We start from the raw sequence: 57,671 nt of genomic DNA on the forward strand, positions 1-57,671 counted from the left end.
GTCGCGAGCTGCTCCAGATGCGCGCCGTTGTCCTGGGCCGGTGCGCCCGGGTCGTGCGCGCGCAGCCCGGTCTCCTCGGCCAGCTCGCGCGCGGCGGCCTGGGCCAGGTCCTCGTCGGGCCGCACGAACCCGCCGGGAAGCGCCCACCGCCCTTGGAAGGGCTGCTCGCCCCGCCGCACCGCCAGCGCACACAGGGCATGGCGGCGCACGGTCAGCACGACCAGGTCCACGGTGACGGCGAAGGGCGGAAACGCTGACGGGTCGTAGGGCATGCCGCGATCATAGTCGTCTCCCTGACGATAAACACGTCCTTCGCCGCCACCTCCACAGCTGATCCACTTCTGTCCGTGCGGCCCCTGTGAGCCGCCGCCGTCGGGCTGTCCGATCACACGTCGTCCGAGGTCACAGTCCCAGCTGCAGCCCGTCGGCCGCCTCCTCGACCATGGCGAGGCCGAGCCTGCTGACACGCACGGAGAACGGCGCGCCCGCGACCCGCAGCCCCGTCAGGCTGATCTCGCCCAGGGGTGCGCTGCGCATCGGTCGCAATGTGACCGTCCCGGCCGGCGCGTCGGGGCGGATCCCTGCGAGGGCGGTGAGGAGCAGCACTCCGGAGGCCGCGGCGGTCGCGGCCGGTCTGCAGGCCGCGGGGTGGGGCAGGGGTGCGCTCCCGGCCGTACGCTGCTGCCCCGCGTACATCTCGGGCAGCCGCCCGCCGAACTCCTCCGCGGCCGCCAGCACACCCCGCAGCAGCGAACCCGCCTCCTTCTCATGGCCCGCGGCAGCCAGTCCCGCGACCGCGACCGCCGTGTCCTGGACCCGGACGGCTCCGCTCCGATGTCCAAAGGGGTTGTACGCCGGCTCTTTCGCGCCCAGGCTCCGCAGCCCCCACCCTGAGTCCATGGCCGGGCCGCCCAGCAGCCGCGCGAGTTGCTCGGTCCGCACCTTGTCGAGCAGGCCCGGGGCCGCCGCTCCGGAGCCGAGGAGACCGGTGTCGAGGAGGTGGGCGGCTCCGGAGCCGAGGTGGGGCAGGGCTCGTCCGTCCCTGGTGCGGGCGGCCGCCGGTCTGCCGCCGCCCCGGTCCTCGACCCAGAAGTCCTCCCGGAACGCGGCCCGCAGTTGCTGGGCCCAGTCCCTCAGTCCCGCACCGCCGGGTCTGCCGTACGCGTCCAGGAGGTCGGCCCCCAGTACCGCGGCCCGATGAGCGTGTGCCTGTGTCTCGCAGAGCAGCGGCCCGCCGTGGTGCGGGTCGGGCACGTAGGGGTCGTCCCCGACGGTGGTGCGCAGCCAGCGCAGACAGCGTTCGGCGGCGGGGAGCAGCGTCTCCGTCTCCTGCTCCGGGAGGCCCCAGCGTCGTGCCTCCGCGAGGAGGGCCGGGAACAGCAGGGTGGCCTCGATGCCGGTACAGCCCGGCGGCAGGTGTGGACCGGCGTTCCGTCGTGGTCCGGGGATCATGCCGGACCGCGTTCCCGGACCGGGGAGTTGGGTGCGGGCCAGGGCGCGGAGCGTGCCCGTGGCAAGACGGGTGCCCAGGGGCAGCGTCATCCGGGCGGCGGCGAGGGCGTCGGCCGGAGCCATGCCGCAGCGCCAGGGCACCCCTGCCGCGAGGTACGTGTCGGCGGGGTTCACGGGGTCGCGCAGCAGCAGGGCCTGGAGGTCCTCGACGCACGTGTGCAGGAATGGCTGGACCCGGGGGTCGTCGCCCGCGGCCGTGGCCCGGGCGAGGGGGGTCTGCGCGCCGCGCCCCACCGCTCTGACGGGTCCGGCACCGTCCGGTCGTACGCGCAGCTCCACACTGCGGGTACCGCCCGGCGGGAGCTCCATCCTCCAGCGCAGCAGTCCCGCTGAGGCCAGCGCGTCCGTGGGCGGAGGTTGCGCGGTGACGGCCGCGTGCCCGCCGGCGCAGGACCAGCGCAGGCCGGAGTCATGGACGCTGGCGGGCAGTTCGGGTCCCGCCCTGCCGGAGGCCACCGCGCCCAGTTCGGCGAGGTCGGTGCCGAGGGCCACCTCCACGAGCAGCCGCAGCGGGCGGGGAACCGTGTTGAGCAGGGTGATCCGCTCCGTGCCGTCCGCGTGCCGGATGCGTTCCACCACGACGTCGGGGTCCGGCCCAACGTCCGCGGACACCCGCAGCGTTGCCATGAACCGGGCCCGGTCCGCCCCGACCATCCGCGCCTGCACGGCGAGCGGTTCCTGCCCGGCCACCCTCACCTGGCACCGGGAGAGCGTGCGCCGACCGGACCGGTAGAAGCCCTCCAGCCCTTGGCCGGTCAGCTGCCCCTGCTCCGTGGAGATCGCCAGGCCCGGCAGAGCGACGCAGACGAGCGTGGCATGGGCGGGCGGCAGGCCCAGGGGGGCGGAGGACGGGGTGAGCAGGGGCATGCGGCGGCTTCCTCTGTGCTCGGCGCGCCTGCGGTGTTCTCGCCGCCAGGCGCGGGCTCCGGAGGGGCGGTGACGGTGCGGCGGCGCGGCCCGGCCTGGGGTTCCGCCACTCAGGTGAACGGGGCGGACCTCCGCTGGGTCACGGCCCAGGGCTGGGAAGACGACCGAATTGCGCAAGGGGGAGGTTGGCAGGGGCTGCCGACCAGGCCGGTCTCCGCTCTCCTGTGCCCCGCAGTCACCGCGACTTGACATGAACCCGACATGAATCACGTCTTGGCTGCCTTGCCGCAGCCACCCGTCCCCCGGCGGGCTCGTGTGCGACCGCGGGTGTCGTCCGTCTCCCGGCCCGGGCCGTCGCCTGCGGGTGAGGTGCCGTCGGCCGACCGCGGGCGGCGGTCACCAAGGGCCCACGAAGATCGCCGGGCGGCGCGGACACCGGAGCTGCCCTCGGACCGCGCCCGGCGTCGGCGCCGCGGGCCGGTCCCGGACGCCCCCGGGGCGCACGCGGCGTGCTGGGCCCGTTCCTGGGCGCTGCTCTGACTCTTCCGCTCGGGGAAGTCGTCTGCGGGGGCCCGCATGGCCTCGGCCCGGTTCCTGCGTTCCGTGCGGAGGCAGCGGCGGATGGACTCCGGGTCGAGGCCTTCGTTGCAGGCCTGGTGGAGGAGGCGGGCGAAGAGGTAGTCCCGGTCGGCGGCGAGTGCCATGGCCAGGGCTTCCCGCGCCTCCAGTTCGTCACCGGAGGACCAGGCGACCCAGCCCGCGAGGGTGAGCGGGGCCGCGGCATGCTCGCCGTAGGCACCGACGCAGCGGCGGGCGAGCGCTCGCCAGAGCCGTAGGGCAGGCCCTGCCTCGTCGCCCTCCATCCACTCGGCCGCGCGGTCACGGGTCGAGCGGTCCTGGAGGCCGAGAACGAGGGTCGCCACCTCCTCGTGCCCGAGGAGCTCGTCGTCCCGGAGGTCCGCCTGGAGTGTGCCGGACACGTGCGGGGCGGCTGCCAGACGGCTCATGAGGCGGTGTGCCAGTTCCAGGGTCTCCTCGGCCATCGCCACGCGGCCCTCCTCATCCAGGATGCGGGGGACGACCGTCCCGTTCGCGGCGTCGAGCGCCGCCTCCTGCCGCAGGGCGGCCGCCGTCTCCCAGGGGATGAGCCTGGCCCTCAGCTCCCGCAGGGTGCCGCGCACTTGAAGGCCCGCGTACGTCGCCGCGGCGGCCAGGACCGAGGTACCGGGCAGCCCCATCGCCTCGCCCTCGGAGGAACAGCAGCCGTTGCCGGGGCAGCAGTACGACCAGAAACGGCCGCCGGAGATGCACAGAGCCTCGACAACAGGCACATCGAGCCGGCCGCAGGCCCTGCGCAGCAGTTGTGACAGCGGCCGCAGCCGCTCCATCACCTCCCGCGCCGACTCTCCGCCCGAGGGGTCCTGGCAGAGGAACGCGACCATGCTCTCGGGCCTGGCACCTCGACGTTCGCTGCCGGTCACCAGCCCGTGCGCCAACTGCTCGGCCACGGCGGGCCAGTCGTCGGCCTCGGCCGGGATGCCCAGGCGCGCCCGTCCGCCGAACCGTCCCCTGCCGTCACGGTCGTGCAGCGCGACGAGCACGATGCTGTCCTCGGGCCGGTAGCCGAGCAGGTAGGGCAGGGCATCGGCCAACTCCGCCGGTGTGCGGAGCGTGACCTGGTGTTCCCCGCACGGACCGGTGGCCGGCCGGTGCCCCGCGTACACCCTGGCTTCGTCATGTCCTGGCGCGATGGAGGAGTCCTCGTGCCCCGCGTGCGGGGAAGGCTGCTCGTGGCTCATGGCCGTCGCGCCCTGCTTGCCCGCCGGGCTCCGCGGCTGCTCCGATCCCTGCTCAGGCCCCATGTGCGGGGACAGGTCGCGGCCTTCGCGTCCGCCGCTCCCCTGCTGTCCGCCGATGCCACCGTTGACGTCGCTGCTGACGTCGCCGCTGATGTCGCCGTTGTCCGAGGTTCCGGCTGCTTCGCTGTGGTTCGTCATGCCGTGACCATCTCGCGGATTCCAGAGTTCCGGTTTGCCCTGTGGATAAGTCCGACCATGGCCACGTCAGAGGTTGCCCACAGTTCGAAGTACGCGACCAGTTCTGCACTTGCCACCCAGCGCACCGCGCCCGCCATGCGCGCCCCTCGCGCCCGCAGCACGTTCGCACAGACCGGTCATCCGGGACGGATGCCCTCAACTGGTCTCTGAAATCACAGAGTTCAGTGCGAGAGGGGTTTGCCTCCATCGAGTTGTGGGGGACTATTTCCGCAGCGATCACCGCGCGTAGACCCGCGTGACAACCGCTCAGTTGACGCTGTTGTGCGCTCCCTGCCACCGGGTACGGAGCGTCTTCCTCCCACACCCACTCCGGAGGTAATTCCGTCATGCGCAGACGTCTGGCCCTTCCGCTCGCCTCGGCCGTGCTCGCCGTCGCCGCGTCCCTGCTGACCGCCACGTCCGCCTCCGCGGCTCCGGCCGACAAGCCGCAGGTCCTCAGCAGTTGGACCCAGGAGTCCGCGAGCAGCTACAACGCGTGGCTGTCGGCCCGGAACAACCAGGGCGCCTGGTCGGCCTACGGTTTCGACTGGTCCACGGACTACTGCTCCTCCTCACCCGACAACCCCTTCGGCTTCCCGTTCGCAACCGCCTGCGCGCGCCATGACTTCGGCTACCGCAACTACAAGGCGGCCGGTACGTTCAGCGCCAACAAGTCCCGGCTCGACTCGGCCTTCTACGCGGACCTGAAGCGGGTCTGCGCGAACTACTCCGGCGCCACCAAGACGTCCTGCGACGGCACGGCGTGGACGTACTACCAGGCCGTCAGCATCTTCGGCGTCAGTGAGAAGGCGGGCGGCACGCGGCCCGTCGACTGACCATGAAGGTCGACTGACCATGAAAGAAGCGCGGGGCCCTCGTTCGAACGAGGGCCCCGCGCTCAGTTCTGCACGGCCACCGTGGGCCGATATGCCGCCTCAGTCCTGGCTGTTCAGGTACGCCTCGACGGCGTCGGCCGCGACGGCCGGACCGTCGACGGAGCGCATGCGCTCCCGCATGGCCCGCACGCGGTCGGCCACGGACGCCTCGCCCGTCACCTGGGCCACGGCCTCGCGCAGGCTCTGCACCGTGACGTCCTCCTTGGCCAGACGGCGGCCGAGGCCCAACTCGTCCACGCGCTGGGCGTTCGCCCGCTGCTCGCTCGTCTGCGGCACGACCACCATGGGGACGCCGTTGTAGAGCGACTCCATGGTGCTGTTCATGCCGCCGTGGGTGATGAACAGCCGTGCGTGGCGCAGCACATCGAGCTGGGGCGCGTAGCGCCGTACGTCGACGTTCGCGGGCAGCGGCCCGAGGCCGGCGGGGTCGGTGTGCTCACCGACGGTGATGAGGACATCCCACTCGGAGTCGCCGAAGGCCTCGATGGCCATCGTGAAGAACTCCGACCAGCCCCTGGCCGAGGTGCCGAGCGAGATCAGCAGCACGGGCCGGTCCTCCGAGGCCGGCTGCCAGGTGCCCTGGTAGGGGCGTTCGGCGATGCAGGGCCCAGTGAAGACGAACCGTTCGTCGAAGGTCTCGCCCGCGTACTGGAATTCGCGCGGGAGGAAGACGATGCCGAGCTTCTCGATGTGCGAAAGGAAGCCCATCGGGTCGGCGGGCAGGCCGAACTGGGGCAGCACACCGGCGAGCTTCTGCACCGCTTCCATGATCTGCGGGTCGTTCAGCTCCGCCACCGGGAACTTCTCCCGGAGGGAGAAGTGTTCGTTCGCTCCGAACACCGGAAACGTCCGGATCAGTGGAATGTCGTTCTTCGCGGCGAAGAAACGCGCTCCCCACGCCATGAAGTCATGGACGATCACGTCCGGACGGTTCTCCTCGTAGAACGGTGCGACCTGTTCCACAAGGGACGTGCTCTCGTTCAGGCACCGCAGTCCCTCCCCCGCGTTCTCCTCGGCGGTCAGGGGGGCGCGGTAGAAGTCGCCGAACACCGAGTCGTACCGGACCGGTTCGGCGCCGGCGGCCTTCACGATGGGGGCGAAGTGGTCCGTCACGGTGCAGGTGACGCGATGGCCCCGTCGCACCAGTTCCTCGACCACACCGACGGTGGGGTTGACATGGCCTACGGCCGGAAAGTTGAAGAAAGCGATATGGCGTTGCACGTGTGTCTCCTTCCATGCGCTGCCGGTGCCGGGCCTTCGGCCGGTCGTCGCCGAGGGGCCCGGGGCAGCGGCCGCTCATTCGGTTCCGTTGGGTTCTCCGCGCGAGGCGGACCGGTGTATCTCGTCGAGGAGTTCGGCCTGCCGCAGGGTGGCTCCGGTGTCCAGGAGGGTTCGGTCGCGCACCGCGGCGGCGAAGGCCACGACGGTGGCCGCCACCTGGTCGTGCGGTTCGAGCTTGATCTCCTCGACCGTCCCGCCCCGGTGCAGGCCGATCACGGGGACGTGGTCGGCGGGTGGGGTGAACGCCCGGTCGACGGTGATGCTGCCCTCGCTGCCCCACAGTTCGTACGACGAGCGGTAGGCGTGCTCCATGCCGAAGGTGATCTGGGCCGTGACGGTGCCGGGGGTGCTCAGCAGGGCGGCACCGGAGGTCTCCACCCGCCGTCCCGGCCCCTTGACGAGACGGGCGCCGACGAGGTCGAGATCGTGGCCCAGGAAGTGCAGTGCCGCCCGTAGCGGGTAGACCCCCACGTCCGCCAGCGCCCCGCCGCCGAGTTCGGGGTCGTATCGGATGTCACCGTCCGGGAGCGGGGGGATGGTGAACGCCGCGTGGAACGCGCGCGGTTCACCGATCGCGCCCTCGGCCACCAGGCGCCGTACCTCCTCGTGCCGGTGGTGATGGACGAACATGACGTTCTCCATGAGCACCAGGCCCCGGGTGCGGGCGAGGTCGAGCAGTTCGCCGGTGCGGTGGCGGTCGGTGGTCAGGGGCTTCTCGGCGAGGACGTGCCGGCCCGCGGTCAGTGCGGCCTCGGTCCACTCGGCGTGCAGGGCCGCGGGCAGCGGCACGTACACGGCCTGGATGTCGTCCTGTTCCAGGAGCTCGGCGTATCCGTGGACGGAACGGCCGCCGAAACGTTCCGCGACCTCGCGTGCCTTGGCCTCGTCACGGCTGGCCACGGCCGCGATCTCGATGTCGGGGCAGGCCGCGAAGGCGGGAAGCATACGGCGCACCGCGATGCCCGCGCATCCGATCACGCCCACCCGCAGGGGTCCGGTCACCGGGTCCGCACCGCCGTCGCGTTGAGGCAGGCCAGCATGGTGCGGGCCTGGACGTTGAGATAGTGGCCATGCCGGACGAGGGAGGTCAGCTGCCCGGGGGTGACCCAGGCGTAGCCGGGCGGCGGGTCCAGGGGGGCGTCGGCCTGGTCCGCCTCGACGACGAGGAAGCGGCTCTCGGCGTTGAGGAAACGGCCGCCCTCCTCGGAGTGCACGACCTCGTAGCGGATGCGGTCCGGGCCGGCGCGCAGCACCGTGTCGAGGAACCTGGGGCGTTCCTTCTCGGGCAGGTGGGCGTAGTTGTCCGGGGTGCACTGCACGGTCGGTCCCAGCTCGACGGTGTCGAGGAAGCCGCCCTCGACCCGGGCGTGCACCAGCACGTGCGGGACGCCGCCGAACTCGCGGGTGAGGAAGGCGGTGACCCCGAGGCCCACCGGCTCGAACAGGGGCTGGGTCCAGCCCGTCACCTCCCGGTTTCCCGCCTGCACGGACACGGCCACGACGTTGAAGTAGCGGCCCTCCTCGTGCTCGATGGTGCTGTCGCCGCGTTTCCAGCCGGGGATGGACTCCAGCGGGACGCGCTCGGCGCGCACGGAGTGCCGGGTGCGCTCGCCGGTGATCCACGAGTGCAGTTCGATGTCGGAGAGCAGCGCGCCGTCCGCGGCGTCCGCGAAGGGCAGGCAGGACAGCACCGTACGGGAGTCCATGTTGACCACGTTGTCCCGGCGCAGCAGTTCGTGGATCTGGCCGAGGGTGAGCCAACAGAAGTCGTCCAGCAGCGGCACGTCGCCGACGGCCTCGACGACCATGTTGCGGTTGGACTTGCGGTAGAACCACGAGCCGTGCTCGGACTGGAGCACGTCCGCGATGATCCGGCCGCGGTTCGGCCCGACGAAGTACTCGATGTACTTGACGTCCGCGCCCTTGTGGGCCTTGGTGTAGTTGCTGCGGGTCGCCTGCACCGTGGGCGAGAGCTGGAGCAGGTTCGGGTTGCCGGGTTCCATCTTCGCCTGCATCAGGAAGTGCAGCACCCCGTCGAACTCCTTGACGAGGATGCCGAGGATCCCCACCTCGGGCTGCTTGATGATGGGCTGGTACCACTCGGCGTACGGACCGTCGCCGTACGGTTCGCCCTCCTCGGTGACGTGCAGTCCCTCGACGGTGAAGAACCGGCCGCTGCGGTGCACCAGGTTCCCGGTGGACTCCTGGAACGACCAGCCGTCCAGCTCGGCGAACGGTATCCGCTCCACCCGGAAGGTATTGGCCCTGCCCCGTCCGGCCAGCCAGTCGCCGAAGTCCTCGGTGCTCAGATGCGCACCCTGGGCGGTGGCGGCCGACAGAGCGATGCGGGCGGGCAGGCTCGTGTTCTCACGCGTCTGGATGATGTGGGACGGCATCGGAGAGACTCCCCGCCTTTCTCGTGATGCGTTCGCGGCCTCGTCAGGCATCTTCGGCCGCGAGGAAGTCGTTGAGGACGAGGCGGTAGTAGTCGGGGCCGAAGCCCATGTCCGCCACTTCAGGGACCAGGGCGCGCAGCTTCTCCGTGGAGATGTCGTACTGGACGCCGGTGTCCACGTACTCCTTGCGCGGCTGGAGTCCCAGCGCGCCGGCGAGATGGTCGGCGATGGCCTCCACCGGGACGGCGTATCCGGAGGCCACGTTGACCGTGTCGGCCCGCAGACCCGCGGCGAGCAGCCGGTCGATGATCGTCACCGCGTCACTGACCCGGATCAGGTCACGGGAGGCGCCCCGGTGCATGGTCACCGACCCCTCGCGTACCTGACGCAGCAGCGTCGGGATCAGCTGGTGGTACCGGCCGTGCGGTCCGACCAGGTGCGCCAGCCGGAGGATGAGGTGGTCGACCCCGGTCTCGCGCAGCTGCTCCTCCAGGGCGAGTTTGTGTGCGCCGTAGGGGGTGTAGGGGGTCACCGGGGTGTCCTCCCTGCCGGGCCCTTCGGCGAATCCGTACATTCCGGTCGCGGCTGTCGAGAAGAACAGCAGTCTCCGTCCGGTGGCCGCGCACTGCTTGGCGACATCGCGCAGCAGTGCGACCTCCCGCGCGAAGTCCGCGTCGGAGGCGCCGCTCGTCCTGGACTCCCCCGCCGCGAGGGCAACGGTGCCCGGATGCCGGCCGGCCAGTGGACGCAGACTCCGCGCCAGGAATCCGGTTCCCACTATCTCCATCGTCGTCGTCCTGATCTCTGAGTGGGAGGCGGTCCGTCGGGCCAGAGCTTCGCACCGCATGGGAGTCCGATCAGCGCGCGGCGTCTGGTGCGTGCGATCACAAGGCGCCCGGAATGCCCTCGTAGCGGAGCTACCAGGGCGTTTCGGCAACGCCGCGAGCGTGCGTGCCAGGCGTCGCGCGCCGGGCTCCCGTGCGGTTCGGAGCTCTTAGCCACGCTGGGCCACGAACTCCTTGATCGTGGCGGTCATGTAGTCGAGCATTTCGTCGGTGAGCCCCGGGTAGATGCCGATCCAGAAGGTGTGCTCGGTGATGATGTCGCTGTTGGTGAGCTCGCCGACGATGCGGTGGGGCTGGCCGATGTAGGCCGGCTGGCGGGTGAGGTTGCCGGCGAACAGCCGCCGGGTGCCGATCTTCCGCTCCTCCAGGTGGGCGACCAGTTCGGCGCGGGTGAAGCGGGCCTCGGGGTCGACGGTGATGACGAATCCGAACCAGCTCGGCTCGGACCGGGGGGTCGGCTCGGGGAGCAGCAGGCCCGGTACCCCGTCCAGCCCCTCGCGCAGCCGGCGCCAGTTGCGGCGCCGCGCCTCGATGAAGCCGTCGAGCTTGTCGAGCTGCGTCAGGCCCAGCGCGGCCTGGATGTCGGTCCCCTTCAGGTTGTAACCGACGTGGGAGAAGATGTACTTGTGGTCGTATCCGGCGGGCAGGTTGCCCATCTGGTACTCGAACCGCTTGAAGCAGGTGTTGTTCTTGCCGGGTTCGCACCAGCAGTCCCGCCCCCAGTCGCGCAGTGACTCCACGACACGGGCCAGACCCAGGTTCGAGGTGAGGACGCAGCCGCCCTCGCCCATGGTGAGGTGGTGCGCCGGGTAGAAGCTGACCGTCGTCAGGTCGCCGAAGGTGCCGGTGATCTGACCGTCGTAGGTGGAGCCGACCGCGTCGCAGTTGTCCTCGATGAGGAACAGGTCGTGTTCCTTGGCGAGCTGGGCCACCTCGGCGACCTCGAAGGGGTTGCCGAGCGCGTGCGCGATGATGATCGCCCGGGTCTTGGGGCCGATGGCACGCGCCACCCGGTCGGCCGTGGTGTTGTACGTGGCCAGGTCCACGTCCACGAAGACCGGAATGAGCCCGTTCTGCAGGATGGGGTTCACGGTGGTGGGGAATCCGGCGGCGACGGTGATCACCTCGTCGCCCGGCTTCAGCGCCCGGTCACCGAGCTGGTGCGAGGTGAGCGAGGAGACGGCGAGGAGGTTCGCCGACGAACCGGAGTTGGTCAGATGGGCCTTGCGTCGCTTCAGGCGCTTGGCGAAGGCGGACTCGAACTTCTTGGAGCTGGGCCCGGCGGCGATGCGCATGGTCAGTGCGGCCTCGACGATGGCGACCCGGTCCTCCTCGTCCAGGACCGCGCCGGACGGCCAGATCTCGGTCACCCCGGGCACGAACTCCCGGTCGGGCGCTGTCTCCCGGTGGTACCTGCGGACCTCGTCCAGCACCAGTTCCTTGATGTCGGGGTTGTCGCTCATCGTCATTTCCTTCCGTTGACTGGCGCCGGCACCGCGGCCGCCAGCAGGTCGCGCAGCGAGGCGTCGAGGGTGCGCCGCGGCTGCCATCCCAGGAGCCGCAGCGCTCGTGAGACGTCCAGTTGCTGCCACTGCGCATCCGTGCGTGAGGGCTGGTCGGGAACGGTCTCGACGACCGGGAGGTCCACACCGCTGAGTTCGACCATGCGGTGGATGGTCGCGTCCATCGGGACCGCCTCTCCGCGGCCGATGTTGACCACCTGGCCGCCGAGGTCCGCCGCCGGGGCGGTGGCGGCGGCCCGTACGGCGTCGACGGCGTCGTGCACGTCCACGACGTCGCGGTGGGCGCGCAGCGGCGGGAGCCTCAGCTCGTCCGGTTTCTCGCCCAGGGACTGGGCGCGGGCGGCCGCGCCGAGGTGCGCGGCGACCATGCCGAAGAGGCTGCCGGCCGGCGCCCCGGCACCGATCACGTTGGCGAGGCGCAGGACCACGCCGTCCAGGCCGTGGTCCGCCGCGGCCCGCAGGACGGCCTGGGTGCCGAGGAGTTTGGTGCGCCCGTACGGGGTGACGGGAGCGGGCTCCTGCTCCTCGGGGGTGCCGGCGCCCGGCGTACCCGCGCCGTACTCGTGGACGGTGCCGAGCTGGATCAGGCGCGGCGGGCGGGGCAGGCCGACGAGTGACTCCGTCACGCGCAGGACCAGGTCCGCGTTGCCCGCGGTCATCTCGGCCTCGTCGGCCCGCCAGGCCCGGCCGGCGGCGTTGACCACCACATCGGGCCGCAGCGAGCCGAAGAACGCGGTGAGTTCCCGTGGACCGGCCGCCAGCAGGTCCATGCGGACGGGACGCGGGTCCGCCGAGCCGTCCTCCGCGGGGTTCCGGGACACCAGGTGCACCTGGGCGCCGTCGGCGTGGAACGCCTCGCCGATGTGGCGGCCCAGGTAGCCCGTGCCTCCGAGCACGACGACACGGAGTCCGGCCGCGGTGCCGTGGTCAGCCGTCCGCACGTTCGACCCCGTGCTTGACGGTCTTCCACCAGTCGGGGTTGTCGCGGTACCAGGCCACCGTGGCGGCCAGGCCCTCCTCGAATCCGGTCAGCGGCGCGTAGCCGAGCTCTTCGCGGATCTTGGTTTCGTCGATGGAGTACCGCAGGTCGTGCGCCTTGCGGTCGGCGACACGGCGGATCATCTCCGGCCCCGAGCCGGTCAGTTCGAGCAGACGCTCGGTGATGGCGCGGTTGGTCCGTTCGTTGCCGCCGCCGATGTTGTAGATCTCGCCGGGCCGGCCGCCGTCGAGCACGAGGTGGATGCCCCGGCAGTGGTCGTCCACGTGCAGCCATTCGCGGATGTTGCCGCCGTCGCCGTACAGCGGCACCTGCCGGCCTTCCAGCAGGTTGGTGACGAACAGCGGGATGAGCTTCTCGGGGTGCTGGTACGGCCCGTAGTTGTTGGAGCAGCGCGTGATGGAGAGGTCCACTCCGTGGGTGCGCCAGTAGGTGCGGGCGACCAGGTCGGAACAGGCCTTGGAGGCCGCGTAGGGGGTGTTGGGCAGCAGCGGCCACTCCTCGGTCCAGGAGCCCTCGTCGATCGAGCCGTACACCTCGTCGGTGGAGACGTGCACGACCCGCTCGACCCCGCTGCCCAGCACGGCGTCGAGGAGCGTCTGGGTGCCCAGGACGTTGGTGCGGAAGAACTCTCCGGCGCCCTCCAGCGAGCGGTCCACGTGGGACTCGGCGGCGAAGTGCACCACGGCGTCGTGTCCGGGCAGCAGTTCGCGCAGCAGGGCCGCGTCGCAGACGTCGCCCTGGACGAACTCCAGGCGCGGGTGCGAGGCCGGCAGGTTGTCGCGGTTGCCCGCGTAGGTCAGCTTGTCCAGGGCGGTGACCTGGGCTCCCTTCCACCCCGCGTAGGTGTCCGCGAGGAGGTTGCGGACGAAGTTGGAGCCGATGAAACCGGCGGCGCCGGTGATGAGGATTCTCATGCCGCGACTTCCACTCGGGTGTGGTCTCCGACGACCAGGCGGTAGTGGTCCGTGCTCTGCCCGCTGGTGCCGACGGAGGCGGAGCGACCGATGACGGAACTGCGCAGGCCCTGGACGCCCGTGACCGAGGCGCCGTCCAGGGCTATGGAGTACTCCAGCCGGCTTCCGGTGACCGCGCAGCCGCGCCCGATGGACGTGTGCGCGCCGATGTGGCTGTCCTCCACGACGGTGCCGGCGCCGATGATCGCCGGCCCCTCGATGCGGGAGCGCACGATGCGCGCCCCTTCTTCCACGACGACCGGTCCCGCCAGCACGCTGGCGTCGTCGACCTCGCCGTGGACCGCGGGCCTGAGGCTCTCCAGGATGTGCCGGTTGCACTCCAGGACGTCCTCGACGTTCCCGGTGTCCTTCCAGTAGCCCTCGTACTGGCCGGCCCGTACGTCCGCGCCCGACGACACCAGCCACTGGATCGCGTCGGTGATCTCCAGTTCGCCGCGGGCGCTGGGCTCAATGGCCTGGACCGCCTCGTGGATGGCGGCGGTGAAGAAGTACACGCCCATCAGGGCCAGGTCGCTGCGCGGCTGCTGCGGCTTCTCCACCAGGCGCAGCACCTCGCCGCCGGGGCCCAGTTCGGCCACGCCGAAGGCGCGCGGGTCCGGGACCTTGTAGACCACGACATGGGCGGCCGGGCGGTGCGCGGCGAACTCCTCGGCGATGCCGGCGATCCCGTCGGGCAGCATGTTGTCGCCGAGGTACATCACGAAGTCGTCGTCGCCGAGGAAGTCCCGGGCGATGGCGACGGTATGGGCGAGGCCGAGCGGGGCCTCCTGCTGGATGTAGGTCAGCCGTGCGCCCAACCGGGATCCGTCGCCGATGGCCTCGCGGATCTCGGGGCCGCGGTCGCCGACGATGACCCCGATGTCGGTCACGCCGAGGTCCAGGATGTTCCTCAGGACGTATTCCAGGACCGGCGTGTTCGCGATGGGGATGAGCTGTTTGGGCATGGAATAGCTGAAGGGTCGCAGGCGGGTGCCCGACCCGCCCGCCAACACCAGAGCCTTCATGGCAGGTCCTCTCGATTTCTCATGGGTTGGTGCCTCTTCGGTCTGGTGCGCGGTTCGCAGCCGCTCGGCCGTGCACGCGTTCCGGGTGCGCCGGCGGCCGGCAGGGCGGGGGTGACGCCGTGTCAGGCGGCGTCGAAGTCGGACAGCATGCCTGCTGCCAGGGCCTCGGCCAGCGTGGGTGCCTTCGCGTCCTTGTCCGAGATCAGCGGGGTGCCGACGCAGTCCCAGGGAAGGTCTAGGTCGGGGTCGAGGGGGTTGATGTCGATCTGTGTTCCGGGGACATAGGTGCTGGAGACGACGTAGCAGATGCAGGCGTCGTCGGTGAGCGCCAGGAAGCCGTGCCCGACGCCCTCCGGGACGTACACGGACCGGCCCGATGCGGCGTCCAGTTCGTTCACCTGGTGTCGGCCGAAGGTGGGCGAACCGATCCGCAGGTCGACGACGATGTCGCGCAGCACGCCCCGGACGCAGGTGACGAACTTGGCCTGCCCCGGCGGGATGCTGACGCTGTGGATGCCGCGCAGGGTGTGGCGCCGGGACACCGAGTAGTTGATCTGACGGGGCTGGAAGACGATCCCCGCGGACCGCTCCAGTTCGTCGGCCCGCATCGACTCGTAGAACACGCCCCGGTCGTCGGAGATGTGGTCCGGCTCGATCAGGTACGTGCCGGGGATGGTGGTCTCTTCGATGCGCACGGCTCGCTCGCCCTTTCGTCCTGAACTCGACTCGTGCTGTGCGGGCCGGGGCCCTGCGGGTCCGGGGGCCCCGCTCCCGGGGCCGGTGGCGCGGCGCGGGAACGGGGGAGCCGTGCGGTGGCGGGTGCCGGCCGGTCAGCCGCGGTGCTCGGCGGTCAGCCGCTCCAGCACCGGGATCACGTCCTTCGGCGCCGGGGCGGCCAGCATGTCCTCGTACAGAGCGCGGGCCCCGAGCTGGAAGGAGGGCTCCTCCACCAGCCGGACGAGGTCCTTCTGCAGGCTGTCGACGTCGATCGCCGCCGGGTCGGCGACCAGGCCCGCGCCGCGCCGGGCGACGTAGCGCGCCGTGACCATCTCGTCCCACATGGGGAGCGGCACGACGAGCTGCGGCACCTTGCAGGCGACGGCCGCGGCGAACGTCCCGCCGCCACCGTGGTGGATGATCGCCGAGCTGGTGGGCAGCACCTGGTTGAGCGGTACGTACTCGATGGCGCGGACGTTGTCGGGGAGCGTGCCCACGGCGGCGAGCTGCTCGCTGTTGAGCGTGGCGACCAGTTCCAGGTCCAGGCCGGACACGGAGTCGAAGAACTCCCGCATCGGGAAGCCGCTGTGCTGACCCGCGAGCAGTCGCCGGCTCACCCCGAGGGTGAGCACCGCGCGGGGCCGCTCGGGCCGGGAGTACAGCCACTGCGGAAGCGTGGCGGCCCCGTTGTACGGGACCCGGCGGACCGGGATGTACGTCAGGTCGAGCGGGTTGCGCATCCGGGACTGGGTGAGGTCCAGGGTCCACTGGCCGACCAGCGTCTCCTCGGTGAAGTCGAGGCCGTACCGCTCCAGCACGGGGCCCAGCCACGCCATCCACGGGTCCTCGGTCAGGCCCGAGGACGGATCGGCCAGCTCCTGTCGCGTCTTGGCGCGGATCAGACCGATGTTGTCCATGCCGAACAGAAGCCGGGCGTGGGCGGCGCCGCAGGCGCGTGCGGCCACCGCGCCGGTCGGCGCCAGCGGGTCCCACAGCACCAGGTCCGGGCGCCACTCACGGGCGAACTCGACCAGGTTGTCCAGGATCGGCCGTCGCCCGCCCTCCGCCGACTCCGGCGGGTAGTAGGCGTTGAACATGCCCCCGAGGACGGCCCTGGCCGTACGCCAGGCGTTCTCGTCCTCGGGGTCGAGCGCCAGGGTGGGCCGGTTGGGGCCGGCGCCGGCGATGAGAGGGGCCAGCGAGGCGGTGAGTTCCTCCTTGCCGCCCAGCGACACCGCGGTGAGGCCGGCCGAGGTGATGTTCGCGATCACCTTCGGGTCGACCACGCCTTCGGGGCTCGCCACCACGACCTCATGGCCGGCAGCCTGCAGCGCCCATGCCAGCGGGATGGCGGGATACAGATGTGCCGATGTCGGAAAGACGGTGAATAGAACGCGCATCGCTGACCTCTCGGAGACTGCCGGCCCGACGCCGACGGCGTGCTGTTCGATGGAATCGTGCGAGTGGGTTCTAAAGAGCCGCTTGTGCAAGGCGGCCGGGCCATGGCCCCGCAGACGGTCCGGGCGCCGGACAGGTCTTCTGGTCTTGTCGCGGGGTGGTGCGGGCGCGGCGGTGGCCCGCGGCATGGCGCGAAAGCATCGGCGGAATCAACCGCGGCACCCGCGCGCAACCATGCGCGGAACCACGGGACAAGGTGCTCCCGGCGCCGCGGCCTCATGCGGCGCGGGATCGCTCCGGAACTCGGGAGGACACCACTCGGCATCGTGGCCGGCCGGGACGTGGCACCGCTCTTTACGCGCGTGCCGCAGGACTGCCGAGCCGCGCCAGGCGATGCCGCGCAGCCACTGCGGGCGGGGGGCCGGGCCGCCTACGGTCGGCGCGCGGACGAGTCCGCCTCAGGGGCGTTGTGGGTGGGGGCGACGGAGCGCGCCCGGCCCGCAAGTCCTCATGGACGAGGCGCACTTCGACGGCCGAAGGGAGGCCTCGCAGCGAGGACTTGCGGGGAACCAAGCGCCCCACGGGGGTACCGGCTGGGGTACCCGGGGGGTGTCAGCGGTACCAGCCGTCGGCGGTACGCAGGCCGAAACCGAGGGCCCGGTCGACGGTGATGTGCAGCAGCCAGGTCAGACCGAAGTTGAACAGGGGGACGGCGACGGACGGAGACTCGGGAATCAGGCAGGTCAGCATGACGACGATGGCGACGACAGGCCGGTGCAGCAGGTTGTAGACGGGAACGGCCCTGCGGGGCAGTTGGCCGTGCTGGTGCGGGCCGGAGAGACCGAGGAGGAACGACAGGTCCGGTGCGACGGCACCGGCGAGCGCCGCGACGACCACCCAACCGCCGTACTTCGTCGCCTCGAACACCGCAAAGACCAGCAGCACGGCGGACAACAGCCCCCAGGCGACGCGGACCTGCGGTGAGGCCGAGCTCCTGGTAGCGCCTTCCGCGGCGTCGTGTGACACGGGACATGTTCCTTTCAGGTGGGATCCGTACGAGTTCGGGGCGGCGCAGGCGACCGCGCGGCGGTGGTGGTGGAAGGCTCGAAAGGCCATTTGGTTCCCCGCTCGACGGGGTCGGCGGACCGGCATCCGACGCCAGGGATGCTGTCATGGCCCCGGCATGACAGGTGGAGCGTCGGCACGTGACCATTCTCACGACCGGCCGCCGCGGTCGCGGTGCGGGCGTGGTGCACCGTGACCCGCTCCATGACGTACCGGACCAGCCCTGCCGGAGGGTCGGGCTCGTCGTCCGTACGCTTCCGGGACAGGTCTCGCGTCATGGTGCTCCGTCTCGGTTCCGTCCAGGGTGAGCCGGCCGGCCGGGTCCGCGGGAGGTGGAGTGGTCCCGGCCACACGGCCCCCACAGTGCCCGGGACCACTAAAAGGCCACCAAACTCGGCACGGTGAGGTCGAGCCGGGGCCGTCGGCCACGATCCGCCCGGGGCGGGCTCTGCATGCGCATGGAAGTCTCTATGCCCAGCTCCTGAACGGTCGACGCGCGTAGCTCTCAAGAAACGTCAATCGGTCTGCCACGGGCACCCACATCGGTGAAGCTCAGGCACGCTTGGACGCGGGCCGGGCGAGGGCGCTTCCGAGACGGGCGTGGGCGGGTTCAGGGCGTACCTGTGTCCCCGGCTGTCCGTGGTGTCCTGTTGTATGGATGCATGACGCACAGCAGTAGCTCGGATCTGCGGGTGGCCGCCGATGCGGTCCTGGCTCGCCTCATCGGGGACGGCTCGGGGGCGGCCAGGCTGCGGGAGGACCAGTGGCGGGCCATCGAGGCACTCGTCGCCGACCGGTGCCGTGCCCTGGTCGTACAGCGCACGGGCTGGGGCAAGTCCGCCGTCTACTTCGTGGCCACCGCCCTGCTGCGCGAACGGGGCGCGGGGCCGACGGTCATCGTCTCTCCGCTGCTGGCGCTGATGCGCAACCAGGTCGAGGCCGCGGCCCGGGCCGGCATCCACGCCCGGACGATCAACTCGTCCAACCCCGAGGAGTGGCAGACCATCCAGGCCGAGATCGCCGCGGGCACCGTGGATGTGCTCCTCGTGAGCCCGGAGCGGCTCAACAACCCAGATTTCCGCGACAACGTACTGCCCGAACTCGCCGCCGCCACCGGGCTCCTCGTCGTGGACGAGGCCCACTGCATCTCCGACTGGGGCCACGACTTCCGACCCGACTACCGGCGACTGCGCACCGTACTCACCGAGCTGCCGCCCGGCGTGCCGGTGCTCGCCACCACCGCCACCGCGAACACGCGGGTCACCGCGGACGTGGCCGAGCAGCTCGGCACCGGAACCAGCTCGGACACACTGGTCCTGCGCGGTCCGCTGGACCGCGAGAGCCTGAGCCTGGGCGTGCTCCAGCTGCCCGACGCCGCCCACCGGCTGGCCTGGCTCGCCGACCACCTGGGCGACCTGCCGGGCTCCGGCATCATCTACACCCTCACCGTCGCGGCCGCCGAAGAGGTCACCGCCTTTCTGCGCCAGTGCGGGTATACCGTCGCCGCCTACACCGGAAAGACCGAGAACGCCGAACGCCAGCAGGCCGAAGAGGCACTCCTCGCCAATCGGGTCAAGGCGCTGGTGGCCACCTCCGCGCTCGGCATGGGCTTCGACAAACCCGATCTCGGCTTCGTCGTCCACCTCGGCTCCCCCTCCTCCCCCATCGCCTACTACCAGCAGGTCGGACGTGCCGGCCGCGGCGTCGAGCACGCCGAGGTACTCCTGCTGCCCGGCCGCGAGGACGAGGCGATCTGGGCGTACTTCGCCTCCATCGCCTTCCCGCCGGCAGAGATCGTCCACCGCACCCTCGACGCCCTCGCCCAGGTGGACCGGCCCCTGTCGCTGCCCGCACTCGAACCCCTGGTGGAGCTGAACCGCACCCGCCTGGAGACCATGCTCAAGGTTCTCGACGTCGACGGTGCCGTCCGACGAGTCAAGGGCGGCTGGATCGCCACCGGCCGGCCCTGGACGTACGACACCGAGCGGTACGCCTGGGTCGCCAAGCAGCGCGCCGCCGAGCAGCAGGCCATGCGCGACTACGCCACCACCACGGGCTGCCGCATGGAATTCCTGCGCCACCAGCTGGACGACGGGCAGGCAGCCCCCTGCGGTCGCTGCGACAACTGCACCGGAGCCCGCTTCACCGCCGAGGTCTCCCCGGCCGCCCTGGACGCCGCTCGCGGCGAACTCGGCCGCGCCGGGGTCGTGGTGGAGCCCCGCAGGATGTGGCCGACCGGGCTGCCGGCCATCGGCGTCGATCTCAAAGGCCGCATCCCGCCCGGCGAACAGGCCGCCCCCGGCCGGGCACTCGGACGGCTCTCCGACATCGGCTGGGGCAACCGGCTCCGCCCCCTGCTGTCCCCCCACAGCCCCGACGCGCCCGTGCCCGACGATGTGGCGGACGCCGTCGTGACCGTACTGACCGACTGGGCCAAAGGGCCGGGCGGCTGGGCCTCGGGCGCCCCTGACGCACCACCCCGCCCGGCCGCGGTGGTCACCCTGCCCTCACGCACCCGACCACAGCTCATCCAGTCGCTCGGCACCAGGATCTCCGCCATCGGCCGTATCCCCCTGCTGGGCTCCCTCACCTACACGGACCACGCCGACGGTCTGTCCCTGCCCCGCTCCAACAGTGCCCAGCGCCTCCGCGCGCTGGGCGGAGCGCTCGTCGTGCCCCCGTCCCTCAGCGAGGCCCTGCGCGCCGCGGGCGGCCCCGTACTGCTCATCGACGACCTCACCGAGACCGGCTGGACACTGGCCGTGGCCGCCCGGCTGCTGCGCCGGGCCGGAGCCGGCCCCGTACTCCCGCTCGTACTCGCCGCCCAGAGCTGACCGTCACACACGACCCGGCCGGGCGGGGATATAGGCGACGCATCACTGGAAAACGGACGGTGGCCCCAATTGCTCGTTGCCGCAACCAAGTTCGACAGGAAGAATTGAAGTCCGCTCCCCGCACGGCTCTCCCCGTGGTCCGGAAGAGCTCTGCCGCGGGGTGCGCTCCCCCAAGTCCGACCCCGCCCGCAGTGTGGGCGCGTAGCCGAAGGGAGGACCGTGACCTTCGGATTCGCACCGTCCTCGGCGGCGAACATGTCGACGGCTGCCCATCTGTCCGCCGCTTCCGCCAATCCCCCGACCCGCTTGCTCGAACCCGCGGAGTGGGCCGCCGCGGGCATCCCGCTGCTCCGCAACCCCCGGGACGTCGTCAGCGGGCTGCACGCCCGGCACCAGCCCCGGCCCGCCACCGCGGTCGTGGCCGTCCTCGACCCGGACGAGCGGCTGCGGGCGAGCGCCTCGTTCACCCGGCGTTCGGCCCCGGCCGACGGCTGGATGTTCCGCAACGCGCTGCTCGCGCAGTTGCGCCGGGTCATCCCGCACGATCTGCGGCGCCGCACTCCCGCGCGCACGGCCGTGCTGCTCTACTGCCGTGACGGGGACGCGGGTTGGACGGAGGAGGACGGCGCGTGGATGTGGGGGCTGCGGGACGCCTGCACGCTGCACGGGTTGCGCTGCGGGGCGTACATCACGCTGACGCGTGACGGCTGGCAGGTCCTCGGCGAGGGCCGGGGAGGACGCCGCCCCCATGCGAACTCACCCGCGGAGCCTTTCGCCATGGCCGAGGCGCCACCCCCGCTGCCGCGCACCGGAGGCGTCGCGTCAGAGGTGCTGCGGCGGGCAGCGGCCCGCTGAACCGGGCGAGGCAGGGCGGGGCGTCCGCCCCGGCGACGACACGCACTGAGGCATCCCTTCGCCACCCGCACGCACTCCGCCGCCCGCCCGCACTCCGCCGCCCGTCACGCGCACAGGATCGCTCTCCGGGGGCGTGATCGGTCGCGCACACCCGCATGTGCAGGGGCGCGCGGGCGTCCGCGCAACTCTCGTTGTCCGGGCGCCCCACAGCGACGTCGGCGCGAGCACCGCACTACCCACACGCCCCGGGCGGCAGCCCGGCCACTCCACCTGATTCCGGGCACGCGAAACCGACCAGGCTCCCCGCGGGCGGGAGTCCGGTCAGTCCCTCGCGACTGCGAGACCGCTCAGACCGCCGTGCCCAGCACCGAGTTGATGCGCTGCGGGTCGCCGCAGACGATCAGCAGGGCACCGGCACGGGCAAGCGCCAGCGGGAGCGCCTGGGCAGCGGCCGTGTCGGGACCGCCGTTGACGGCGACGACGACCACGGGTCGGGCCCCGGCCCGCTGGGCAACGGCGGCGTCCGCATAGAAGACGTCGTCGCCCGCGTCGTGCTGGGCCCAGTAGGAGGCCTCGCCGAAGGACAGCTCATGGGCGGCCCACGGATGCGGCTCGCCGGTGGTGATCACCAGCACCTCACCAGGGGACCGACCCGACTCCAGGAGCAGATCGACGGCTTCCTCGGCGGCGTCCAGGGCACCTTCCACCGAGGCCGGGATGAGCTGGACCTGTGGGCCGGCAGGGGTCGCGGCAGCGGCCGGAGCGGGTGGCCCCGGCTTGGCCGCGGCAGCGTCGCGCGGTGCGCGCCCGGCCGGCATGGGCCTGGTGGGCCCTGGACGACCGGGACGCGCCGGAGCCGCGGGACGGGGACCGGGTACGGGACGGGGGGTCGGCGCGACGCGGCCGCTGGCCGGAGTGGCGCGCGGACCCTGGGCACTCTCGTGAATCTGAGGCTCCTCGGGAATGAGAGGCATGAGCTGATGTTTATCAAACGCCGCTGCGACTCGCGTCGGCGGGTGGCACATGAGTGCGAACGAAACCGTCAGAAATCGAAGCCGAGCTGACCCTCGATCTCCGGAACGCTTCCGTCCGCCCAGCTGCGGACCTTCTTGAGGTGCCGCCACTGGGGCAGCGCATCAAGATACGCCCATGACAGCCGGTGGTACGGGGTGGGGCCCCGCTCCTCCAGCGCGGCCTTGTGCACGGGTGATGGATACCCCGCGTTGGCCGCAAAACCGAAGTCTGCATGGTCGATACCCAGTTCGGCCATCATTTTGTCGCGCTGAACCTTGGCTATCACCGAGGCCGCCGCGACGGCCACGCACGACTGGTCGCCCTTGATCACCGTACGCACCCGCCAGGGGGCACCCAGGTAGTCGTGCTTCCCGTCGAGGATGACCGCGTCAGGCCGGACCGGCAGGGCCTCCAGGGCCCGTACGGCGGCGAGGCGCAGGGCGGCTGTCATGCCCAGGTCGTCGATCTCCTCCGGCGAGGAGTGCCCGAGGGCGTACGACGTCACCCACCTCCGCAGTTCCTCGGCGAGCTCCGTGCGCCTCTTGACCGTGAGGAGCTTGGAGTCGGTGAGGCCCTCGGGCGGTCGACGCAGGCCCGTGACCGCCGCGCAGACGGTGACGGGACCGGCCCACGCGCCGCGCCCCACCTCGTCGACACCGGCGATGATCTTCGCTCCGGTCGTGGCGCGGAGGGAGCGCTCGACGGTGTGAGTAGGCGGTTCGTACGGCATGGCGCTCTTAGCGTACGCCGCCGGGAACCCCCCGCGACACCCAGGTTCCCCGGCGGCCTCAGGGCCCGCGCGGACCTGGCTCCGGTGACCTGCGGAGCGTGATCACGCGCCTGCGGAACGCAGCAGCGGAACCATCAACTGGTCGACCATCTCTTCGATGTCACGCTCGCTCCATTCACACGCGCACATCTTGGATCGGTACATCATCATGGCCGGAATGGCGTCGAAGACGTACCCGTTGGCCGCGCCCGGACGCACCTCGCCCCGCTCGATCCCGCGGCTGATGACGTCACGGAGCAGCTTGACGGTCGGCTCCACGACCCCCTCGACGATCACGCCATTGAAGCGCTCGACCTGGGCCGTGTCGCATTCGTGAATCACCGACCGCAGCGCGAACCCGGGGCGCGAGAACATCGCCTCGCGCGCCTGCCGGCACAGCTCCAGGAGGTCCTCGCGCACACTGCCGAGGTCGGGCGCCTCCTCGAACCGCGGCAGCCCGGCCTGGAGGGCGTCCGCGACGAGGTCCTCCTTGGACGGCCAACGGCGGTAGACCGCGGCCTTGCCGGTCTGGGCACCCGCGGCGACACCCTCCATCGTGAGGCCGCTCCAGCCGACCGTACTGAGCTGCTCCAGTGCGGCATCGAGGATCGCGCGCTCAAGCACCGCCCCGCGCCGGCGCGGGGAGGGCGTCTGAGCGGGGGCCGCCGTCCAGCGCGAAGTAGCCATCTGAGTATCTCCGTTGAGCAGAGGGGAAGGGGGTTTTTCCCGGGCAGGGCGAGCGGCCGGGTGAGGTCATTCGGCGGCGACTTCAGTGAACGCTTGCGTTCACTAAGGGGGACTCACTACCGTTTGACGCGACAGTGAACGCAAGCGTTCACTAACGCACTTGTGGGGGACCCATAGTGACAACCTCTCCGTTGATTCAGCATCAGAAGCCGGGAGCAGCCCGCCGGGAGGGGCGCCCCGGCATCGCGCTCACGGTCATCGCGGCCTGCCAACTGATGGTGGTACTCGATGCGACGATTGTGAACATCGCGCTCCCGCACATTCAAGACGCGCTCGCTTTCAGCACAACCGATCTGACGTGGGTGGTCAGCGCGTACACGCTGACCTTCGGCGGCCTGCTGCTCCTCGGCGGCCGAGCCGGTGACATCCTGGGCCGGCGCCGGGTCTTCATCACGGGCATCCTGCTCTTCACACTCGCCTCGCTGCTGGGCGGATTCGCCCAGGAACCATGGCAACTGCTGGCGGCACGCGCCCTCCAGGGCGCCGGTGGCGCGATCGCGTCACCCACCTCACTGGCGCTCATCACCACGACGTTCGCCGAAGGCCCGGAACGGAACCGGGCCTTCGGTGTCTTCGCCGCCGTCTCGGCAGGCGGCGGCGCCGTCGGTCTCCTCGCGGGCGGAATGCTCACGGAGTGGCTCGACTGGCGCTGGGTGCTGTTCGTCAACGTACCGATCGGCATCCTGATAGCCGTGCTCGCACCGAGGTACATCCGCGAGTCCGAGCGGCATCCGGGACGGTTCGACATCGCGGGCGCGCTCACGTCGACGGCCGGTATGGCGTCGCTGGTGTACGGCTTCATCCGCGCCTCGGAGGAGGGGTGGCGCGACGGCCTGACCGTCGGCTCCTTCGGTGCGGCGGCGGTTCTGCTGCTGGCCTTCGGGTTCATCGAGGCGCGGGCCAAGGAACCGATCACTCCGCTGAGGATGTTCGCCGACCGCAACCGGTCGGGCACATACGTGATCATGCTGAGTCTGGCCGCGGCGATGTTCGGCATGTTCTTCTTCATCGTCCTCTTCGTGCAGAACGTGCTGCAGTACTCGCCGATCGAGGCCGGCCTCGCCTTCCTGCCCGTGACGGGAGCGATCGTCGTGGGGGCCGGTCTGTCGCAGCGGTTCCTGCCGGTCCTCGGGCCCAAGCCGTTCATGGCGGTCGGCTCGACGCTGGTCGTGATCGGGCTCACCTGGCAGACCTTCATCAACCCGGACAGCTCGTACGCGGGCGGGGTACTCGGCCCCATGCTGGTGTTCGCCTTCGGCATGGGTCTGAACTTCGTGACGCTGACCCTGACGGCGGTCTCCGGGGTCGCCCAGCACGAGGCGGGCGCGGCGTCCGGTCTGCTCAACGCCATGCAGCAGGTGGGCGGTTCCCTCGGCCTGTCCATCCTGACCACGGTCTTCGGCACCGCCAGCCGGGATGAGGCGGAGAAGCAGATGCCGAGCTTCCTGGCGGACGGGACGGCCGAGCAGAAGGCCGAGTTCGCCAAGACCCACCAGTTGCCGGCTCCCTGGGGCCACGAGGTTCTCGCCCAGGGCATCTCGACGGCGTTCATCCCGGCCGTCGCGATGGCCGTACTCGCCCTGGCCACCGCCGTGCTGGTCATCAAGGTCCGCAAGAGCGACCTGGAGGCCCTGTCCGGCACGGCGGGACCCGCCGGGGGCTGACGGCCGCGGATGGCCGGACCGCGCCCCGGGGGAACCGACGGCGAGGGCATCGGTCCGGCCATCCTCACCGTGCTGCCGGAAGACACCCGAGGCCCGCCCGCGCGCCCCGGTCCGGCCGCCCTCACAGCGGTGGTTTCGCGGGTGGTCACGGGGGCTCCTGCGCGGTACGAGCGCGGAGGGCTGGGCCCCCGGCCGTGCTCCGTACTCACGGCCCCGCGGCAGTACGGCAGCGAGGGGCGAGCACCGTCGCACCCGTACTGCGGCCTCCCGACCGGTCCTACGCCGCTTCCACAAACCGCGGCGAGCTCACCTTGCCGCCCCCTTACCGGCCCCCTTGTCGAACCGCTGTCAGCGGTACATGACCTCATCCCTGAACCGTGCGCACTCGGTCGTGTCCGCCTGTGCCGACAGCGGCCGCTCGTCGAGGATGCGTCGCGCTTCTGCCTCGCCCCGGCTCGTCGCGTACCAGGGCGCCTCCCCCTCGTCGAGGCCGGCCGCGACATCCCGCAGCACACAGGACCGCAGGGGCTCGGCCAGCTTGTCGAGGGCCGGCACGGCGTCCGCGGACAGCCCGCGTGCGTAGTCGAGGTCGAACCGGCCCGTGTCCTCGTACCGTTGGACGTTGCGCTCAGCGACCAGCTCGTCCGGCGACACGAGCCCGAACACCAGCACCCCGGCCGCCGCGCTGGCGGCCACGGCACGCGGCAGCCAGCGGGCTCCCCACGCCCCGGCCGCCAGGATGAACACGATGACCAGGCCGAGCCACAGCTCCACGGCCAGCACCGAGATCCTCAGTCGCGTCAGTCCATACGCCTCCACGTACATGTCCATCCGCCGCACAGCGGATGCCACCACAACGAGGGTCAGCACACACAGAGTTCCCAGCACGGAGCGCACCAGCGTGCGATCACCCGATCGAGTGCGGGGCGCCCAGCGCAGAGCCAGGACGATGACCAGCAGCGTGAGAAGCGTCGCCAGGAGCAGCTGCCAGAAACCCTGCCTCGCGTACTCGGCATACGTCTGTCCGGTCTTCTGGAGTACGGCGTCGTACCCACCGAAGAGGACGGCCAACTGAACGGCGTTGAACACCGCGAACAGCACGATGAGCACGATCAGCGGCAGCGCCCACTCGACGCGGCCACGGGCACGTCCCTCGGGCACGTGGGCCTGGTCCCAGTGAACAGGTGCGGCAGCCGTGCGTGCCGCCGCGAGCGCCCCGACGAGACCGAGGGCGAAGAGCAGCACACGCCAGGGGCCGTCGGCCACCGAGGTGTCCGGCACCAGGACGCCGAGCAGGTCCGCGAAGGCGGCGTCCGCCCCGGCGAACAGCGCCCCGAACACCAGCAACAGCACCGCGGCGACGGCGAGCGCCCGCAGGACCGGGCCCAGCCGCTCGCGGGCGCCACCCGACAGGCTGCGCAGCCCTTGCCAGGCCCAGGCGGGGCCGGTGACCACCGCGTTGAGCACGCCGATCGGGCCGAGCAGGACAGCCGGCCAGCTGCGGCCTCCGTGCAGTGCGAGGGAGCCCGCCGCGACCGCGGTGACGACCGCGAGGAACGACGGCCACTCGGCGTCACGCAGCGCCGGCACGATCAGCAGCGCCAGCCCCAGGGCTCCCCAGACGAGCGTCCACGCGCGCGGGCGACGGCCGGCCCGCCGGGCGGCGAAGTACACGGCGAGCACCGCGGGAATCGCGACGATCAGCAGGTTGACGGCCACTCCCTCGCCGAGCAGCAGCATGCTGAGCACGCCCGCGGCCAGGGCGGCCCACAGGGTCGCGGTGCGGACGGGCGCGGGTTCCTTGACCTGGAGGTCGGCCAGCCACGTACCAGGGCCGACCCCCGGGGGCCCCGCGACGGGAGCCCCCTCCGGGGAGCCCGTCCGGGACGTGGCCATGTCCTCGGGTGTGTCGGCGGCCAGGGCACGCCCTTCCGGCGCCCCGGCCCTCGGCTCGGACGCGGATGATGTGTCGGGCACGGGCCCCCCTCCCGACCGGCCCCGTGCGCCCGCCGTACGCAGCGCGCCGCTGCGGCAGTTGGCCCGTGACCGGTGTCTCATCGGCGCACACCGTCATGATCGACAGGCGGCGTTGCGCAAGGGTATGCCGCGGGTCGGGCATCGCAGCGGGGTGAAGGCCTTCTGTGGCACGCCTGTGACAGTTGGGATGTTCGTGACGCTTGGGGCCAGGGCAATACCCGCCCGTGGCTTGACCGCCCGTTGCTTGACCGCCCGGAGAGACGGGGCAGGTGACCGCCGCTAGGGCGTGTTTCGAAAGTCCCGTCGTCCGCCCGAAGGGCGGGCCCCGCGGCGTCTGGTGCGTGCGATCGCAAGGCGCCGGAGCGCCCTAATAGCGGAGCTATTCGGGCGTTTCGGCAACGCCGCGAGCGTGCGTGCCAGGCGTCGCGGGGCAGGCGGGACTTTCGAAACACGCCCTAGGGCCTGTCGCGAACCAGAGCCCAGTCCGGCAGCACTTCCGTCTGCCGCAACCACTCCTCGGGAGGTGTCCCCGCCTTACCGGAGGCGACGACTCCCCCGACGATGGCACAGGTCGTGTCCACATCGCCGCCCACCTGGGCCGTCACCCAGAACGCCTGCCCGTAGTCGCTGAGGGCCCTCGCGGCCGACCAGATCGCGAAAGGCACCGTGTCGTGCGCCGACGTGCGCCGGCCGCAGCCGAGTACGGCGGCGACGGTGCTCGCGTCGCCGTAGTCGAGCATGTCGCGGGCGCGTCGCAGTCCCGCGCCGACGGCACTTGTGGGGACGAGTGAGATGACGCCGTCGAGCAACGCTTCGGCGCTCGGCGGCCCTGCCGGGTCGGCCGCGAGGGCGGCGGCCGCGGCGACGGCCATGGCACCGGCGACGGCCTCGCGGTGCTGGTGCGTGGGGTACGCCGAGATCTCCGCCTGGTGGGTCGCCTGCTCGGGGTCGTCCGCGTACCAGGCCCCCAAGGGGGCGATCCGCATGGCCGCGCCGTTGCCCCAGGAGCCTTGTCCGTTGAAGAGCGCGGAGGCCAGCTCACGCCAGTCGCCGCCCTCCCTGATCAGCCGCAGCAACCGGTTGACCGCCGGCCCGTAACCGCGGTCGAAGTCGTGGTGCTCGGCGAAGGACCGGGCCAGCTCGTCCTGGTCGATCCTTTGGTGGGCGGCGAGGATCGCCACGACGGAGCAGGCCATCTCCGTGTCGTCCGTCCACGACCAGGGACCGGTCGGCGTCTCACGGCGCTTGAGCAGCGGATGGTTCGCGGGGACGAAGTACTGCGAGCCCAGCGCGTCCCCCACCGAGAGTCCGCGCAGGCTGCTCAGGGCGCGGTCCAGGCGTTCGCCAGGAGAGGAGTCAGCGGTCATCGCCCTGCCACTCTAACCGGTGACTCCGTACGACTCCGGGTCACGCCAGCGTTCGAAGGGGCGGTCAAGGGTGTACTTGCCGTCGTCTCCGAGAACGAGCATCCGCATCTCCGCGTTCCCGGGATTGGACAACGACTCGAACTCGGCGACCGACCAGTGGAACCAGCGCATGCAGAACAGCCGCATGGCCAGGCCGTGGGTCACCAGGAGCACGTTCGGCGGGTGGTCGGGGTCCTCGAAGCTGCGGAACAGGCTCTCCAGGAAGCCCCCGACCCGGTCGTACACGTCGGCCCCGGACTCGCCCTGCGCGAAGCGGTAGAAGAAGTGCCCGTACGCGTCCCGGTAGGACTTCTGAAGCTGTACGTCCTCCCGGTCCTGCCAGTTGCCCCAGTCCTGCTCGCGCAGCCGTGGCTCCTCACGGACGCGTACCAACTCGGGGTCGAGGTGGAAGGCCCGGAACGTCTCGTGGGTGCGGCGGTACGGGGAGACGTACACACTGACGCGCTCCCGGCCGAACACCTCCCGGAGCCGCTTGCCGGTCCCTTCCGCCTGCCGCCAGCCGAGCTCGGTGAGCCCCAGGGCATGGTCGGGCTCGCGTTCGTACACGGTGTCGTCGGCGTTGCCCGTTGACTCGCCGTGCCGGACAAGGACGATGCGCCGTGGTCGTGCCATGCCAAAACCCTAGATCGGGTCGCGCCGGATCGAGCACCCGTACAGGCTCCTTACGGCGTAGGTCACACAGGTCCTGCACACCCAGGGTCGCATTTTGTACCCTCCGGCACCCATTTGACGCATCCTGTTCCCCCGCACCCGCTCAGACCGTCCAGGCGGACTCCAGGTCCACGATGTCACCCGCGAGCGCCGCGACATCGGCCTCGATCTGGGCGCGCAGGGCGAGCCGCTCCACGCGTTCGGTGCGGTACTTTCCGTGCTCGGCGGCCGACTGCCACATGGAGAGGATCATGAACTCGTGGCCCGGAGCCTCACCGAAGAGGCCCCGCACCATGCCGGGGGAGCCGGCCATCGCGGGGTTCCAGACCTTCTCCTGCATCAGCGTGAAGTGCTCGGCGCGCTCCTCATGGACGCGACAGTGCGCCACCCGCACCAGATCGGCGTCCGTGAAACGCGGTTCGAAACCGGTCTTCACATCGAAGCGGTAGTCGAAGAGCTTGACCTGCGGGTCCTTGAAGGTACCGGACTGTGAGGCGGCGAGCCGGTCGTGGGAGCGCGCCATGAAGGAGTCGTAAAAGGCACGGCTCTCCCAGAAGGAGAAGATATGGGCCACGCCAGGCCGCGCACGGCTCCAGCCGCCACCCTGCCCACGGAAACCCGGCTCCCCCAGAAGCCCCGCCCACTTTCGCTGCCCCCGTTCGAAACCGCGGCGGTCCACCACGGTGCAGCGAATCCACTTGACCAGCACCGCGCCATCGTAAGGCCACGCAGCGTGGCGCCGGTCACGCTCCGGCGGAGTGCACCCGAGCGAGCGCCCCCGCGCGCGTGGGAGGATGAATAACGGGCCTGGACTGTACGGCAGTTCGGGCGGCAGGCCCAGGAATCGGGGAGGAGATCTGGTGGACGGCCTCAACAAGGGCATCGACAAGGTCGAGGTGGCGGTGAAGTGGGATCCCAGTCCCTCGGGACAGGCGCCCACGGACCTGGACCTCGTCGCGGCGACCTACCTGGCCGCCGAGCCGTACGGAAACCCCGACTATGTGGTGCATTTCGACAGCCGCTCCCCCGACGGCACCATCACCCTCAACCGCGAGAGCACGACCGGTCAGGGCTTCGGCTGGGACGAGGTCATGACCATCGAGCTGAGCCGGCTCGCCGGCCGCTACGCGCGCGTGGTGGTGGGTGTGGTCATACAGCAGCGGACCGGCCGGAAGACCTTCGTCAACGTCCACAACTGCGCCCTGCGCGTCCGTGAGGGCTACACCGTCCTGGCCGAGGACGACTTCGGCGGCGTCCTGAGGTCCACGGCGGCGACCGTCGCGGAGTTCGTGCGCGACGACTCGGGAGAGTGGTCGTTCCGACCAGGCGTCCACGGCTACGAGGAGGACCCGGCGTCCTTCGCCCGCGTCATGGGCAGCCTGAGCGAGTCCTGACCCGTTCACGGCACCCGTCAAGAGCCGGGCGTCGCCCGCACCGAGGGCGGTGGAGCCGGGCTTCCGGCTCCACCGCCCTGACGAGCTCATTCACGCCTCAGGAGGCGTCCGGGCTCAGCTGCACCCGCTGGTCGAGCCGCAGCCCTCGCAGATGTAGCAGGAACCGGCCCGCTGCATCTTGGTGCCGCAGGAGAAGCAGAGCGGGGCGTCCGCCTGGATGCCCAGTTGCATCTCCACGAGTTCGGCGCTGGTGTGGGCCTGCTGCGGGGCGGGCTTGGCCGCCTCGATGCCCGCCCTGGGCGTGGCGACGGCCTTCAGCTCCTGTGCGCGGGGCGCGGACTGGGCCAGGCCCTCGACATCGACCTCTTCCTCGGTCGGCTCGTAGGAGCCCGTCTCCAGGTGGCGCTGGCGCTCCTCGGCGGAGTGGATGCCGAGCGCGGAGCGCGTCTCGAACGGCAGGAAGTCGAGCGCCAGCCGACGGAAGATGTAGTCGACGATCGACTGCGCCATCCGCACGTCCGGGTCGTCCGTCATCCCGGCCGGCTCGAAACGCATGTTGGTGAACTTGGAGACGTACGTCTCCAGCGGCACGCCGTACTGGAGGCCGACGGACACCGCGATGGAGAAGGCGTCCATCATGCCCGCGAGGGTCGAACCCTGCTTGGACATCTTCAGGAAGACCTCGCCCAGGCCGTCGTCCGGGTAGGAGTTGGCCGTCATGTAACCCTCGGCGCCGCCGACGGTGAAGGACGTGGTGATGCCGGGACGACCCTTCGGGAGGCGCTTGCGGACCGGGCGGTACTCGACGACCTTCTCGACCGTCTCGCGGATGGTCGCCTCGGCCTTCTCCGTGATCTCGGCCTTCTCCTTCTCCTTGGTCTTCGCGGAGAGCGGCTGGCCGACCTTGCAGTTGTCGCGGTAGATGGCGAGCGCCTTGACGCCCATCTTCCAGGCCTCGAAGTAGATCTCCTCGACCTCCTCGACGGTCGCCGACTCCGGCATGTTGACCGTCTTGGACAGGGCGCCGGAGATCCACGGCTGGATCGCGGCCATCATGCGGACGTGGCCCATCGGGGAGATGGCACGCTCGCCCATGGCGCAGTCGAAGACCTCGTAGTGCTCGGGCTTGAGGCCCGGTGCGTCGATCACGTTGCCGTGCTCGGCGATGTGGGCGACGATCGCCTCGATCTGCTCCTCCTGGTAGCCCAGGCGGCGCAGGGCCTGCGGGACGGTGCCGTTGACGATCTGCATCGAGCCGCCGCCGACCAGCTTCTTGAACTTGACCAGCGCGAGGTCGGGCTCCAGGCCGGTGGTGTCGCAGGACATCGCGAGACCGATGGTGCCGGTCGGGGCGATGACGGACGCCTGCGAGTTGCGGAAGCCGTTCTTCTCACCGAGGCGGAGCACGTCCTGCCAGGCCTCCGTGGCGGCGGCCCAGACCGGGGTGTCCAGGTCGTCCATGCGGACGGCCTGGGTGTTGGCGTCGGCGTGCTGCTTCATCACGCGCAGGTGCGGCTTGGCGTTGCGGGCGTAGCCCTCGTACGGGCCGACGACCGCGGCGAGTTCGGCGGAGCGGCGGTACGACGTACCGGTCATCAGCGAGGTGATGGCTCCGGCCAGCGCGCGACCGCCGTCGGAGTCGTACGCGTGGCCGGTCGCCATGAGGAGGGCGCCGAGGTTGGCGTAGCCGATGCCGAGTTGGCGGAAGGCGCGGGTGTTCTCGCCGATCTTCTGGGTCGGGAAGTCCGCGAAGCAGATGGAGATGTCCATCGCGGTGATGACGAGCTCGACGACCTTCGTGAAGCGCTCGACGTCGAAGGACTGGTTGCCCTTGCCGTCGTCCTTCAGGAACTTCATCAGGTTCAGCGAGGCGAGGTTGCAGGACGTGTTGTCCAGGTGCATGTACTCGCTGCAGGGGTTCGAGCCGTTGATGCGGCCGGACTCCGGGCACGTGTGCCAGTGGTTGATGGTGTCGTCGTACTGGATGCCGGGGTCGGCGCAGGCCCATGCGGCCTCGGCCATCTTGCGGAACAGGGTCTTGGCGTCGACCTCTTCGATGACGTCGCCGGTCATCCGCGCGCGCAGACCGAACTTCCCGCCGGACTCGACGGCCGTCATGAACTCGTCGTTCACACGGACCGAGTTGTTGGCGTTCTGGTACTGGACGGAGGTGATGTCCTCTCCGCCGAGGTCCATGTCGAAGCCCGCGTCACGCAGGGCGCGGATCTTCTCCTCCTCCTTCACCTTGGTCTCGATGAAGTCCTCGATGTCGGGGTGGTCGACGTCGAGGATGACCATCTTGGCGGCGCGGCGGGTGGCGCCACCGGACTTGATCGTTCCTGCGGAGGCGTCGGCACCGCGCATGAAGGAGACCGGACCGGAGGCGTTGCCACCGGAGGAGAGGAGCTCCTTGGAGGAGCGGATCCGGGAGAGGTTCAGGCCGGCGCCGGAGCCGCCCTTGAAGATCATGCCCTCTTCCTTGTACCAGTCGAGGATCGACTCCATGGAGTCGTCGACGGCCAGGATGAAGCAGGCGGAGACCTGCTGGGGCTGGGGCGTGCCGACGTTGAACCAGACCGGGCTGTTGAAGCTGAAGATCTGGTGCAGGAGGGCGTACGCCAGCTCGTGCTCGAAGATCTCGGCGTCGGCGGGCGAGGCGAAGTACTTGTAGTCTTCACCGGCCTTCCGGTACGTCTTCACGATGCGGTCGATGAGCTGCTTCAGGCTCACCTCGCGCTGCGGGGTGCCGACGGCACCACGGAAGTACTTGCTGGTGACGATGTTGACCGCGTTCACCGACCAGAACTCGGGGAACTCGACGCCGCGCTGCTCGAAGTTGACCGAGCCGTCGCGCCAGTTGGTCATGACGACGTCACGGCGCGCCCACTCGACCTCGTCGTACGGGTGCACGCCGGGGGTGGTGTGGATGCGCTCGATACGCAGTCCCTTGCTCGCCTTGGTGCCCTTGGCGCGGGAACTCCGTGCCGGACCGCTCGCCGTCTCTGTCATGCCGCCTCCCTGTACGGGCGAAAACGCCCTGAAGTGCCACTTTGTTCCCGTAGCACGTGTTCTGTCATGTGTCGCGGCGCCGCGCACACGGCTCTCCGCGACAGGTCCTGGTCGCCGCCGGTCGTCCGGTCCGGGTGATCCGTCCGGGCGACTTCCGCCTGTCAGTCGGCGGCGCGGGCAGGCACGGGGACCTCTCCGGTCTCCCCGGGCCCGCAGTCGGGTTCCCCGCGCTCCTCGACTGCTCCCTCGCAGTCCTCGCCGTCCCCGGCGGGGCGCTTCCCCTGCTCTTCCCTGAGTTCCGCGATGGCCGCCTCGAAGTCCTCCAGCGAGTCGAACGCCCGGTACACCGAGGCGAATCGCAGATAGGCGACGAGGTCGAGCTCCTGCAACGGGCCGAGTATGGCCAGCCCCACGTCGTGGGTGGTCAGCTCGGCGCTCCCCGTGGCCCGCACCGCCTCCTCGACCCGCTGGCCCAGCTGGGCGAGCGCGTCCTCGGTGACGGGCCGTCCCTGGCATGCCTTGCGCACACCATTGATGATCTTCGTACGGCTGAAGGGCTCGGTGACCCCGGACCGCTTGACCACCATCAGCGAACAGGTCTCCACCGTCGTGAAACGGCGGGAGCAGTCCGGACACTGACGGCGCCGGCGGATCGACGTACCGTCATCGGTCGTCCGAGAGTCGACGACGCGGCTGTCGGGGTGCCTGCAGAAAGGGCAATGCATAGAACGTCCAACCCCCTTTCACAGCAGACTCAATAGCCTCACAGGCCCCTCTGGCCCCGCGAAGCAGCCCCAAGCATAGGCGATACCCGAGGGCCCCGAGACCCGGGGGACCACAACTTCTGGGCCGTCACTGCAATCCAAGCACTACATGTAGGGCTTGGCACGTAAATCCGCCCACCACGCGCGTGTCGCGCATGTATCGGCACGCACCACAGGGTCCTTGGGCCACGGGGTGGCCGGGGATACGGTGGGGCGACGCTCAGGAGGGGCCGGTACCGGGCCGTCGAGGCGCCTGGTGGCAGACTGGACGACGAAGCGACACCCGGCCCACAAGGCCATCACCCGGCGGTGAACAGTACAGCAATGAGCACTTTTGTCCGCCAGGAGCGTCGTTAGCCATACACCCGGAGATCTGATCGCGTCGACCAATCCGCGATTTTTCACTCGAACGTGTGTTTGGCGCAACCTTTCGAAAGCAACTACCGTTGTCCAGCACGGGAGACCATCGAGAGGGGCCGACGTGACCACCACCGCAGACAGTGCCGCCATCACTGCCCAGGACCGCTCCCAGGACCGATTCGAGCCGGTGCATGCGATGAACGAAGCCACGAACCATGAGGGGCCCAAGCGGTCCCTGCCTGGCCGACCTCCAGGCATCCGGGCCGACAGCTCGGGGCTCACGGACCGGCAGCGCCGGGTCATCGAGGTCATCAGGGACTCCGTGCAACGGCGTGGCTACCCGCCGTCGATGCGGGAGATCGGCCAGGCAGTCGGCCTGTCCAGCACATCCTCGGTGGCGCACCAGCTGATGGCCTTGGAGCGCAAGGGCTTCCTCCGCCGCGACCCGCACCGCCCGCGCGCGTACGAGGTACGGGGCTCCGACCAGGCGTCGGCACAGCCCACGGACACGGCGGGCAAGCCGGCCGCGTCGTACGTCCCGCTCGTCGGCCGGATCGCCGCCGGTGGTCCGATCCTCGCCGAGGAGTCGGTGGAGGACGTGTTCCCGCTCCCGAGGCAGCTCGTCGGCGACGGCGAACTGTTCGTCCTGAAGGTCGTCGGCGATTCGATGATCGAGGCTGCCATCTGCGACGGAGACTGGGTGACGGTCCGCCGCCAGCCGGTCGCCGAGAACGGCGACATCGTGGCAGCCATGCTGGACGGCGAGGCCACGGTCAAGCGCTTCAAGCGCGAGGACGGCCACGTCTGGCTCCTCCCGCACAACGCGGCGTACGAGCCGATTCCCGGCGACGATGCGACCATCCTGGGCAAGGTGGTGGCGGTGCTGCGGCGGGTGTGACCCCGTAGCGGCGGTGCGCCGCCCTTGATCCGGGCCCCGGAACCCCTGCGCCGGTTCCGGGGCCCTGCACTGTCCGGCTCCGCCCACCCTCAGGCTGATGCCTCTTCCGTCTGCTGGGCCGCCTTGTCGATGGCCGCCAGCGACTTACGCACCTGATGAGGGTCCGTCGTGTACCAGAAGTCGGGCAGTGATGCCTTCAGATAGCTGCCATAGCGGGCCGTGGCCAGTCGCTGGTCCAGGACGGCCACCACACCGCGGTCCCCGGACGCGCGTACGAGGCGGCCGGCGCCCTGGGCCATGAGCAGGGCCGCGTGGGTGGCGGCGACGGCCATGAAGCCATTGCCTCCCGCGTCCTCGACGGCCTTCTGCCGGGCACTCATCACAGGATCGTCGGGCCGTGGGAAGGGGATCTTGTCCATAACGACCAGCTGACAGCTGGGGCCCGGGACATCGACGCCCTGCCAGAGGGACAGCGTGCCGAAGAGGCAGGTCTTCGGGTCGGCCGCGAAGTTCTTGATCAGCTCGCCGAGTGTCTCCTCCCCCTGCAGCAGGATCGGGAACTCGGGAATGCGGACGCGCAGCTCCTCCGCCGCCAGCTGGGCCGCTCGGAACGACGAGAACAGGCCCAGCGTCCGCCCGCCCGCGGCCCGGATCAGCTCGGTCAGCTCGTCCAGCATGTCGGCGCGGTCGCCGTCACGCGCGGGGCGTGCCAGGTGCTTGGCGACGTACAGGATGCCCTGCTTCGGGTAGTCGAACGGCGAGCCGACGTCGACGCCCTTCCACTGCGGCAGGTCCTCACCCTCTGTGCCCTCGGGAGCCAGGCCCAGCGAAGCTCCCACGCCGTTGAAGTCGCCGCCGAGCTTCAGGGTCGCCGATGTGAGAACCACCGAGCGGTCCGCGAAGAGCTTCTCCCTGAGGAGGCCCGAGACGGACATGGGGGCGACACGCAGGGAAGCTCCGCTGGGTCGATACGCGGCTCCGCCGCGGGGCTCGTGGCGCTCGTACCAGACCACGTCCCACTCGGAGCCGTTGCTGATGCGCTCGGCCACGTCGTGCACGGTCTCCACGGAGGCCAGCGCCTGCTTGCGGACCGCGTCCTCGTCCTGGACGGACCTGTCGCGCGTGCTGCCGATGGCCGAGATCACCGTACGGGCGGCGTCACGCAGCGCCATCAAGGCGTAACCGAGGTCCTCGGGGATCTCGTCCAGACGGCCGGGCAGGGCCAGCTCCATGAGCCGCTCGAAGCCCTCGGCGGCGGTCTGGAGCTGGTCGGCGGCCTTCTCGTTCACGAGCTTCGCGGCGCGGCGCACGGCGCGGTTGACCTGGCCAGGCGTGAGCTCGCCCGTGGCCACGCCCGTCACGCGCGAGACCAACTCGTGCGCTTCGTCGACGATCAGCACCTCGTGCTGCGGGAGGACCGGAGCGCCCTCGATCGCGTCGATCGCGAGCAGCGCGTGGTTGGTGACGACGACCTCGGAGAGCTTGGCGCGTTCGCGCGCCATCCCGGCGAAGCACTCGGCGCCGTACGCGCACTTGGAGGCACCCAGGCACTCACGGGAGGACACGGACACCTGGGACCAGGCCCGGTCGGAGACGCCCGGAGTGAGGTCGTCACGGTCGCCGGTCTCGGTCTCCTGCGACCAGTCCCGCAGCCGGAGCAGGTCCTGGCCCAGCTTGCTGGTGGGCGCGGCCGCCTCGAACTGGTCGAAGAGGCCCTCCTCCTCGTCCTGGGGCACGCCCTCGTGCAGGCGGTGCAGGCACAAGTAGTTCGACCGGCCCTTGAGCATCGCGAACTCGGGGCGGCGGCGCAGCAGGGGGTGCAGCGCCTCGACCGTGCGCGGCAGATCCCGCTCCACGAGCTGGCGTTGCAGAGCCAGGGTGGCCGTCGCCACGATGACCCGCTCCCCGTGCGCGAGTGCGGGCACCAGGTAGCCCAGCGACTTTCCGGTGCCGGTGCCGGCCTGGACCAGCAGGTGTGAGCCGTCGTCGATGGCCTGCTCGACGGCTTGGGCCATGGTCACCTGGCCGGGGCGCTCCGCACCGCCGACGGCGGTGACGGCAGCATGCAGGAGTTCGGGGAGTGAGGGCTTCGTCATAGCGCGACCACCCTACGGCCCGGCGCTGACACGCGGGCGGTCAAGGCGGGGCTGAGGGGGGTGATCAGGACGCGGGCCAGGGGTGGGTTGGCGGGTGGATGCAGCACGGAGTCCTTCGAAGTTCTTCTCGGGTGGGAACCGCTGCGTGGTGAGCGGTGTACCAAGAGTGATGGCGCTACAGCAGATCGCGCAGGGCCCGGTCTCGGACCATGAGGGCGGCTCGCTTGTCGGGCAGGTCGACCTCGGCGGAGAACCGGAAGCCGGCGCTCAGGAACGCGGAGACGGAGGGGGTGTTGCGAAGGTCGGGTTCCGCGATGACGCGTGCGCACGAGGGCCGGTTGTCCAGGACCAGGTCGGCGAAGCCTCGGAGCAGGGCGGAGCCGATACCGCGGCCGCGGTCTGCGACACCGCCGATGACGAGGTGAACGCCGGTGTCGTGCGGGCGGGCGGGGTAGTGGCGGGCCAGGGGGTCGAGATCCGCCCGGTAGACCTCCCAGTAGCTCATCGGGGTGCCGTCCAGCAGACCGAGGCACGGAATGCTGCGTCCGTCTCCGGCGAGCTGGCGGCGCAGGTGTCCCTCGGTCACGGACTGCGGTCCGGCGAGTCTCCAGAAGACGGCCACGGCGGGGTCGTTCATCCAGAGGCTGATCAGCGGAAGGTCCCGCTCGACGCGTACGGGAAGGAGGTGCAGGACGCCTACCGGGGTGGTGACCGGCCCCCAGTCGGCGAGGCGGTCGAGCAGGTCTCCGTCGGGTGGGACGCCATCCGCAGGGCACGCCTCCGCGTCGTCCCCCTCGCCCAGTCTCCCGCCGTGCTTCTCGACTTCCTCGGCCAGGAACTCCAGGAACTCGTCGGGCAGGCGTAGGTCCAGCGTGTCCTCGCTGTCTTGCGCCAGGGCGGATGCCTCGCCCGAACCGATGCCGGCACGGGGACGGGTACCGGTGCCGGTGGTGGTCTCGGCGCGGGCGTCCTCTGCGGGGGCCGGACCAGTGTCGTCGCCACTGTCCGTCCGCACAGCGGTGGCGGCAGTACCGGTGACGGGCTGGTCGGTGGTGTCGGTGTCGGTGCTCGCATCGGTGGGAGGCACGGCGACGCTCCTCTCAGGAGACGGGGTGGGTCATGTTCCTCAGGGATCAGGGATCAGAGATGTGCGGGGAAGGGATACGGGGGTCTCAGGGAAGTCGGATGGTCCGGGTCTGCCCGGCCTTCATGAGCGGAGGGGATTGGCGATGGTGACGTAGACGGACTGGGTGTCCACGGGGCCGACGAGTTCATCGAGGCCGTGCAGCCGGGTCAGCAGGTTCGCCTTGCAGCGCAGGACCGGTGAGTCGAGGAGCAAAGCGGGCAGTGAGGTGCGCAGTCGGGCGGGGCCGGTGGCCGCAGCAGCCAGGAAGCGGCGGAAGGCGGAGAGCAACAGCCCCTCATCGGCGAGGTGTTGGGAGCCGAAGGCGCCGATGAGCCCGAACACGTTGTTGATGGCGAGGTAGTACGCGAAGCGTTCGTCGGTGACCTCGTCGGAGACGAACGTGTCGCTCTGCTCTCCGATGCCGGGCAACCGGGCGTCGAGTTCCGCTCGGCGGGACTCACGGAAGTAGTAGCCCTGGTTGTCACGGTAGCGGCCGCCTCTGGGCCAGCCCTCGGGGTCCAGCAGGAGCAGGGTGTTCTGCTGGTGGGCCTCAAGGGCGATACCGGCCTCACTGTCGAGCCACAGCACGGGGCGCACGACGTGTTCCAGGTAGCGCAGGAACCACTCGGTGGCGACGGCTTGGCGAGGACGTCCGGTGCGGCCGGCGAGGCGAGTGACGATGTCGGTGAGCCTGGATCGCATGACGAAGTCGGGCGTGTCGACGGGCCGACCGCGCTGCTGGTGATCGGTCCCATACGGCTGGACGGACGCGTGCGGTTGGGGACCCGTTGCGTGGGCCCTGACGATCGTGTGGGACCAGTCGGTCGGCCGGTCCGGCTGGGTGGCCGGGTGTGGCCGGTCAGTCAGATGTGGCGTCAGATGTGGGCGGTCGGCCGGGTACGGATCGTCGGATAGGAGGAGTCCGTCAGTCGAGGGGCGTTGGCTCATCGCACACGGCCGAGGGGAGACGAGGCCGGCGATGCAGGTGATGTCGTCCGCTGGGTCGAACGGGTTGTGCCGGATCACCACGTCCAGACCGGGTACGGGGTGGCCGTCCGGTCCGGTGACCGCGAGCCAGGCCGGGTCGCGGACGATGTCGAAGCCGGGGTGGGCGTTCTGCCACTCCCTCGCCAGGCCGGTGCGGAGGAGACGGTGGACCTCCACTCCGCGGTGGAGTTCCTTGCGGAGATTCTCGCGACGGGAGTTGGTGATGCTCAGCCCCAGCGACAGCTTGAGCATGGCGGGGGCGCCGGAACGGTAGACGGTGCGCACGGAGGAGGTGGGGTGCCAAGGAGAGCCGAACCGGCCGAGGTACTGGAGGAGCCCGGTATCCAGCAGGGCCGCGATCTCCGGGCGGTGCAGGATCGCGTGGAGCTGCCAGGGGTGCACGGGCAGGGCGGTATGGCCCGTGGGCAGGGGCAGCCCCGAGCCGGCCAGCCGCGCGGTCAGCTGCTCGGCAGGGACGAGTCGGCCGCGTTCCGTCCACGCCGAGTCGGCCGCCAGGGCGGATGGCGCGACCGCGATCCAGTGCAAGGGGAAGGAGCCGCGCGACTCCGGTGAGTAGAGCCGTGCTTCCGCTTCGGAGAACCCTTCACGACTCTTCGGAGTGGGGTGCAGGGGGTGGCCGAGTACGAGTGACTGTTCGGCGGTGAGGAAGAGATCGGCTGCGTCGGCGGGGTTGCTGCGCCGGTCGCTGAGGAACGCGGCAGTACGGCGGAGTGAGTCGGCGACCCGGCCCACGAGGTCTGCGCTCTCCCGGCCAGAAGGCAGAGAGGCATCTGGTGCCGCGTCATCGGTGCACTCGGCGGCGGCTTCCCTGGCCAGGAGGGCTGCCACTGTCATCGCGTCGGCGGGGGGCGCGGTGTCGGGGGCGTCTGCCAGACGGGCGGGGCCGAACCGGTGCCAGCCCGTGGGGGACCAGTAGTGGACCGGTGCGAGGAGAGCTGTGCCGGTGGCGGGGAGGGGGATGCGGAGCGTGCCGTCGTCGGGGGCGGGGACGTCGTGTTCCCGTGCCCAACAGCGCAGTAGGTTCTCGATGGCTGCGGCTTGGGCTGCGGTGTGTGCGTCGGGGTGGTTCAGAAGGTCGGAGGTGGGGGCGCGCAAGCGTTCGACTTCGTGCGTTCCGTCCATCTGCTCGGGGATCGATTCGGTGCCTCGGGTGTGGGGGCGGGTGCGCCCGGCAGGCAGGGGGGTCGCGGTCAAGGGATCCTCGTGGTGTTTTTCAGGTGCGTACGCGATGTGTTCATCCGAAGGCGGGCCGCCGAACTCGCGTCGTCACGCGGGCGGGTCCGTCGGCACCGCGTCCGTGAGTCGGCCGAGCACGGCGTTGGCCCCTCCGGCACAGGTGAACCCGCCGGCCGGAGTGGGGAGTTGCGTGAGCATGCGGGTGGCCACGTCAAGGAGTGCACAGGTGCGCGCCGCGGACTCGTGCGCCGATTGCCGCCGCAGGATCCCCTCGTGGGCCGCGCGTGCCGCCTCGGTCGCACGCCCCACGGACTCGGTCACAGCCACGACGGTTCCTCCGCTCCCAGAGGCGAGTTGGCCGAGGGCTCCGTGCAACGACAGGCCCCCGCACGTACCAACGACGCGACCCGCGCGGGGAAGCGGGTGCGGTCCGGATCGGCGCGCAGGGAGATCCGAGCCGCCGTGTGAAAGGAGTCGAAGATCCACGCCGTGACGGAACCGTTGTGGTTCTGTCGGATGTCCCCTACAGCGACCACATAGTGTGTGGTGCCGTTCAGTGAACGCCGCGACGAACGCGGCCGGTCGGCGTCGGCGGTTCCGTACCGAGAGGGCGACCATCGGCGGATCCCCCACCAAGCTGCCGGGCGGCGTGCGGAGAGAATGTCGTACGCGAACGTACGCGACCGCTCCGGCGGCACAGAGTTGTCAAGCGCCCCAGGGGGAGTTCAGACCATGCCATCCATACGCCCGTTCCTCACCGCTCGCCGAGTCAGGGGTGGGCGCCGCACATCCTTCCCCACGCTGGCTGCCGTCGGTCTCGCCACGGCTCTCGCGCTGACCGTCACCGCCTGCGGCCCGGGCGACGACGGGGCGAACGCCGACGCGTCCGCGTCCCAGGGATCCTCGGACGGCGACGGCAAGATCCGGATCCCGGACGACATCCAGGACGACATCCGGGACAAGCTCAAAGAGCACGGAATCGACATCGACAAGTGGAAGAAGGGCGCCTGGAAGAACTGGGACAAGGACGACTGGCTGCGCGAGGCCGAGGACTTCGTCAACCCGATCATCAAGGACCTGTGGGACCCGGACCGGATGCGGGAGGCCCAGGAGCCGGAGAAGGAGGTCGACGAGAGCGACCTCTCCGGTGACCAGGGCGTCACCGACCCGACGCCGGCGGCCGTGAGGGCGCGGGCCGTGCCGACGGGCTACCACGACAACGTGCCCGAGGCGGGCAAGGTGTTCTTCGACGGTCCCCAGGGCACGATGGTCTGCTCGGCGACGGTGGTCGAGGACCCGGCCAACCCTGGCAAGTCGAACCTCGTGTGGACCGCGGGCCACTGCGTGCACGCCGGCAAGTCGGGCGGCTGGTACCGCAACATCGCCTTCGTGCCGTCCTACAACGACAGCGGGATGACGGCGACGGAGCTCGCGGGCGCCACCAAGGAGGAGGTCGCTCCGTACGGTGTCTGGTGGGGCGACGGGGCGCGGACCTCGGACCAGTGGATCGAGCAGGGCGGCAGGACGGGCGGTGACGGCGCGTCGTACGACTTCGCGGTCATCCATGTGACACCGGAGGAGGGCGGAAACGGCAAGTCGCTGGAGGAGACAGTCGGTTCGGCGCTCCCGGTGGACTTCAACGCGCCCGCGGTTCCGCAGGTGAAGAGCATTACGGCGACGGGTTACCCGGCGGCGGCGCCGTTCGACGGCGAGACGATGTACCAGTGCACGGACAAGCCGGGCCGGCTCTCGCTGCTGAAGTCCGACCCCACGATGTACCGCATCGGCTGCACGATGACGGGCGGTTCGTCCGGCGGCGGCTGGGTGGCGGCCGGTGCGGACGGCAAGCCCGCGCTCGTCTCCAACACCTCGATCGGCCCGGTGAACGCCGGCTGGCTGGCGGGCCCGCGGCTGGGCGGGGTGGCCAAGGACGTGTACGAAGAGGTGAGCCGGAAGTTCGCCGGTCAGTGACGACTCGGTGACCGGTGACCGCGTGCTGTTCGTCGGGGCCGGCGCCGGGCCGCCCCGACCAACAGCCGTCGACCACGGACGAACGCAAGGCCCGCCCCTCCCACGCGGGGGGGGCGGGCCTTCGCGCGTCGTACGTACCGCGCGTCAGGCGGTGTGCGGAGCGGTGTCAGGCCAGCGGTGCCGGTGCGTACGGTGTCAGCTCCGCCGCCAGTTCCTCGTGGACCCGCGCCTTGAGCAGGGTGCCCTCCGGGGTGTGCTCCTCGGAGATCACCTCGCCCTCGGTGTGGGCGCGGGCGACCAGCTTGCCCAGCGTGTACGGCACGAGTGCCTCGATCTCGACCGAGGGACGGGGCAGCTCGTTGTCGATCAGCGCGAGGAGTTCGTCGATGCCCTGGCCGGTGCGGGCCGACACCGCGATGGCGCGCTTCTCGATCCGCAGCAGCCTCTGAAGCGTCAGCGGGTCGGCCGCGTCCGCCTTGTTGACCACGACGATCTCGGGCACGTCGGTGGCGCCGACGTCCCTGATCACCTCGCGCACGGCGGCCAGCTGCTCCTCCGGTGCCGGGTGCGAACCGTCCACCACGTGCAGGATCAGGTCGGAGTCGCCGACCTCCTCCATTGTGGAACGGAACGCCTCGACCAGGTGATGCGGCAGGTGGCGCACAAAACCGACGGTGTCCGCCAGGGTGTACAGCCGCCCGCCCGGGGTCTCGGCCCGGCGCACGGTCGGGTCGAGGGTCGCGAACAGTGCGTTCTCGACCAGGACGCCCGCGCCTGTGAGTCGGTTGAGCAGCGAGGACTTGCCCGCGTTGGTGTAGCCGGCGATGGCGACCGACGGCACCTTGTGGCGCTTGCGCTCCTTGCGCTTGATCTCGCGGCCGGTCTTCATGTCCGCGATCTCCCGGCGCATCTTCGCCATCTTCTCGCGGATACGGCGCCGGTCCGTCTCGATCTTGGTCTCACCGGGGCCACGGGTGGCGAGGCCGCCGCCCTTGCCGCCGCCCATCTGCCGCGACAGCGACTGACCCCAGCCTCGGAGCCTGGGCAGCATGTACTGCATCTGCGCGAGCGCGACCTGCGCCTTGCCCTCTCGGGACTTGGCGTGCTGGGCGAAGATGTCGAGGATCAGGGCCGTGCGGTCGATGACCTTGACCTTGACGACGTCTTCGAGGTGGATGAGCTGGCCCGGACTGAGCTCACCGTCGCAGATGACGGTGTCGGCTCCCGACTCCAGGACGATGTCCCGCAGCTCGTCGGCCTTGCCGGAGCCGATGTACGTGGCCGCGTCGGGCTTGTCGCGGCGCTGGATCACACCGTCGAGTACCAGCGCGCCCGCGGTCTCCGCGAGGGCTGCCAGCTCGGCCAGCGAGTTCTCCGCGTCCTGTACCGTTCCCGAGGTCCAGACGCCGACGAGGACGACGCGCTCCAGACGGAGCTGGCGGTACTCGACCTCGGTGACGTCTTCGAGTTCGGTGGAGAGGCCCACGACTCGGCGCAGGGCCGCGCGCTCGGAGCGGTCGAACTGGTCGCCGTCCCGGTCTCCGTCGATCTCGTGGCTCCAGGCGACGTCCTCTTCCATCAGGGCATCGGCCCGAAGACCTTCGGTGTAGTTCTGCGCGAGGGCGCGCTGCGCGGCCTGGGAAGGGGAAGAAGAGGAGGTCATTGGATCCTTACGTCGATGGGAAACGATTGCGGCGACGGGCTGTCCACCAATGGCGGCGATGACGGCGATCCGTTACTGACGGCAGTCCCTCCGTCACTGGCACGGATCTTTCGTCACTTGCGACGTACCCGTTTCGTCACTGTGGACAACGTCCGAGTACCCCCGGAGATTCCCGGACCCGTCCCGAGCGGGACCCGCCCCCAGGGGCCGGGCCGCGCCGCCGACGGAGAAGATGGTCGCACGACACGGCTCGTCTCGTCACCCGGGTTATTCCCGTTCCGCCGTCCGCTCGCGTCTGTGGTCATTTCTGTGCGGGCTCGGGCTTCCAGTCCGGGTGGCCCGGCATCGGCGGGGTCTTCTTCCCGTAGAGCCAGGGACGGATGAACCCGCTCAGATCGCGCCCGGCGACACGGGACGCGAGGTCCTCGAAGTCACGCGTGCCGGCGACCCCGTCACGGTGGAGCCGCGCCCAGGAGCGTTCCAGGCTGTCGAAGGCGGGGCGGCCGATCTCCTGGCGGAGGGCGTAGAGGAAGAGCGCGGCACCGTCGTAGACGATGGGGCGGAAGATGCTGATCTTCTGGCCCGGCCTGGGTGCTCTCGGTACCGCCGGCGGGCCTCCGTCGGCGCGCCAGCGGTCGGAGGCGGCGTAGGCCGCCTTCATCCGGGCCTCCAGGGACTTGCCGGCCTTCTCCTGCGCGTACAGGGCCTCGTACCAGGTGGCGTGTCCCTCGTTGAGCCACAGGTCGGACCAGGTGCGCGGGCTGACGCTGTTGCCGAACCACTGGTGGGCCAGTTCGTGCACCATGATGGACTCGACGTACCACTGCGGGTACTCGGAGCGGGTGAAGAGCTCTTTCTCGAAGAGAGAGAGGGTTTGTGTCTCCAGCTCGTAGCCGGTCCGCACGTCCGCGATCAGCACGCCGTACGTCTCGAAGGGGTACGCACCGGCCTTCCGCTCCATCCAGGCGATCTGGGCGGGTGTCTTCCCGAGCCATGGTTCCAGCGTTGTGCGGTCCTTCGTGGGCACCACGTCACGCAGGGGCAGGCCGTGCGGTCCGGTGCGGCGCAGGACCGTGGACCGGCCGATGGAGACCTGGGCGAGTTCGGTCGCCATGGGGTGCTGGGTGCGGTACGTCCAGGTCGTGGCCTTGGGGCCGCGGTGCACGCCCACCGGCACACCGCCGGCCACGGCCGTGTGACCGCGGGGCGCGGTGACCCGGATGGTGAACAGGGCCTTGTCGGAGGGGTGGTCGTTGCACGGGAACACCAGGTGCGCGGCGTCGGCCTGGTTGGCCATCGCAAGGCCGTCCGCGGTGCGCACCCAGCCGCCGTCCTTGCCCTCGGGGTACACGGGGTCACTGGTGTGGCGCACGGTGATCCGCAGCGGACTGCCCCCGGGGAGCGGCGCCCGCGGGGTGAGGACCAGGTCCTCACCCGCGCTGGTGAAGGCGGCGGGCGCGCCGTTGACCTCCACGGACCGCACCGTCCCGTGCGCGAAGTCGAGGTTGACACGCTTCAGGGGTGCGGTCGTCCGGGCGTCGATGGTGGTGACGGCCGAGAGCGGTTCGCGATTCGTGCCGGAGTAGGTGAAGTCGAGGTCGTACGACCGGACGTCGTACCCCGGGTTGCCGAGGTACGGGAACAGGCGGTCGCCCACGCCGAGGGGCACGGCCGGCGAGGGGACGCCTGCGGCGATCAGGCAGACGGAGACGGCGGAGGTGAGCAGCGCCGCCTTGGCGCGACGGGCCCTGGGGCGGGCGGTGAGCAGCATGCACCACCGCTACCAGCGCCGCTGCGCCCCCACGGCGACGACGCGCGGCGGGCGCACTCGAACGGCGGGTCCCTCGGAGCCCGCGCTACTGCGTGGCCGGAGCCTGGTGCTGGGCGCGGCCCACGTCGTACACCCCGGCGACGTTCCGCATCGCGCGCATCAGGGCGGGGAGGTGGGCGGCGTCCGTGAGTTGGAGGGTGTAGGTGTGGCGGACGCGCTGCTGTGCCGGAGGTTCGACGATGGCGGAGACGATCGCGACGCCCTCCAGGGCGATGGCCTCGGTGAGGTCGGCCAGGAGGTGGGGCCGCTGGAACGACTCGGCGACCAGCGTGACACGGCACTCGGTGGTGTCACCCCAGCGCACACCGACCTCCGCGCGCCCCGCGCTCTTCATCCGCTCCACTCCGGCGCACTCCACGCGGTGGACGGTGACCACTCCCCCGCGGACGGCGAAGCCGGTGACCTCGTCGGGTGGTACGGGCGTACAGCAGCCCGCGAGCCGTACGCTCGCGCCGGGCTGGTCCACGGCGACGCTGGAGGAGGCCGAGCGTGCGGCGGAGGCGTCGGCGTCGGGGCGGGCGGACGGTGCGTCGGTGTTCGATCGGGCAGAGAGGTCGTGGAAGGCGGACGCACCCGCGTCGGCGGGCGCCGGATGGGCCGCCAGCCACCGCTGGATGGCGATGCGTGCGCCGGGAGTGCGGGCGTGCTCCAGCCACTCTCGGGAGGGCTCGGAGGCAGGGTCCTGGCCCATGAGGAGCTGGACGGTGTCGCCGTCCTTCAGGACCGTACTCAGCGTCGCCAGACGGCCGTTGACACGGGCGCCGATACAGGCGTGCGCGTCCTCGCCGTACTGGGCGTACGCGGCGTCCACGCAACTCGCGCCCTCGGGAAGCCCCAATGTGCCCCCGTCAGGCCGGAAGACGGTGATCTCGCGGTCCTGGGCGAGGTCCTCGCGCAGCGTGGACCAGAAGATGTCGGTGTCCGGGGCCGCCTCCTGCCAGTCGAGGAGCCGGGAGAGCCAGCCGGGGCGTGTGGGGTCGACGCGCTCGCCGTCACCGCCGGCCGGCCCGGCGTCCGTCTGTACCCCGCCGGACTGTTCCCCTCCGGTCTGTTCCCCGTCTGTCTGCTCCCCGTCTGTCTGCTCCTCCGTAGGAGGAGCGTAGGGATTGCCGAGCGCGATGACTCCGGCCTCGGCGACCTTGTGCATCTGGTGCGTGCGGATGAGGACTTCGGCGACCTCGCCGTCCGCGCGTGCGACAGCCGTGTGCAACGACTGGTAGAGGTTGAACTTCGGTACGGCGATGAAGTCCTTGAACTCCGAGACGACGGGCGTGAGGCAGGTGTGCAGTTCGCCGAGGACCGCGTAGCAGTCGGCGTCCTCGTTGACGAGGACGAGGAGGCGTCCGAAGTCGGCGCCGCGCAGCGGCCCGCGCTTGCGCGAGATGCGGTGCACGGAGACGAAGTGCCGTGGCCGGATGACGACTTCGGCCTGGATTCCGGCCTCGCGCAGCACTCCGCGCACCTCGTCGGCGATCTCGGCGAGCGGGTCGCCGCCGTGCGCCGCGTTGTCGGCGATCAGCTCGCGGGTGTGCTCGTACTCCTCGGGGTGGAGGATCGCGAAGGCCAGGTCCTCCAGTTCGGTCTTGAGTACCTGGACGCCCAGCCGTTCGGCGAGCGGGATCAGCACGTCCCGGGTGACCTTGGCGATGCGCTCCTGTTTCTCGGGGCGCATCACGCCCAGGGTGCGCATGTTGTGCAGTCGGTCGGCGAGTTTGATCGACATCACGCGGACGTCGTTGCCGGTGGCGACGAGCATCTTGCGGAAGGTCTCGGGTTCGGCGGCGGCACCGTAGTCGACCTTCTCCAGCTTGGTGACGCCGTCGACGAGGTAGCGGACCTCCTCGCCGAACTCCTCGCCTACCTGATCCAGCGTCACCTCGGTGTCCTCGACGGTGTCGTGAAGCAGCGAGGCCGTCAAAGTCGTGGTTTCGGCGCCGAGTTCGGCGAGGATCAGGGTCACGGCGAGCGGGTGCGTGATGTAGGGCTCGCCGCTCTTGCGCATCTGGCCCCGGTGCGAGGACTCGGCCAACACATAGGCGCGGCGCAGGGGTTCGAGGTCGGCGTCGGGGTGGTGGGCGCGGTGCGCCTCGGCCACATGGCTGATGGCGTCGGGCACTCGGTCCCGGGCCGTGGGCCCGAGGAGCGCGGCGCGGCCGAGGCGGCGCAGGTCGATGCGGGGGCGGCCCTTCCTGCGGTGTGCCGGTGGCACGGTCTGCTCGTGCGTGCTGCCCCGTTCGTGCGAACTTGAGTGTGGGGAAGGGGGCGTCACAGGGGCGGGCGTGAGAGGGTTCGTGGCCTCCGCACTCATGGGCACCTCCGGCTGCGTGGACCGGCGGACGGATACCCCTTGGCGTACGGCGGCTCGGGGTATGGCGTGGTTCCCCCGTCCGTGCCGGTGCTTGATGCTATCGAGCCCACCAGGTGCGATGGACCGCCTCCCCCCGAGCGTGAAACGGATCACCCATTCGAGCGACGTTTCAGAGGTTTACGGTTTTGAGCCACCCAGCGGGCAGTTGGCCATGGAATCGAACCCGCGCACGCCGCGAAGGGGCGGCATCGAAGCCCCGAGATGCCCGAGTGCCGTGACACCCAGCCTGGCCTCGCCTCAACTCGCCACGTTTTCCAGCCAGTCGGCGTCGATCACTCCCTCGGCGACGATCACCGCGGGTCCCGTCATCTCGATCTCGCCGTCCGGGCGTTCGGTGATGACGAGGGTTCCGCCGGGAACGTCAACGGTGTAGGTCGCCGGAGTGCCCGTCACGGCCGGGTCGGTGCCGTCGCGGCGGGCGGTCGCCACGGCGACGGCGCACGCGCCCGTGCCGCACGAGCGGGTCTCGCCGGAGCCGCGCTCGTGTACGCGCATCGCGACGTGGGCCGGGCCGCGGTCGACCACGAACTCGACGTTGACTCCGTCCGGGTAGACGGAGGCCGGGCTGAACGGCGGCGCGGAGTACAGGTCGCCGGCGTGCGCGAGGTCGTCGACGAAGGCCACGGCGTGCGGGTTGCCCATGTTCACGTTGCGCGCGGGCCAGCTGTGGTCGCCGACGCTCACGGTGACGTCCCCTTCGGGGAGGCGCGCCTTGCCCATGCCGACCGTGACGTCACCGTCCTTGTCGATGTGCACGGTCTTCACGCCTCCGCGCGTGGCGACCGCGAGGTCCCCCTCGGTGACGTGTCCGGCGCGCTGGAGGTAGCGGGCGAAGACCCGTACGCCGTTGCCGCACATCTCCGCGATCGAGCCGTCGCCGTTGCGGTAGTCCATGAACCATTCCGCCTCGGCCGCCATCGCCGTCGCCTCGGGGTGCGCGGCGGACCGTACGACGTGCAACAGACCGTCCCCGCCCAGCCCCGCGCGCCGGTCGCACAGGGCGGCCACGGCGGCCGGGGGCAGGTCGATGGCGTTGTCCGGGTCCGGGATGATCACGAAGTCGTTCTCGGTCCCGTGGCCTTTGAGGAAGGCGATCGGCGTGCTCATTCCTCGATCGTACGGTGTGCGTACGACAGTGAGGTCCCCGCGCGGGTGTCAGCGCAGCCGGGCGACGCGCCACACGGCCAGGGCCACCACCGCGAGCACGATCACCGCGTACCCGAGGACCACCCGCCAGTCGGGGCGGCGTCCGGATCCGCGCTGCGGCAGTCCGGGCCAGGTGGACCCGACGCGGCGGGCCGCCATCATGCCCCAGCCGGCCGCGCAGGAGCAGATCAGCAGGCCGAGCATGGCGACCACGGCACCGCCGTCGCCGAACTCGAAGGCGAGCGGGAAGGCGAACATCAGGGAGCCCAGGGCGGCCAGGGCGACGATGGGGGCGAGCTGCCAGATCCGCAGCCGGCGCTGGGGCCGGAGCTCGACCTCGACCTCGGGTCCGGCGGACAGGTCGTCCGCCTCCGGTCCGTCGTCGGTCACTCCGCCCGGCGACTGCTCGTCCGGGCCGTCCGGGCTCAGGGAGTCCCCGTCCGGGCTCAAGCGGTACCCCTCAAGGGCCTGCTGCTCCCCGTTCTCCGCGGGCTGGTGCTTCGCGGTCTCTGCGTCTTGTGCGGTGTTGCGAGGGCCGGCCTCCATCGCCACGCGCCCTCCCAACTAGGACTTCACTTGGTCGATCGAAGGTCGATGATGGCACGGTCCCGAAGGCCCGGATGACGGCCGGTGCGTCCCGATGCCATGACGTGATCAGGCTGTAACCGGTCGTTCGACGAACGACAGGGCGAGCTCCGGAAGTTCCGCGTGATCGGCGACGCCCCCGTTAAGCCAATGCACACGGGGGTCCCGCCTGAACCATGAATCCTGGCGGCGCGCGAAGCGTTTCGTGGCACGCACGGTCTCGGCGCGCGCCTCCTCCTCGGAGCACTCACCGGCGAGCGCCGCGAGAACCTGCTGGTAGCCGAGCGCGCGCGAGGCCGTGCGCCCCTCGCGCAGCCCTTGCGCCGTGAGCGAGCGCACTTCGTCGACGAGTCCGGCGTCCCACATGCGGTCGACCCGGCGGGCGATGCGCTCGTCGAGTTCGGGGCGGGGCACGTCGACACCGATCTGGACCGTGTCGTAGACGGAGTCGTGGCCCGGGAGGTTGGCGGTGAAGGGCTTGCCGGTGATCTCGATGACCTCAAGGGCGCGGACGATGCGGCGACCGTTGCTGGGCAGGATCGCCTGGGCCGCCTCGGGGTCGGCGGCCGCCAGGCGGGCGTGCAGGGCGCCGGAGCCGCGCAGGGTGAGTTCCTCCTCCAGGCGGGCGCGGACCTCGGGGTCGGTGCCGGGGAACTCCAGGTTGTCGACGGCGCCACGGACGTACAGCCCGGAGCCGCCCACCAGGATGGGCCAGCGGCCCTCGGCGAGCAGGGCGTCGATGCGCGCGCGGGCGAGCCGCTGGTACTCGGCGACGCTGGCCGTGACCGTCACGTCCCAGATGTCCAGGAGGTGGTGGGGGACCCCGCCGCGCTCCTCGCGTGTCAGTTTGGCGGTGCCGATGTCCATCCCCCGGTAGAGCTGCATCGAGTCGGCGTTGACGATCTCGCCGCCGAGGCGCTGGGCGAGGAAGACGCCGAGATCGGACTTTCCGGCAGCGGTGGGTCCGACGACGGCGATGACACGGGGGGCGGCGGGTGTGGTGCTCACCGCCCCAGTCTCGCAAACCCCCGGGGCCGCCCTCGAACGAGTTACGTGACGGCGCCGGGGCGGGGTCGTTCCCTGTTGCGAGGTTCGGACCGCCGGATGTGAGTACCGGTGACCCGGGCGACGCAACAGGACGCACCGGGCGACGCGGGATTTCGCCCGCACGAGTAACGTTGGAGTGGATATGGGCGTTTTTGCGCGACTTTTTCGGAAGGCGAAGGCAACGGAGGAGGCGTCAACCGCCGAGGCGCAGGCCGATGCGCCAGCGGCCGAGTCCGAGGCACAAGGGACGGACGAGGGGAAGCGGCCGAAGAGGAAGATCGCGCCGGAGGGGCCCGGTGCGGGCGACGACGTGGAGATCCCGAAGCAGCAGACCGCCGAGCAGGCCGCCGACAACGGGGCCGGCGAGAGCGCCGCACATGACTGTTGTCCCGCGGGAAGGTGAACCATGAGTCTTCTGCATAACGTGAAGTCCAAACTCGCCCCGGCCAAGGAAAAGGTCTCGCACCTCGCGCAGAAGCACGAGGACAAGATCGACAAGTTCGAGCGCGGTCTCGACAAGCTCGCGAACGCGGTCGACAAGAAGACCAAGGGCAAGTACAGCGACCGGATCCACTCGGGCACGGGCAAGGCGAAGGACGCCATGGACCGACTCGCGCACAAGGACAGCGGCATCTCCGCGCCCCCGCCGGACGCGCCGCCACCGCCACCGCCACCGGCTTCCTGAGCGACACGACACGGCACAACAGCCGCGGAGGCTCCGCGGCTGTTGTGCCGTGTCGGGCGCTGTGCCTACGACCAGGCCGCCACCAGGTAGCCCACCCCGTACGGTGCCTCGTCGTAGAGGAGCGAGCCCGACAGGGCCGTGTGCTCGGCCGCTCCGGCGAGGATCTGCCAGGGGGCGCGGCCGGAGGCCTTGAGTTCGTGGGCCAGGGCGCTGTCCAGGGCCTTGAGGGCCGGGACGTCCGCCGAGCCGAGCGCGCGGGCGACCTCGGCGTCGAAGCCGGCGGCGCGCTCGTCGAGGTAACCGGGTGCCTTGAGGGTGCGGCACGCGCTGGCGTCGCCCATGACGAGCAGGGCCACCCGCTGGTCGGGCGCCACGAGCTCCTGCCCGGCGCGGACGCAGTGCTCGGCCTCCAGTAGGTCCCCCACGCCGAGGCCCTCCACGGGCACGTCGGGCCGGTCCGTGTGCCCCAGCAGCCAGGCGGCCACGGCCAGTGAGGGCGGAAGCCCGCGCCCCGGAGCCGTGGGATCCAGGTCCGGGGCCGTGGGGTCCGGTCTGCCGCGTCCCAGGCGTACGTCGACGTCCACGCCGAAGCCGCGGAACGAGCCCGGCGTACCCTCCGCGTACCGTCCCTGCCCGGTCTCGTCGGCCGGGCCGACGACCACCAGCCGGTCGGGGCGTGCCGCGGCGAGGACCCCGAGCGCGTCCGCGCACGCGGCCCGCGCGGCGTCCAGTTCTGGCGCCGCACCCGCGGCGACCTCGGGCACGAGCAGCGGCGGACAGGGGCAGACGGCGGCGGCGACAAGCATGACCGGCAGGGTAACCCGGCAGAACGGCGGCGTGTCAGTCCTCGATCAGCACGTCAGTGAGGTCGATGACCGTGAGGACGAGCACCACGAGTTTGCCGTCACTGATCACGTACTCGATGAACAGGTTGCGCGAGAGGGCGATCTCTCGCGTGGTCTCGTCGCCGCGGACGGGGTGGGAGAGCTTGTGCCGCGGGTCGGTCACCAGGATGGCCAGGCCACGCTCCAGCACGTCACGCCGGTCGGCGGGCAGGCTGTCGCGCACTTCGGCGGCTTCTTCGGTGAACGCGACTCGGTACGGCAACATGGGGTGCTCCTTTCCGCCCGTAGTGTGCCAGGCCCTCAGTCGCGGCCGCAGCCGCCCGTCGCCACCGGCAGCGGCTCCGGCGCCCCGACCTTCGGCAGCCCCAGCATCACGCCCGCCGGCCCGGCCGCCTCAGCCGCCCTTTCGACGTTGCGCTTCTCCCAGGCGTCGCCCGCACGCGTACGGCGCACGTCCAGGACGGCGCCCTCGGCGAGGAGGTGGTGCGGGGCCGCGTACGTGATCTCGACCGTGACCACGTCTCCGGGGCGGACCTCCTGGCCGGGCTTGGTGAAGTGCACCAGACGGTTGTCGGGGGCACGGCCGGAGAGGCGCTGGGTGGCGCCGTCCTTGCGCCCCTCGCCCTCGGCGACCATCAGCTCCAGGGTGCGGCCGACCTGCTTCTTGTTCTCCTCCCAGGAGATCTCCTCCTGGAGGGCGACGAGACGCTCGTAGCGCGCCTGGACGACCTCCTTGGGGATCTGGTCGTCCATGGTGGCCGCGGGGGTGCCGGGGCGCTTGGAGTACTGGAAGGTGAAGGCCTGTGCGAAGCGCGCCTCCCGCACCACGTGGAGGGTCTGCTCGAAGTCCTCCTCGGTCTCTCCGGGGAAGCCGACGATGATGTCGGTGGTGATCGCCGCGTGCGGGATGGCCTCCCGCACCTTGCGGATGATGCCCAGGTAGCGCTCCTGGCGGTAGGAGCGGCGCATCGCCTTGAGGACCGGGTCCGAGCCGGACTGGAGCGGCATGTGCAGCTGCGGCATCACGTTCGGCGTCTCTGCCATGGCAGCGATCACGTCGTCGGTGAAGTCACGCGGGTGCGGGGAGGTGAAGCGGACGCGCTCCAGGCCCTCGATGCCGCCGCACGCCCGCAGCAGCTTGCTGAAGGCCTCGCGGTCACCGATGTCGGAGCCGTACGCGTTGACGTTCTGCCCGAGCAGCGTGATCTCGGAAACGCCCTCGGCGACCAGGGCCTCGATCTCGGCGAGGATGTCGCCGGTCCGGCGGTCCTTCTCCTTGCCGCGCAGGGCCGGGACGATGCAGAAGGTGCAGGTGTTGTTGCAGCCGACGGAGATGGAGACCCAGGCCGCGTAGGCGCTCTCGCGGCGGGTCGGCAGCGTGGAGGGGAACGCCTCCAGCGACTCGGCGATCTCGACCTGCGCCTCCTCCTGGACGCGGGCGCGCTCCAGCAGGACGGGCAGCTTGCCGATGTTGTGCGTGCCGAAGACGACGTCCACCCAGGGCGCCTTCTTCACGATGGTGTCGCGGTCCTTCTGCGCCAGACAGCCGCCGACGGCGATCTGCATGCCGGGGCGGCCGGCCTTCTTCGGGGCGAGGCGGCCGAGGTTGCCGTACAGCCTGTTGTCGGCGTTCTCGCGGACGGCGCAGGTGTTGAAGACGACGACGTCCGCGTCGCCGTCCGAGCCCTCGGGTGCGCGTACGTAGCCGGCGTCCTCCAGGAGGCCGGACAAACGCTCGGAGTCGTGGACGTTCATCTGGCACCCGTAGGTTCGGATTTCGTAACTCTTGGATCCTTGAACGTCCACTGCCGGGCTCCGGTCGCTGCTGCTGGTCATGGGCCAAGGGTAGGCGCTGTCCCGGAAGCCCTGCCCCCACGCATCCAGAGGCAAGCGTCCCGAGGCGTCGTTCCTGTTCCAGGTTGAACAGAGTCAGAAGCGGCACGACGTTCTCATCACGGTGTATGCCGGCCCCGCTGCTCACGCTGCTGAGCCGTGCCTTTTCCTTGATGCGGACGCCGCCGGCGGGGGCACCGACCGTTGCTGCGGATGGCCGCCGGACCGGGACGGACACCGTGACGGACCGGCGAGCGGTGAGGGAAGCGGCGGCGGACACACCGGGCTTGCGGTGGGCGTCACGAGTGGGAGTGCCGGGGTTGTGCGCCGTCCTCCTCGCCGTGCCGGTCCGGCGCGGGTTCCGTGTCCGCCTCCACCGTGAGCCAGAGTTCGAAGCAGTTGCGGCGGGCGAGTTGCATCACCCCGACCGCGGCACGCCCGCCCCTGCCCGCTTGCGGGCCGAAGACCTCGCCCAGCAGGTCGGTGGCGCCGGACGCGACCCGGTGCACCTCCTCGAAGTCCGGGGTGCACACGACGCAGCAGAGTGCCCGGACGACGGAGGTGACCCGGTCCAGGGACCCCAGGGCGAGCCGGATGCCGCCCAGCGCGTTGACCGCGGCGGCGCGGGCGGCCTCGCGCCCCTGGTCGAGGGTGACGTCGGCACCGAGCCTGCCGGGGTGCAGGATCGCGCCGGCCCGGTCCTCCGGGGTTGAACCCGCTCAGGAAGACGAGGCGTCCGCTGTGGTGGAACGCGTTGATGGTGCCGTACCGGCCGCCGTACGGAGGGTCGGCGTAGTCGGGGATCGCCAGGCCCAGTAGTGAGGCGCGCTCTTCGGCGCTCCCGGCGCCGCTCACGGGCGGTCCAGCAGCCGACGCGGTGTCTCGACCAGGATGCGGTGCACGGCTTCGGCGCCGACCCGGCGCTCCAGGGCGGGGGCGATGCGGCGGAAGAGGTGTTCGTAGCCGAAGCCGCCGTTGTGCAGGAGGTTCGACTGGGTCCACACGTCGCAGCCGATCACCAACTGGTGGCCGTGTCCTTCCGAGAGCAGCCACTCGGCCACGTCGATGCGTTCGTGGTCGGCGGGCGAGCGCAGGTCGGGGCTGCCGTAGCAGAAGTCGGTGCCGAACGTGTCGTACTCCAGCACCGCGCCGGTCTGGGCGGCGTCCCGGTGGTAGGCGCGGTCGAGGACCTCGTCCATGTGGCTGAGCACGATCCGGTCGGCCGGCATGCCCTGCGCGAGCAGCAGATCGACGAGGGGGAGCGGTCCTCGTCCGTCAGCGTGGCGAGCACCCGCCCGCAGTACGACGATGTCGTGGTCGTCGGCCGGGTAGGTGTGCTCGACGGCGCCTTCCGGCCGGACCGGCTCGCCGTCCAGGGAGATCGCCGACCCACATCCTGACCCGGCTGGTGACCTCGGCGAGCGCCGCCATCATCGTCATGGACTCCAGCGAGCGGCCCCCGTAGTCGCTCTCGCCGCCGAAGTCGCGCCAGGTGCCATCGACAGAACGCAGTCCAGGCCGATGGTCTCCGCGTACACGGCCGCGCACCGGTTCCAGGTGTGGCGCGCCTCGGGGTGGGGTGCGGTGGTGGACGGCTGCGCACCTGGCCTCGGCAGCACGAGCCGCAGCGGGCAGCGGCCTGTTCGCCGTTCACGCCCTGCCGCGTGGGGTCCGCGACGCGTGCGGCAGGGACCCGGGCCCGGTTCACACGCCTTTAACTCATGGGACACGAGAGGGAATCGGGAGCCACTGAGCATGTTATTGGATCCAATCCAGTGCATATGTAATCCATTCCCAGGATCGGTGCCCGAGGAGGCCCCATGCCGGACCACACACCTGGATCGCCCTCGACCACCTCCGCGCCATCGACGGCGACCGTGTACGCCTCGCAGAACGTCTCGCGCCGGACGATGCTCCGGGGTGCGGGCCTGCTCGGGGTGGGCGTGGGATTCGGGCTGCCCGCCCTGCTCAGCGCCTGCGGCGCTGCGGCCGACGACGCGGCCGGCAGCGGCAAGGGCGGCACGCTCACGCTGGCCATCGACGCCACCAGCGCCGTCAACGACCCCGCCTTCTACACGTCCCTGGGCGACTGGATGGCCGTCGACTGCATCTGCCGCGGTCTGACGTTCATCTCCTTCGAGACGAACGAGCCCACACCGGATCTGGCGAAGAGCTGGACGATATCCGACGACAGACTCACCTACACCTTCACCCTGCGCGAGGGCGTGAAGTTCCACGACGGGACCACGCTCTCCTCCGCTGACGTGCTCGCCAGCCTCGGCCGCCAGTTCGACCCCGAGGACAAGACCCTGCCCAAGGGCGCGACCCGGCCGCTCGCGCGCATGGGCGCCAACGTGGCCTCGCTCACCGCGCCCGATGACATGACCGTGAAGATGGTCCTGAAGAAGCCCGAC

48 protein-coding genes (2 of these 48 running past the window's edge) are annotated in these 57,671 nt (G+C 70.7%); 10 read left to right on the top strand and 38 right to left on the bottom strand.

Annotated features, from left to right (window positions below; genetic code table 11):
- The 3 genes from IE262_RS28020 to IE262_RS28030 all read right to left on the bottom strand — a co-directional run.
- A protein-coding gene (locus IE262_RS28020) for an NUDIX hydrolase (RefSeq protein WP_189877596.1) crosses the window boundary here: on the bottom strand, positions 1-272 show its 5' portion. Its footprint begins 487 nt before the window's first position; the window shows 272 of its 759 coding nt (coding positions 1-272); the start codon lies at positions 270-272; its stop codon lies off the left edge, out of view.
- 130 nt (positions 273-402) lie between these two features.
- Positions 403-2,379: a glycogen debranching N-terminal domain-containing protein gene (locus tag IE262_RS28025; RefSeq protein WP_189877597.1), complete on the bottom strand. Its 1,977-nt coding sequence runs from the start codon at positions 2,377-2,379 to the stop codon at positions 403-405.
- A gap of 266 nt (positions 2,380-2,645) precedes the next feature.
- Positions 2,646-4,376, bottom strand: coding sequence for a DUF4192 domain-containing protein (locus IE262_RS28030; protein WP_229877534.1), 1,731 nt, complete (start codon positions 4,374-4,376; stop codon positions 2,646-2,648).
- A gap of 386 nt (positions 4,377-4,762) precedes the next feature.
- On the opposite strand from IE262_RS28030, the gene IE262_RS28035 reads away from it, so the two are divergent.
- On the top strand, positions 4,763-5,251 hold the full coding sequence (locus IE262_RS28035; protein ID WP_134040546.1) for a phospholipase: 489 nt from the start codon (positions 4,763-4,765) through the stop codon (positions 5,249-5,251).
- Positions 5,252-5,350: 99 nt separating this feature from the next.
- Here IE262_RS28035 and IE262_RS28040 read toward each other — a convergent pair whose 3' ends face one another.
- From IE262_RS28040 to IE262_RS28090, 11 genes are all read right to left on the bottom strand, one after another.
- Positions 5,351-6,532, bottom strand: a complete 1,182-nt coding sequence (locus IE262_RS28040; protein ID WP_189877599.1) for a macrolide family glycosyltransferase — start codon at positions 6,530-6,532, stop codon at positions 5,351-5,353.
- 75 nt (positions 6,533-6,607) lie between these two features.
- Positions 6,608-7,594: a Gfo/Idh/MocA family protein gene (locus IE262_RS28045; protein ID WP_268249584.1), complete on the bottom strand. Its 987-nt coding sequence runs from the start codon at positions 7,592-7,594 to the stop codon at positions 6,608-6,610.
- The gene (locus tag IE262_RS28050; protein ID WP_189877601.1) at positions 7,591-8,988 is read right to left on the bottom strand and encodes an NDP-hexose 2,3-dehydratase family protein; all 1,398 of its coding nucleotides are present in this window, start codon (positions 8,986-8,988) and stop codon (positions 7,591-7,593) included. The genes IE262_RS28045 and IE262_RS28050 overlap by 4 nt, the downstream gene beginning before the upstream one ends.
- 43 nt (positions 8,989-9,031) lie before the next feature.
- On the bottom strand, positions 9,032-9,835 hold the full coding sequence (locus IE262_RS28055; protein WP_351080015.1) for an NAD-dependent epimerase/dehydratase family protein: 804 nt from the start codon (positions 9,833-9,835) through the stop codon (positions 9,032-9,034).
- A 147-nt stretch (positions 9,836-9,982) separates the two neighbouring features.
- A complete protein-coding gene (gene rfbH / locus IE262_RS28060) occupies positions 9,983-11,302 on the bottom strand; it encodes a lipopolysaccharide biosynthesis protein RfbH (RefSeq protein WP_373305155.1) in 1,320 nt (439 codons plus the stop codon).
- A complete protein-coding gene (locus IE262_RS28065) occupies positions 11,299-12,297 on the bottom strand; it encodes an NAD-dependent epimerase/dehydratase family protein (protein ID WP_189877603.1) in 999 nt (332 codons plus the stop codon). Before IE262_RS28065 ends, rfbH begins: the two co-directional genes overlap by 4 nt.
- Positions 12,284-13,270: a dTDP-glucose 4,6-dehydratase gene (gene rfbB / locus IE262_RS28070; RefSeq protein WP_134040540.1), complete on the bottom strand. Its 987-nt coding sequence runs from the start codon at positions 13,268-13,270 to the stop codon at positions 12,284-12,286. The genes IE262_RS28065 and rfbB overlap by 14 nt, the downstream gene beginning before the upstream one ends.
- Positions 13,267-14,334: a glucose-1-phosphate thymidylyltransferase gene (locus IE262_RS28075; protein WP_189877605.1), complete on the bottom strand. Its 1,068-nt coding sequence runs from the start codon at positions 14,332-14,334 to the stop codon at positions 13,267-13,269. The genes rfbB and IE262_RS28075 overlap by 4 nt, the downstream gene beginning before the upstream one ends.
- 122 nt (positions 14,335-14,456) lie before the next feature.
- Positions 14,457-15,029 (bottom strand): dTDP-4-dehydrorhamnose 3,5-epimerase family protein, encoded by a 573-nt coding sequence (locus IE262_RS28080; RefSeq protein WP_134040538.1) that lies wholly within the window; start codon positions 15,027-15,029, stop codon positions 14,457-14,459.
- Between the two features lie 135 nt (positions 15,030-15,164).
- A complete protein-coding gene (locus IE262_RS28085; protein ID WP_134040537.1) occupies positions 15,165-16,451 on the bottom strand; it encodes an activator-dependent family glycosyltransferase in 1,287 nt (428 codons plus the stop codon).
- Between the two features lie 610 nt (positions 16,452-17,061).
- Positions 17,062-17,475: a DUF4260 family protein gene (locus tag IE262_RS28090; protein WP_229877535.1), complete on the bottom strand. Its 414-nt coding sequence runs from the start codon at positions 17,473-17,475 to the stop codon at positions 17,062-17,064.
- A 701-nt stretch (positions 17,476-18,176) separates the two neighbouring features.
- Here IE262_RS28090 and IE262_RS28095 point away from each other — a divergent pair.
- Both IE262_RS28095 and IE262_RS28100 read left to right on the top strand, forming a co-directional pair.
- Positions 18,177-20,348, top strand: a complete 2,172-nt coding sequence (locus IE262_RS28095) for a RecQ family ATP-dependent DNA helicase (RefSeq protein ID WP_189877609.1) — start codon at positions 18,177-18,179, stop codon at positions 20,346-20,348.
- 219 nt (positions 20,349-20,567) lie between these two features.
- The gene (locus IE262_RS28100; protein ID WP_189877611.1) at positions 20,568-21,203 is read left to right on the top strand and encodes a hypothetical protein; all 636 of its coding nucleotides are present in this window, start codon (positions 20,568-20,570) and stop codon (positions 21,201-21,203) included.
- A gap of 347 nt (positions 21,204-21,550) precedes the next feature.
- Here IE262_RS28100 and IE262_RS28105 read toward each other — a convergent pair whose 3' ends face one another.
- The 3 genes from IE262_RS28105 to IE262_RS28115 all read right to left on the bottom strand — a co-directional run bounded on the left by IE262_RS28105 (position 21,551) and on the right by IE262_RS28115 (position 23,673).
- The gene (locus tag IE262_RS28105) at positions 21,551-22,177 is read right to left on the bottom strand and encodes a hypothetical protein (RefSeq protein WP_134040533.1); all 627 of its coding nucleotides are present in this window, start codon (positions 22,175-22,177) and stop codon (positions 21,551-21,553) included.
- Between the two features lie 68 nt (positions 22,178-22,245).
- Positions 22,246-22,947 (bottom strand): ribonuclease HII, encoded by a 702-nt coding sequence (rnhB, locus tag IE262_RS28110; RefSeq protein WP_134040532.1) that lies wholly within the window; start codon positions 22,945-22,947, stop codon positions 22,246-22,248.
- Positions 22,948-23,049: 102 nt separating this feature from the next.
- Positions 23,050-23,673, bottom strand: coding sequence for a TetR/AcrR family transcriptional regulator (locus tag IE262_RS28115; RefSeq protein ID WP_189877613.1), 624 nt, complete (start codon positions 23,671-23,673; stop codon positions 23,050-23,052).
- Positions 23,674-23,849: 176 nt separating this feature from the next.
- Between IE262_RS28115 and IE262_RS28120 the strand changes: the two genes are divergently transcribed.
- The gene (locus tag IE262_RS28120) at positions 23,850-25,397 is read left to right on the top strand and encodes an MFS transporter (protein WP_134040530.1); all 1,548 of its coding nucleotides are present in this window, start codon (positions 23,850-23,852) and stop codon (positions 25,395-25,397) included.
- 348 nt (positions 25,398-25,745) lie between these two features.
- Here IE262_RS28120 and IE262_RS28125 read toward each other — a convergent pair whose 3' ends face one another.
- The 4 genes from IE262_RS28125 to IE262_RS28140 all read right to left on the bottom strand — a co-directional run bounded on the left by IE262_RS28125 (position 25,746) and on the right by IE262_RS28140 (position 30,161).
- Complete coding sequence (locus tag IE262_RS28125; protein ID WP_189877706.1) at positions 25,746-27,293, bottom strand: DUF4153 domain-containing protein; 1,548 nt, start codon at positions 27,291-27,293, stop codon at positions 25,746-25,748.
- A 536-nt stretch (positions 27,294-27,829) separates the two neighbouring features.
- Positions 27,830-28,741 carry an ADP-ribosylglycohydrolase family protein gene (locus IE262_RS28130; protein ID WP_189877615.1) on the bottom strand — a complete coding sequence of 304 codons (912 nt, stop codon included), beginning with the start codon at positions 28,739-28,741 and terminating at the stop codon, positions 27,830-27,832.
- Between the two features lie 12 nt (positions 28,742-28,753).
- Entirely contained in the window at positions 28,754-29,413 is a 660-nt protein-coding gene (locus tag IE262_RS28135; RefSeq protein ID WP_189877616.1) for a histidine phosphatase family protein, read from the bottom strand.
- Between the two features lie 142 nt (positions 29,414-29,555).
- Positions 29,556-30,161, bottom strand: coding sequence for a YdbC family protein (locus tag IE262_RS28140; protein WP_134041161.1), 606 nt, complete (start codon positions 30,159-30,161; stop codon positions 29,556-29,558).
- A 151-nt stretch (positions 30,162-30,312) separates the two neighbouring features.
- Between IE262_RS28140 and IE262_RS28145 the strand changes: the two genes are divergently transcribed.
- Positions 30,313-30,846 carry a TerD family protein gene (locus tag IE262_RS28145; RefSeq protein WP_134041164.1) on the top strand — a complete coding sequence of 178 codons (534 nt, stop codon included), beginning with the start codon at positions 30,313-30,315 and terminating at the stop codon, positions 30,844-30,846.
- A 114-nt stretch (positions 30,847-30,960) separates the two neighbouring features.
- Here IE262_RS28145 and IE262_RS28150 read toward each other — a convergent pair whose 3' ends face one another.
- Both IE262_RS28150 and nrdR read right to left on the bottom strand, forming a co-directional pair.
- Positions 30,961-33,855, bottom strand: coding sequence for a vitamin B12-dependent ribonucleotide reductase (locus IE262_RS28150; RefSeq protein WP_189877618.1), 2,895 nt, complete (start codon positions 33,853-33,855; stop codon positions 30,961-30,963).
- A gap of 161 nt (positions 33,856-34,016) precedes the next feature.
- On the bottom strand, positions 34,017-34,580 hold the full coding sequence (gene nrdR, locus IE262_RS28155) for a transcriptional regulator NrdR (protein WP_134041168.1): 564 nt from the start codon (positions 34,578-34,580) through the stop codon (positions 34,017-34,019).
- Between the two features lie 520 nt (positions 34,581-35,100).
- On the opposite strand from nrdR, the gene lexA reads away from it, so the two are divergent.
- Positions 35,101-35,877: a transcriptional repressor LexA gene (lexA, locus tag IE262_RS28160; protein ID WP_131563388.1), complete on the top strand. Its 777-nt coding sequence runs from the start codon at positions 35,101-35,103 to the stop codon at positions 35,875-35,877.
- 89 nt (positions 35,878-35,966) lie between these two features.
- Here the strand turns inward: lexA and IE262_RS28165 are convergent, their stop codons facing one another.
- The 4 genes from IE262_RS28165 to IE262_RS28180 all read right to left on the bottom strand — a co-directional run bounded on the left by IE262_RS28165 (position 35,967) and on the right by IE262_RS28180 (position 41,610).
- A complete protein-coding gene (locus IE262_RS28165) occupies positions 35,967-37,973 on the bottom strand; it encodes an ATP-dependent DNA helicase (protein WP_189877620.1) in 2,007 nt (668 codons plus the stop codon).
- Between the two features lie 175 nt (positions 37,974-38,148).
- A complete protein-coding gene (locus tag IE262_RS28170) occupies positions 38,149-39,060 on the bottom strand; it encodes a GNAT family N-acetyltransferase (RefSeq protein ID WP_189877622.1) in 912 nt (303 codons plus the stop codon).
- 120 nt (positions 39,061-39,180) lie between these two features.
- Complete coding sequence (locus IE262_RS28175; protein WP_373305157.1) at positions 39,181-41,301, bottom strand: IucA/IucC family protein; 2,121 nt, start codon at positions 41,299-41,301, stop codon at positions 39,181-39,183.
- A 72-nt stretch (positions 41,302-41,373) separates the two neighbouring features.
- Positions 41,374-41,610: a hypothetical protein gene (locus tag IE262_RS28180; RefSeq protein ID WP_189877735.1), complete on the bottom strand. Its 237-nt coding sequence runs from the start codon at positions 41,608-41,610 to the stop codon at positions 41,374-41,376.
- Positions 41,611-42,015: 405 nt separating this feature from the next.
- On the opposite strand from IE262_RS28180, the gene IE262_RS28185 reads away from it, so the two are divergent.
- Positions 42,016-43,254: a trypsin-like serine peptidase gene (locus tag IE262_RS28185; protein ID WP_189877623.1), complete on the top strand. Its 1,239-nt coding sequence runs from the start codon at positions 42,016-42,018 to the stop codon at positions 43,252-43,254.
- Positions 43,255-43,420: 166 nt separating this feature from the next.
- Here the strand turns inward: IE262_RS28185 and hflX are convergent, their stop codons facing one another.
- From hflX to miaA, 6 genes are all read right to left on the bottom strand, one after another.
- Positions 43,421-44,917: a GTPase HflX gene (gene hflX, locus IE262_RS28190; RefSeq protein ID WP_134041178.1), complete on the bottom strand. Its 1,497-nt coding sequence runs from the start codon at positions 44,915-44,917 to the stop codon at positions 43,421-43,423.
- Between the two features lie 301 nt (positions 44,918-45,218).
- Entirely contained in the window at positions 45,219-46,688 is a 1,470-nt protein-coding gene (locus IE262_RS28195) for a M1 family metallopeptidase (RefSeq protein WP_189877625.1), read from the bottom strand.
- Positions 46,689-46,773: 85 nt separating this feature from the next.
- Positions 46,774-49,056, bottom strand: coding sequence for a RelA/SpoT family protein (locus IE262_RS28200; RefSeq protein WP_189877627.1), 2,283 nt, complete (start codon positions 49,054-49,056; stop codon positions 46,774-46,776).
- Between the two features lie 297 nt (positions 49,057-49,353).
- Positions 49,354-50,223, bottom strand: a complete 870-nt coding sequence (gene dapF / locus IE262_RS28205) for a diaminopimelate epimerase (protein WP_189877629.1) — start codon at positions 50,221-50,223, stop codon at positions 49,354-49,356.
- A gap of 48 nt (positions 50,224-50,271) precedes the next feature.
- Complete coding sequence (locus IE262_RS28210) at positions 50,272-50,808, bottom strand: hypothetical protein (protein WP_189877710.1); 537 nt, start codon at positions 50,806-50,808, stop codon at positions 50,272-50,274.
- 108 nt (positions 50,809-50,916) lie between these two features.
- Positions 50,917-51,855 (bottom strand): tRNA (adenosine(37)-N6)-dimethylallyltransferase MiaA, encoded by a 939-nt coding sequence (gene miaA / locus IE262_RS28215; RefSeq protein WP_189877631.1) that lies wholly within the window; start codon positions 51,853-51,855, stop codon positions 50,917-50,919.
- A gap of 445 nt (positions 51,856-52,300) precedes the next feature.
- Here miaA and IE262_RS28220 point away from each other — a divergent pair, with 445 nt between their 5' ends.
- Positions 52,301-52,579, top strand: a complete 279-nt coding sequence (locus IE262_RS28220; protein ID WP_134041190.1) for an antitoxin — start codon at positions 52,301-52,303, stop codon at positions 52,577-52,579.
- A gap of 65 nt (positions 52,580-52,644) precedes the next feature.
- Here IE262_RS28220 and IE262_RS28225 read toward each other — a convergent pair whose 3' ends face one another.
- The 5 genes from IE262_RS28225 to IE262_RS28245 all read right to left on the bottom strand — a co-directional run bounded on the left by IE262_RS28225 (position 52,645) and on the right by IE262_RS28245 (position 56,486).
- Positions 52,645-53,385 carry a class III extradiol dioxygenase subunit B-like domain-containing protein gene (locus tag IE262_RS28225; protein WP_189877633.1) on the bottom strand — a complete coding sequence of 247 codons (741 nt, stop codon included), beginning with the start codon at positions 53,383-53,385 and terminating at the stop codon, positions 52,645-52,647.
- Positions 53,386-53,419: 34 nt separating this feature from the next.
- Positions 53,420-53,689 carry a hypothetical protein gene (locus IE262_RS28230; RefSeq protein ID WP_134041194.1) on the bottom strand — a complete coding sequence of 90 codons (270 nt, stop codon included), beginning with the start codon at positions 53,687-53,689 and terminating at the stop codon, positions 53,420-53,422.
- 35 nt (positions 53,690-53,724) lie between these two features.
- Positions 53,725-55,260, bottom strand: coding sequence for a tRNA (N6-isopentenyl adenosine(37)-C2)-methylthiotransferase MiaB (miaB, locus tag IE262_RS28235; protein WP_189877635.1), 1,536 nt, complete (start codon positions 55,258-55,260; stop codon positions 53,725-53,727).
- 296 nt (positions 55,261-55,556) lie between these two features.
- On the bottom strand, positions 55,557-55,943 hold the full coding sequence (locus IE262_RS28240; protein ID WP_189877712.1) for a RidA family protein: 387 nt from the start codon (positions 55,941-55,943) through the stop codon (positions 55,557-55,559).
- A gap of 165 nt (positions 55,944-56,108) precedes the next feature.
- Entirely contained in the window at positions 56,109-56,486 is a 378-nt protein-coding gene (locus IE262_RS28245; protein WP_229877537.1) for a phosphotriesterase family protein, read from the bottom strand.
- On the opposite strand from IE262_RS28245, the gene IE262_RS39725 reads away from it, so the two are divergent.
- Positions 56,457-56,657 carry a hypothetical protein gene (locus IE262_RS39725; RefSeq protein WP_229877538.1) on the top strand — a complete coding sequence of 67 codons (201 nt, stop codon included), beginning with the start codon at positions 56,457-56,459 and terminating at the stop codon, positions 56,655-56,657. The genes IE262_RS28245 and IE262_RS39725 overlap by 30 nt on opposite strands.
- A gap of 420 nt (positions 56,658-57,077) precedes the next feature.
- Positions 57,078-57,671, top strand: the beginning of a protein-coding gene (locus IE262_RS28250) for an ABC transporter substrate-binding protein (protein ID WP_189877637.1). The gene runs 1,086 nt beyond the window's last position; 594 of the gene's 1,680 nt are visible here — the first part of the coding sequence; the start codon lies at positions 57,078-57,080; its stop codon lies off the right edge, out of view.

Origin of the sequence: Streptomyces bluensis (assembly GCF_014650715.1) — a bacterium.
GTDB lineage: Bacteria > Actinomycetota > Actinomycetes > Streptomycetales > Streptomycetaceae > Streptomyces > Streptomyces bluensis.

Bases quoted from the DNA above. Each gene is read 5' to 3' on its own strand.
- IE262_RS28130 (WP_189877615.1), bottom strand. From the start codon at position 28,741: ATGACCGCTGACTCCTCTCCTGGCGAACGCCTGGACCGCGCCCTGAGC.
- IE262_RS28025 (WP_189877597.1), bottom strand. From the start codon at position 2,379: ATGCCCCTGCTCACCCCGTCCTCCGCCCCCCTGGGCCTGCCGCCCGCC.
- IE262_RS28150 (WP_189877618.1), bottom strand. From the start codon at position 33,855: ATGACAGAGACGGCGAGCGGTCCGGCACGGAGTTCCCGCGCCAAGGGC.
- IE262_RS28220 (WP_134041190.1), top strand. From the start codon at position 52,301: ATGAGTCTTCTGCATAACGTGAAGTCCAAACTCGCCCCGGCCAAGGAA.
- IE262_RS28075 (WP_189877605.1), bottom strand. From the start codon at position 14,334: ATGAAGGCTCTGGTGTTGGCGGGCGGGTCGGGCACCCGCCTGCGACCC.
- dapF (WP_189877629.1), bottom strand. From the start codon at position 50,223: ATGAGCACGCCGATCGCCTTCCTCAAAGGCCACGGGACCGAGAACGAC.
- rfbH (WP_373305155.1), bottom strand. From the start codon at position 11,302: ATGACGATGAGCGACAACCCCGACATCAAGGAACTGGTGCTGGACGAG.
- IE262_RS28195 (WP_189877625.1), bottom strand. From the start codon at position 46,688: ATGCTGCTCACCGCCCGCCCCAGGGCCCGTCGCGCCAAGGCGGCGCTG.
- IE262_RS28105 (WP_134040533.1), bottom strand. From the start codon at position 22,177: ATGCCTCTCATTCCCGAGGAGCCTCAGATTCACGAGAGTGCCCAGGGT.
- IE262_RS28210 (WP_189877710.1), bottom strand. From the start codon at position 50,808: ATGGAGGCCGGCCCTCGCAACACCGCACAAGACGCAGAGACCGCGAAG.
- IE262_RS28030 (WP_229877534.1), bottom strand. From the start codon at position 4,376: ATGACGAACCACAGCGAAGCAGCCGGAACCTCGGACAACGGCGACATC.
- rfbB (WP_134040540.1), bottom strand. From the start codon at position 13,270: ATGAGAATCCTCATCACCGGCGCCGCCGGTTTCATCGGCTCCAACTTC.
- IE262_RS28085 (WP_134040537.1), bottom strand. From the start codon at position 16,451: ATGCGCGTTCTATTCACCGTCTTTCCGACATCGGCACATCTGTATCCC.
- miaB (WP_189877635.1), bottom strand. From the start codon at position 55,260: ATGACCAGCAGCAGCGACCGGAGCCCGGCAGTGGACGTTCAAGGATCC.
- IE262_RS28225 (WP_189877633.1), bottom strand. From the start codon at position 53,385: ATGCTTGTCGCCGCCGCCGTCTGCCCCTGTCCGCCGCTGCTCGTGCCC.
- IE262_RS28165 (WP_189877620.1), bottom strand. From the start codon at position 37,973: ATGACGAAGCCCTCACTCCCCGAACTCCTGCATGCTGCCGTCACCGCC.
- IE262_RS28135 (WP_189877616.1), bottom strand. From the start codon at position 29,413: ATGGCACGACCACGGCGCATCGTCCTTGTCCGGCACGGCGAGTCAACG.
- IE262_RS28050 (WP_189877601.1), bottom strand. From the start codon at position 8,988: ATGCCGTCCCACATCATCCAGACGCGTGAGAACACGAGCCTGCCCGCC.
- IE262_RS28095 (WP_189877609.1), top strand. From the start codon at position 18,177: ATGACGCACAGCAGTAGCTCGGATCTGCGGGTGGCCGCCGATGCGGTC.
- IE262_RS28230 (WP_134041194.1), bottom strand. From the start codon at position 53,689: ATGTTGCCGTACCGAGTCGCGTTCACCGAAGAAGCCGCCGAAGTGCGC.
- IE262_RS28115 (WP_189877613.1), bottom strand. From the start codon at position 23,673: ATGGCTACTTCGCGCTGGACGGCGGCCCCCGCTCAGACGCCCTCCCCG.
- IE262_RS28185 (WP_189877623.1), top strand. From the start codon at position 42,016: ATGCCATCCATACGCCCGTTCCTCACCGCTCGCCGAGTCAGGGGTGGG.
- IE262_RS28245 (WP_229877537.1), bottom strand. From the start codon at position 56,486: ATGCCGGCCGACCGGATCGTGCTCAGCCACATGGACGAGGTCCTCGAC.
- IE262_RS28125 (WP_189877706.1), bottom strand. From the start codon at position 27,293: ATGGCCACGTCCCGGACGGGCTCCCCGGAGGGGGCTCCCGTCGCGGGG.
- rnhB (WP_134040532.1), bottom strand. From the start codon at position 22,947: ATGCCGTACGAACCGCCTACTCACACCGTCGAGCGCTCCCTCCGCGCC.
- IE262_RS28035 (WP_134040546.1), top strand. From the start codon at position 4,763: ATGCGCAGACGTCTGGCCCTTCCGCTCGCCTCGGCCGTGCTCGCCGTC.
- nrdR (WP_134041168.1), bottom strand. From the start codon at position 34,580: ATGCATTGCCCTTTCTGCAGGCACCCCGACAGCCGCGTCGTCGACTCT.
- hflX (WP_134041178.1), bottom strand. From the start codon at position 44,917: ATGACCTCCTCTTCTTCCCCTTCCCAGGCCGCGCAGCGCGCCCTCGCG.
- IE262_RS28200 (WP_189877627.1), bottom strand. From the start codon at position 49,056: ATGAGTGCGGAGGCCACGAACCCTCTCACGCCCGCCCCTGTGACGCCC.
- IE262_RS28055 (WP_351080015.1), bottom strand. From the start codon at position 9,835: ATGCGGTGCGAAGCTCTGGCCCGACGGACCGCCTCCCACTCAGAGATC.